The organism is Pseudomonas sp. 2822-15, from assembly GCF_002742515.1.
Taxonomy (GTDB): domain Bacteria; phylum Pseudomonadota; class Gammaproteobacteria; order Pseudomonadales; family Pseudomonadaceae; genus Aquipseudomonas; species Aquipseudomonas salomonii.
The window spans coordinates 56,112-112,979 of sequence record NZ_LJRY01000377.1 but is presented as its reverse complement, the minus strand read 5'-3'; the positions used below and the strand labels follow the sequence as shown (position 1 = coordinate 112,979).

54 protein-coding genes, 1 tRNA gene and 7 pseudogenes (2 of these 62 running past the window's edge) are annotated in these 56,868 nt (G+C 53.6%); 27 read left to right on the top strand and 35 right to left on the bottom strand.

Annotation, left to right across the window (positions count from 1 at the left end; all coding sequences use genetic code 11):
- On the top strand, window positions 1–401 hold the 3' portion of the coding sequence (locus AOA59_RS29500) for an ImmA/IrrE family metallo-endopeptidase (RefSeq protein WP_068931345.1). The gene continues 292 nt to the left of window position 1, outside the view; the window shows 401 of its 693 coding nt (coding positions 293–693); its start codon lies off the left edge, out of view; its stop codon occupies window positions 399–401.
- Between the two features lie 258 nt (window positions 402–659).
- On the opposite strand, the gene AOA59_RS29490 is transcribed toward AOA59_RS29500, so the two are convergent.
- The gene (locus AOA59_RS29490; protein WP_099489911.1) at window positions 660–1,067 is read right to left on the bottom strand and encodes a hypothetical protein; all 408 of its coding nucleotides are present in this window, start codon (window positions 1,065–1,067) and stop codon (window positions 660–662) included.
- 225 nt (window positions 1,068–1,292) lie between these two features.
- The gene (locus AOA59_RS29485; protein WP_099489910.1) at window positions 1,293–1,724 is read right to left on the bottom strand and encodes a hypothetical protein; all 432 of its coding nucleotides are present in this window, start codon (window positions 1,722–1,724) and stop codon (window positions 1,293–1,295) included.
- Here AOA59_RS29485 and AOA59_RS29480 point away from each other — a divergent pair.
- The 3 genes and pseudogenes from AOA59_RS29480 to AOA59_RS29470 form a co-directional block, all read left to right on the top strand.
- A pseudogene (locus AOA59_RS29480) lies at window positions 1,697–2,209 on the top strand (transposase); the annotation flags it as partial. The gene AOA59_RS29485 and the pseudogene AOA59_RS29480 sit on opposite strands and share 28 nt — an antisense overlap.
- Window positions 2,210–2,800 carry a nucleotidyltransferase family protein gene (locus AOA59_RS29475; protein ID WP_099489909.1) on the top strand — a complete coding sequence of 197 codons (591 nt, stop codon included), beginning with the start codon at window positions 2,210–2,212 and terminating at the stop codon, window positions 2,798–2,800.
- A gap of 27 nt (window positions 2,801–2,827) precedes the next feature.
- Window positions 2,828–3,193 (top strand): ASCH domain-containing protein, encoded by a 366-nt coding sequence (locus tag AOA59_RS29470; RefSeq protein WP_099489908.1) that lies wholly within the window; start codon window positions 2,828–2,830, stop codon window positions 3,191–3,193.
- Between the two features lie 6 nt (window positions 3,194–3,199).
- Here AOA59_RS29470 and AOA59_RS29465 read toward each other — a convergent pair whose 3' ends face one another.
- Both AOA59_RS29465 and AOA59_RS29460 read right to left on the bottom strand, forming a co-directional pair.
- A complete protein-coding gene (locus tag AOA59_RS29465) occupies window positions 3,200–3,631 on the bottom strand; it encodes an NUDIX domain-containing protein (RefSeq protein WP_099489907.1) in 432 nt (143 codons plus the stop codon).
- Between the two features lie 466 nt (window positions 3,632–4,097).
- Window positions 4,098–4,940 (bottom strand): DUF2971 domain-containing protein, encoded by an 843-nt coding sequence (locus tag AOA59_RS29460; protein WP_099489906.1) that lies wholly within the window; start codon window positions 4,938–4,940, stop codon window positions 4,098–4,100.
- 638 nt (window positions 4,941–5,578) lie between these two features.
- Between AOA59_RS29460 and AOA59_RS29450 the strand changes: the two genes are divergently transcribed.
- From AOA59_RS29450 to AOA59_RS29440, 3 genes are all read left to right on the top strand, one after another.
- A complete protein-coding gene (locus AOA59_RS29450) occupies window positions 5,579–6,169 on the top strand; it encodes an SH3 domain-containing protein (RefSeq protein WP_371919099.1) in 591 nt (196 codons plus the stop codon).
- Between the two features lie 151 nt (window positions 6,170–6,320).
- Window positions 6,321–6,716, top strand: a complete 396-nt coding sequence (locus tag AOA59_RS29445; protein ID WP_056789427.1) for a hypothetical protein — start codon at window positions 6,321–6,323, stop codon at window positions 6,714–6,716.
- 31 nt (window positions 6,717–6,747) lie between these two features.
- On the top strand, window positions 6,748–6,879 hold the full coding sequence (locus tag AOA59_RS29440) for a DUF2256 domain-containing protein (protein WP_082587738.1): 132 nt from the start codon (window positions 6,748–6,750) through the stop codon (window positions 6,877–6,879).
- A 42-nt stretch (window positions 6,880–6,921) separates the two neighbouring features.
- Here AOA59_RS29440 and AOA59_RS29435 read toward each other — a convergent pair whose 3' ends face one another.
- Window positions 6,922–7,287: a histone-like nucleoid-structuring protein, MvaT/MvaU family gene (locus tag AOA59_RS29435; protein WP_099489904.1), complete on the bottom strand. Its 366-nt coding sequence runs from the start codon at window positions 7,285–7,287 to the stop codon at window positions 6,922–6,924.
- A gap of 202 nt (window positions 7,288–7,489) precedes the next feature.
- Between AOA59_RS29435 and AOA59_RS29430 the strand changes: the two genes are divergently transcribed.
- The 4 genes and pseudogenes from AOA59_RS29430 to AOA59_RS29415 form a co-directional block, all read left to right on the top strand.
- Window positions 7,490–8,815, top strand: a complete 1,326-nt coding sequence (locus AOA59_RS29430; protein ID WP_099489903.1) for a triacylglycerol lipase — start codon at window positions 7,490–7,492, stop codon at window positions 8,813–8,815.
- 208 nt (window positions 8,816–9,023) lie between these two features.
- Window positions 9,024–10,274, top strand: a complete 1,251-nt coding sequence (locus AOA59_RS29425) for a lipopolysaccharide assembly protein LapB (RefSeq protein WP_099489902.1) — start codon at window positions 9,024–9,026, stop codon at window positions 10,272–10,274.
- Window positions 10,275–10,653: 379 nt separating this feature from the next.
- Window positions 10,654–10,863, top strand: coding sequence for a hypothetical protein (locus AOA59_RS29420; protein ID WP_099489901.1), 210 nt, complete (start codon window positions 10,654–10,656; stop codon window positions 10,861–10,863).
- A pseudogene (locus tag AOA59_RS29415) lies at window positions 10,860–11,106 on the top strand (hypothetical protein); the annotation flags it as partial. The gene AOA59_RS29420 and the pseudogene AOA59_RS29415, both read left to right, overlap by 4 nt.
- 160 nt (window positions 11,107–11,266) lie before the next feature.
- On the opposite strand, the pseudogene AOA59_RS33705 reads toward AOA59_RS29415, so the two are convergent.
- Window positions 11,267–11,701 (bottom strand): annotated as a pseudogene (locus tag AOA59_RS33705) (methyl-accepting chemotaxis protein); the annotation flags it as partial.
- A 108-nt stretch (window positions 11,702–11,809) separates the two neighbouring features.
- A pseudogene (locus tag AOA59_RS33700) lies at window positions 11,810–12,490 on the bottom strand (PAS domain-containing protein); the annotation flags it as partial.
- A 361-nt stretch (window positions 12,491–12,851) separates the two neighbouring features.
- On the opposite strand from AOA59_RS33700, the gene AOA59_RS29405 reads away from it, so the two are divergent.
- From AOA59_RS29405 to AOA59_RS29395, 3 genes are read left to right on the top strand one after another with little or no spacing between them, the layout of a single operon-like run.
- Window positions 12,852–13,319: a thiol-disulfide oxidoreductase DCC family protein gene (locus AOA59_RS29405; RefSeq protein WP_099489900.1), complete on the top strand. Its 468-nt coding sequence runs from the start codon at window positions 12,852–12,854 to the stop codon at window positions 13,317–13,319.
- Complete coding sequence (locus AOA59_RS29400) at window positions 13,312–14,850, top strand: cryptochrome/photolyase family protein (RefSeq protein ID WP_094774132.1); 1,539 nt, start codon at window positions 13,312–13,314, stop codon at window positions 14,848–14,850. Before AOA59_RS29405 ends, AOA59_RS29400 begins: the two co-directional genes overlap by 8 nt.
- Window positions 14,847–14,978, top strand: a complete 132-nt coding sequence (locus AOA59_RS29395; protein ID WP_094774133.1) for a DUF2256 domain-containing protein — start codon at window positions 14,847–14,849, stop codon at window positions 14,976–14,978. Before AOA59_RS29400 ends, AOA59_RS29395 begins: the two co-directional genes overlap by 4 nt.
- Before the next feature lie 45 nt (window positions 14,979–15,023).
- On the opposite strand, the gene AOA59_RS29390 is transcribed toward AOA59_RS29395, so the two are convergent.
- Together AOA59_RS29390 and AOA59_RS29385 are read right to left on the bottom strand one after the other, a co-directional pair.
- Window positions 15,024–15,386 (bottom strand): histone-like nucleoid-structuring protein, MvaT/MvaU family, encoded by a 363-nt coding sequence (locus tag AOA59_RS29390; protein WP_094774134.1) that lies wholly within the window; start codon window positions 15,384–15,386, stop codon window positions 15,024–15,026.
- 360 nt (window positions 15,387–15,746) lie between these two features.
- Entirely contained in the window at window positions 15,747–16,808 is a 1,062-nt protein-coding gene (locus AOA59_RS29385; RefSeq protein WP_099489899.1) for a GGDEF domain-containing protein, read from the bottom strand.
- Between the two features lie 265 nt (window positions 16,809–17,073).
- Here AOA59_RS29385 and AOA59_RS33260 point away from each other — a divergent pair.
- Window positions 17,074–17,209, top strand: a pseudogene (locus AOA59_RS33260) (GNAT family N-acetyltransferase); the annotation flags it as partial.
- A gap of 122 nt (window positions 17,210–17,331) precedes the next feature.
- Here AOA59_RS33260 and AOA59_RS33255 read toward each other — a convergent pair.
- Together AOA59_RS33255 and AOA59_RS29370 are read right to left on the bottom strand one after the other, a co-directional pair.
- Window positions 17,332–17,508, bottom strand: a pseudogene (locus AOA59_RS33255) (universal stress protein); the annotation flags it as partial.
- 53 nt (window positions 17,509–17,561) lie between these two features.
- The gene (locus tag AOA59_RS29370; RefSeq protein ID WP_099489898.1) at window positions 17,562–19,049 is read right to left on the bottom strand and encodes a SulP family inorganic anion transporter; all 1,488 of its coding nucleotides are present in this window, start codon (window positions 19,047–19,049) and stop codon (window positions 17,562–17,564) included.
- Window positions 19,050–19,520: 471 nt separating this feature from the next.
- Here AOA59_RS29370 and AOA59_RS29365 point away from each other — a divergent pair, with 471 nt between their 5' ends.
- From AOA59_RS29365 to AOA59_RS29350, 4 genes are all read left to right on the top strand, one after another.
- Complete coding sequence (locus AOA59_RS29365) at window positions 19,521–20,843, top strand: chloride channel protein (protein WP_099489897.1); 1,323 nt, start codon at window positions 19,521–19,523, stop codon at window positions 20,841–20,843.
- A 405-nt stretch (window positions 20,844–21,248) separates the two neighbouring features.
- On the top strand, window positions 21,249–22,085 hold the full coding sequence (locus AOA59_RS29360) for an isocitrate lyase/phosphoenolpyruvate mutase family protein (RefSeq protein ID WP_003191438.1): 837 nt from the start codon (window positions 21,249–21,251) through the stop codon (window positions 22,083–22,085).
- A gap of 84 nt (window positions 22,086–22,169) precedes the next feature.
- A complete protein-coding gene (locus AOA59_RS29355) occupies window positions 22,170–23,261 on the top strand; it encodes a bifunctional transcriptional activator/DNA repair enzyme AdaA (protein WP_099489896.1) in 1,092 nt (363 codons plus the stop codon).
- Between the two features lie 253 nt (window positions 23,262–23,514).
- Entirely contained in the window at window positions 23,515–24,654 is a 1,140-nt protein-coding gene (locus AOA59_RS29350; protein ID WP_099489895.1) for a hypothetical protein, read from the top strand.
- A gap of 365 nt (window positions 24,655–25,019) precedes the next feature.
- On the opposite strand, the gene AOA59_RS29345 is transcribed toward AOA59_RS29350, so the two are convergent.
- Window positions 25,020–26,237, bottom strand: coding sequence for a DUF1444 family protein (locus AOA59_RS29345; protein WP_099489894.1), 1,218 nt, complete (start codon window positions 26,235–26,237; stop codon window positions 25,020–25,022).
- A gap of 262 nt (window positions 26,238–26,499) precedes the next feature.
- Window positions 26,500–27,282 (bottom strand): DUF4253 domain-containing protein, encoded by a 783-nt coding sequence (locus tag AOA59_RS29340; RefSeq protein WP_164673118.1) that lies wholly within the window; start codon window positions 27,280–27,282, stop codon window positions 26,500–26,502.
- 212 nt (window positions 27,283–27,494) lie between these two features.
- Between AOA59_RS29340 and AOA59_RS29335 the strand changes: the two genes are divergently transcribed.
- Together AOA59_RS29335 and AOA59_RS29330 are read left to right on the top strand one after the other, a co-directional pair.
- Complete coding sequence (locus AOA59_RS29335; protein WP_099490081.1) at window positions 27,495–27,731, top strand: hypothetical protein; 237 nt, start codon at window positions 27,495–27,497, stop codon at window positions 27,729–27,731.
- A gap of 141 nt (window positions 27,732–27,872) precedes the next feature.
- On the top strand, window positions 27,873–28,277 hold the full coding sequence (locus AOA59_RS29330) for a hypothetical protein (protein ID WP_256593144.1): 405 nt from the start codon (window positions 27,873–27,875) through the stop codon (window positions 28,275–28,277).
- 103 nt (window positions 28,278–28,380) lie between these two features.
- Here the strand turns inward: AOA59_RS29330 and AOA59_RS29325 are convergent, their stop codons facing one another.
- The 3 genes from AOA59_RS29325 to AOA59_RS29315 all read right to left on the bottom strand — a co-directional run bounded on the left by AOA59_RS29325 (window position 28,381) and on the right by AOA59_RS29315 (window position 31,462).
- The gene (locus AOA59_RS29325; RefSeq protein ID WP_056789366.1) at window positions 28,381–28,680 is read right to left on the bottom strand and encodes a hypothetical protein; all 300 of its coding nucleotides are present in this window, start codon (window positions 28,678–28,680) and stop codon (window positions 28,381–28,383) included.
- Between the two features lie 359 nt (window positions 28,681–29,039).
- Window positions 29,040–30,479 (bottom strand): hypothetical protein, encoded by a 1,440-nt coding sequence (locus AOA59_RS29320; RefSeq protein ID WP_099489892.1) that lies wholly within the window; start codon window positions 30,477–30,479, stop codon window positions 29,040–29,042.
- Window positions 30,476–31,462: a nucleoid-associated protein gene (locus tag AOA59_RS29315; protein WP_158235281.1), complete on the bottom strand. Its 987-nt coding sequence runs from the start codon at window positions 31,460–31,462 to the stop codon at window positions 30,476–30,478. The genes AOA59_RS29320 and AOA59_RS29315 overlap by 4 nt, the downstream gene beginning before the upstream one ends.
- 325 nt (window positions 31,463–31,787) lie before the next feature.
- Here AOA59_RS29315 and AOA59_RS29310 point away from each other — a divergent pair, with 325 nt between their 5' ends.
- Entirely contained in the window at window positions 31,788–32,417 is a 630-nt protein-coding gene (locus AOA59_RS29310; protein WP_099489890.1) for a hypothetical protein, read from the top strand.
- Window positions 32,418–32,707: 290 nt separating this feature from the next.
- On the opposite strand, the pseudogene AOA59_RS29305 reads toward AOA59_RS29310, so the two are convergent.
- From AOA59_RS29305 to AOA59_RS29285, 5 genes and pseudogenes are all read right to left on the bottom strand, one after another.
- Window positions 32,708–33,310: pseudogene (locus tag AOA59_RS29305) on the bottom strand (Sir2 family NAD-dependent protein deacetylase); the annotation flags it as partial.
- Window positions 33,267–33,572, bottom strand: coding sequence for a hypothetical protein (locus AOA59_RS29300; protein ID WP_099489889.1), 306 nt, complete (start codon window positions 33,570–33,572; stop codon window positions 33,267–33,269). The gene AOA59_RS29300 and the pseudogene AOA59_RS29305, both read right to left, overlap by 44 nt.
- Before the next feature lie 64 nt (window positions 33,573–33,636).
- Entirely contained in the window at window positions 33,637–34,020 is a 384-nt protein-coding gene (locus AOA59_RS29295; protein WP_099489888.1) for a hypothetical protein, read from the bottom strand.
- A 91-nt stretch (window positions 34,021–34,111) separates the two neighbouring features.
- A complete protein-coding gene (locus tag AOA59_RS29290) occupies window positions 34,112–34,555 on the bottom strand; it encodes a hypothetical protein (protein WP_099489887.1) in 444 nt (147 codons plus the stop codon).
- Between the two features lie 47 nt (window positions 34,556–34,602).
- Window positions 34,603–35,076, bottom strand: coding sequence for a hypothetical protein (locus AOA59_RS29285; RefSeq protein ID WP_371919098.1), 474 nt, complete (start codon window positions 35,074–35,076; stop codon window positions 34,603–34,605).
- A 93-nt stretch (window positions 35,077–35,169) separates the two neighbouring features.
- On the opposite strand from AOA59_RS29285, the gene AOA59_RS29280 reads away from it, so the two are divergent.
- Complete coding sequence (locus tag AOA59_RS29280) at window positions 35,170–35,634, top strand: helix-turn-helix domain-containing protein (protein ID WP_017479536.1); 465 nt, start codon at window positions 35,170–35,172, stop codon at window positions 35,632–35,634.
- A 137-nt stretch (window positions 35,635–35,771) separates the two neighbouring features.
- Here AOA59_RS29280 and AOA59_RS29275 read toward each other — a convergent pair whose 3' ends face one another.
- The 4 genes from AOA59_RS29275 to AOA59_RS29260 form a co-directional block, all read right to left on the bottom strand.
- Entirely contained in the window at window positions 35,772–36,425 is a 654-nt protein-coding gene (locus AOA59_RS29275) for a hypothetical protein (RefSeq protein WP_143522861.1), read from the bottom strand.
- 4 nt (window positions 36,426–36,429) lie between these two features.
- Entirely contained in the window at window positions 36,430–39,837 is a 3,408-nt protein-coding gene (locus AOA59_RS29270) for a hypothetical protein (protein ID WP_099489885.1), read from the bottom strand.
- The gene (locus AOA59_RS29265) at window positions 39,834–41,252 is read right to left on the bottom strand and encodes a site-specific integrase (RefSeq protein WP_099489884.1); all 1,419 of its coding nucleotides are present in this window, start codon (window positions 41,250–41,252) and stop codon (window positions 39,834–39,836) included. Before AOA59_RS29265 ends, AOA59_RS29270 begins: the two co-directional genes overlap by 4 nt.
- A 901-nt stretch (window positions 41,253–42,153) precedes the next feature.
- Window positions 42,154–42,241, bottom strand: a tRNA-Ser gene (locus AOA59_RS29260).
- Window positions 42,242–42,526: 285 nt separating this feature from the next.
- Here AOA59_RS29260 and AOA59_RS29255 point away from each other — a divergent pair.
- Window positions 42,527–43,198 (top strand): Bax inhibitor-1/YccA family protein, encoded by a 672-nt coding sequence (locus AOA59_RS29255; protein ID WP_058419884.1) that lies wholly within the window; start codon window positions 42,527–42,529, stop codon window positions 43,196–43,198.
- A gap of 72 nt (window positions 43,199–43,270) precedes the next feature.
- Here AOA59_RS29255 and murB read toward each other — a convergent pair whose 3' ends face one another.
- From murB to AOA59_RS29215, 8 genes are all read right to left on the bottom strand, one after another.
- Window positions 43,271–44,290 (bottom strand): UDP-N-acetylmuramate dehydrogenase, encoded by a 1,020-nt coding sequence (murB, locus tag AOA59_RS29250; protein ID WP_099489883.1) that lies wholly within the window; start codon window positions 44,288–44,290, stop codon window positions 43,271–43,273.
- Window positions 44,287–44,751 carry a low molecular weight protein-tyrosine-phosphatase gene (locus tag AOA59_RS29245; protein ID WP_099489882.1) on the bottom strand — a complete coding sequence of 155 codons (465 nt, stop codon included), beginning with the start codon at window positions 44,749–44,751 and terminating at the stop codon, window positions 44,287–44,289. The genes murB and AOA59_RS29245 overlap by 4 nt, the downstream gene beginning before the upstream one ends.
- The gene (gene kdsB / locus AOA59_RS29240) at window positions 44,751–45,515 is read right to left on the bottom strand and encodes a 3-deoxy-manno-octulosonate cytidylyltransferase (protein WP_058419882.1); all 765 of its coding nucleotides are present in this window, start codon (window positions 45,513–45,515) and stop codon (window positions 44,751–44,753) included. Before kdsB ends, AOA59_RS29245 begins: the two co-directional genes overlap by 1 nt.
- A complete protein-coding gene (locus AOA59_RS29235) occupies window positions 45,512–45,697 on the bottom strand; it encodes a Trm112 family protein (protein WP_003174668.1) in 186 nt (61 codons plus the stop codon). Before AOA59_RS29235 ends, kdsB begins: the two co-directional genes overlap by 4 nt.
- Window positions 45,698–45,720: 23 nt before the next feature.
- Window positions 45,721–46,731, bottom strand: coding sequence for a tetraacyldisaccharide 4'-kinase (lpxK, locus tag AOA59_RS29230; protein WP_069787177.1), 1,011 nt, complete (start codon window positions 46,729–46,731; stop codon window positions 45,721–45,723).
- On the bottom strand, window positions 46,731–47,159 hold the full coding sequence (locus AOA59_RS29225; RefSeq protein ID WP_065930990.1) for a biopolymer transporter ExbD: 429 nt from the start codon (window positions 47,157–47,159) through the stop codon (window positions 46,731–46,733). Before AOA59_RS29225 ends, lpxK begins: the two co-directional genes overlap by 1 nt.
- On the bottom strand, window positions 47,156–47,791 hold the full coding sequence (locus AOA59_RS29220) for a MotA/TolQ/ExbB proton channel family protein (protein WP_016969293.1): 636 nt from the start codon (window positions 47,789–47,791) through the stop codon (window positions 47,156–47,158). The genes AOA59_RS29225 and AOA59_RS29220 overlap by 4 nt, the downstream gene beginning before the upstream one ends.
- Window positions 47,792–47,900: 109 nt before the next feature.
- Complete coding sequence (locus AOA59_RS29215) at window positions 47,901–50,126, bottom strand: DNA internalization-related competence protein ComEC/Rec2 (protein WP_099489881.1); 2,226 nt, start codon at window positions 50,124–50,126, stop codon at window positions 47,901–47,903.
- Between the two features lie 134 nt (window positions 50,127–50,260).
- Between AOA59_RS29215 and AOA59_RS29210 the strand changes: the two genes are divergently transcribed.
- The gene (locus tag AOA59_RS29210; RefSeq protein ID WP_056861726.1) at window positions 50,261–50,776 is read left to right on the top strand and encodes a DUF2062 domain-containing protein; all 516 of its coding nucleotides are present in this window, start codon (window positions 50,261–50,263) and stop codon (window positions 50,774–50,776) included.
- A 3-nt stretch (window positions 50,777–50,779) separates the two neighbouring features.
- Here the strand turns inward: AOA59_RS29210 and AOA59_RS29205 are convergent, their stop codons facing one another.
- Together AOA59_RS29205 and AOA59_RS29200 are read right to left on the bottom strand one after the other, a co-directional pair.
- Window positions 50,780–52,138, bottom strand: a complete 1,359-nt coding sequence (locus tag AOA59_RS29205) for a sensor histidine kinase (protein WP_069787175.1) — start codon at window positions 52,136–52,138, stop codon at window positions 50,780–50,782.
- Window positions 52,125–52,850: a response regulator transcription factor gene (locus AOA59_RS29200; RefSeq protein ID WP_069787174.1), complete on the bottom strand. Its 726-nt coding sequence runs from the start codon at window positions 52,848–52,850 to the stop codon at window positions 52,125–52,127. Before AOA59_RS29200 ends, AOA59_RS29205 begins: the two co-directional genes overlap by 14 nt.
- A 230-nt stretch (window positions 52,851–53,080) precedes the next feature.
- Here AOA59_RS29200 and AOA59_RS29195 point away from each other — a divergent pair, with 230 nt between their 5' ends.
- Together AOA59_RS29195 and AOA59_RS29190 are read left to right on the top strand one after the other, a co-directional pair.
- On the top strand, window positions 53,081–55,834 hold the full coding sequence (locus AOA59_RS29195; RefSeq protein WP_099489880.1) for a response regulator: 2,754 nt from the start codon (window positions 53,081–53,083) through the stop codon (window positions 55,832–55,834).
- A 176-nt stretch (window positions 55,835–56,010) separates the two neighbouring features.
- A protein-coding gene (locus AOA59_RS29190) for a 2-hydroxyacid dehydrogenase (RefSeq protein WP_099489879.1) crosses the window boundary here: on the top strand, window positions 56,011–56,868 show its 5' portion. The gene runs 132 nt beyond the window's last position; the window shows 858 of its 990 coding nt (coding positions 1–858); the start codon lies at window positions 56,011–56,013; its stop codon lies beyond the right edge, outside the window.

Genomic DNA, 56,868 nt, shown 5'->3' with positions numbered 1-56,868 from the left:
AGGTCGGTCACTTTGTGCTTCATGAAGATGAGGTGATGCATCGTGATAAGCCTTTGGACGGATCGGCACGAGGACAAAGTCGTCCTCCCAAGGAAAGGGAGGCTGATTACTTTGCGGCGTGTTTTTTGATACCAGCCCGACTTCTACTGGATGCTTTTGCTGCTCAATTTCAAATGAAGGGCCCCTTCCCTTTCACCGATACCACCTGTTACCACCTCAACCCTTCAGATCCATGGTCGCTTCTGAACGCAGAAAGGGATTCGCTTGATCGAGAGATTTCGCTGGCAAGGTGTGCCCGGTTCAATAACCGTAATTTGATTCCACTTTCGGTTCAATTTGGGGTTTCGGATATTGCGATGGCGATTCGAATCAAGGAGCTTCAGCTAGTACGCTGGCCTTAGCATCTATCCCCCTTGATGCTCTAGTGCCGATGTTCAGTGGTGCGTCGGCCCAAACGAGTCCTTGGTTGGCGGGTTTTCGACGAAATCGATGGACATACTGAGCTCGTCTTCCATGTGCTCGAAGACTTGGTCGAGACGCGGATGAGCTTTCGATTCTCGCAGTGCACTTACTAACTCCAGAAGCTCTCGACCCTGGGCTAGCGGCATCTGGATATCGCAGGACACCGTGTCGTCGTCTTGTCCCATGCCCTCACCCGCTCAGTCTTTTTTAGATTTATTTCTTGCGGCCCTATGCTGCTCCAGTTGTCGCATCTCTGCTTCCCAACTCGCCAGGAATTTATCCCAGCCTGAGGCGTATGGCCCATCGACCAACCTGGTCGACCCGACGCTTGCCTGGTAGAAACGCTCTCTCCAGGGTTGCGGAATAGTCTGCTCCAAAATGATGTTGATTCCGGAGTTATGGCGCATCACCGAGACAGAGTTACGAACCTGAATGAGGTCGAGTGGCTTATCGCTACAGGGGGTGTCGTTTCGCTCTTGGTCGTCGAGATCATCGAGGATGGCAAGGAGGTCGGATGCAGTGGGATCGCCAGGACGGAGGCTGGCAAGTGCCCACAGAGTCCTTCGCCTAGCGCCCTCAAGCTGACGGAGTTCATCGGGGTTCATTTCAGCGCATCCTTGTTGATTTGATATCGGGCAGTAGCTATGGCGTGCCGCCTGCGGCGGAAGGCTGGCGAGAACTGAGCCACGGCTACGCCGCGTCTCAGCCCGTTGGGCGCTCATCCTGTACGCCTGCGCGCTCCGCTTGCCTGATACTCGCATGGAAAGGAAATTCTGACGCAGCGAGTCCGAAGCCGGGGCAGGTGTAACCGTCCCCTACGTACAGGATTATTACTTATGGAGCTTACTGAAGCGACTCGATAGCACTGCAGCTTCGGTAGTTTCCCAAGCTTCAGGATCAGACGTAGCGTTGAACATCACCAATGCCCTCCACAGGAAAAAGGCGGCAACCAAGCTCGACTCAATTACTGCAAATACCGTAGTGGTATACATATAATCTGAATTTTCCCCGAAGAAAAACAGCACTGGAAAGATCGAAGCGATCCAGCCGGCGACGAAAGTTAGACCAAATGCGATGGCCGCAGTGACCGTCAGGAAAATCGGGACTTGATATCTATACTGGGTTGCAAATGATTTCTCGCCGTTTTGCTTCGCTAGGCCGTACAAGATGCCTGTGTTTTTTTCTTTGTCATTGTTTCTTTTAAACAAGCCATACAGAGTTACACTCTCGCCGACTTCTAGCCGAACAGGCGTTGCACTCAATCGGTGGCCTGTACGAGGTCGAACGGCAGGCCAAAGACATGAGCAATGAGGATCGCTGGCGATTACGCCGGGAAATAGCGGTGCCCATAGCAGGAAAGTTGCATGATTGGATGCTGGCTCAGCGCGACCTTGTGCCCGAAGGCTCGGCCACGGCCAAGGCCCTGGATTACAGCCTGAAACGCTGGGTAGCGCTGACGCGCTACCTGGATGATGGTGCTGTGCCCATCGACAACAATCAAGTCGAGAACACGATTAGGCCGTGGGCACTTGGTCGCTCGAACTGGCTCTTCGCAGGATCGCTGCGCAGCGGTCAACGCGCGGCAGCGATCATGAGCCTGATCCAGTCGGCACGCATGAACGGGCATGATCCGTACGCGTATCTCAAAGATGTGCTGAAGCGCTTGCCGACGCAGAAGGCTAGTGAGATAGGGCAATTGCTACCGCATCAGTGGGTGCCGGCCTGGCTTACTCAACGAGAGTTTTGAATGGACGACATTTCGAGAATCCAATCGATTATTTCAAGTGATCCCGTTCGTTGGCGTTTACTTGAAATTGTGCACTCGCTCAAATTGCCAGATTGCTGGATCGGAGCAGGTTTCGTTCGAAACGCGGTTTGGGATTATTTGCACGGGCGCGTTTCGTCTCCAGTATCAACAGATGTTGATGTCATCTGGTTCAATGCTGAACGTTGCACTCCCGAGGAAGATGCAGCATTGGAGGCCGTCCTTAGCGGATTAGAACCGACCGTAAAGTGGTCTGTGAAAAATCAAGCACGAATGCATATTCAGAATAGTGACGAACCATACTTGTGTGCGATCGACGCAATGCGCTATTGGCCTGAAACCGCAACGGCGGTGGCTGTCAGGCTACGAGACGAAGGCTCATGCGAGATCGCTGCCCCGCTGGGAGTTGATGACCTTTTGGGGTTGGTCATCCGGCCAGCTGGTAGGTTTGTCACGGAAAAAAATACGATTTATCAAGACCGCTTCAAGTCCAAAAACTGGATGAAGATATGGCCGCAGCTCAGTCTTGCGCCCATAGCGGTACCTCCTATCCCTTCCGAAAAAGCAACTTAGCCGGACGCTGCCCTTTAGGAGAGAACCATCAAAGCCTTATCAATTGTACGGCCCAGCGGCGCTCGAATCGCTTCTGGGGAGAAAACCCTCGAAGTTCGTCGTTGGCATCCAGACTTAGATCCTTCCGAGGATCTCCTGATTGTTGAAAACGGGCGATTTCTCCATATCGATGGTGACGAAGACGATGACGGTATTGCTGTCGCAATCGTGCGCGTGAAAGCTGTGCGCCCATTCGCCCTCGTTGACATGCAAGCAGCCTGTGCAAGTTATTTTCAGGATGGCTGGCTCGCATGGGAGTTGAGTGACTTGAGGCCGGTCACTCACTCAGTGATCATCCGTGCGGCGCGTGGCATCTACGAGGTAGATTTCTTGCTTTCAGATGGAGGATGCTGATGATCATCAAGCGAGAAGTGGAAGTGGTAGGCGTGTAGCTAGATTAAATCTTAGAAATCCTAGAGCATCTTTGTAAATCTGATGCCATGCATCAGAGGGCTCGCTCACCAATGGATGCCAAAAGAATCTGAACTCATGCCCTCCGTCATCTTCAGCATGATGAACCCAGGTATCGGGGAGGTCTTGTGCGACGTGACACTCATGGAATGCCCATGTGTGCCCTGTTATATGGGAGCGCCACGTTCCCAGATCTCGCACTACCCTGCCTTGAATTCCTGCCTCTTCTACCAGTTCTCGCACAGCGGCCACATCAGTAGACTCACCGGGCTCGACACTTCCTTTGACCAATTGCAGACCTGCCAATGGATGCTCAAAAGCCAAGATTTCTAGCGCTTGACGGCTCCGTAGCACCACCGGGCAAGCTTTATCTACCATCATGACGTTTTCTCCTTTGGCTGGTAATTTTGCGTGCTGAGCGGGTTGGAAAGCCTAGGTGAAGTCAGCCGGCAAGGGAATCAGATTCACGTGTGGCATCTTCAAGATCTATTAGCATCCGCTTACGGTGTGTTGCGCGGACGGTTACGCCCTGATGGAGCTGACCCTCCACGTAGAAGCCCACGGACATGCGGATGTAGGAAATAATGTACGTGGTGCCCTGGAGGCAATTGGCGAGAACGCGGGACACATCAAGCAAGGCCTCGCACGCCTTAGACCCCTTCCATGACCCAGGCACCTGTTCCACCTCGCGCACCAACATATGCCTTTTGGAAAGAGCATAACGGGTGTTCGAAAATCGCAGGCTAGCTCTGTAGGGGCAGAGTTTTGCGACCTTTTTGAAATATTCTGAAGCGAGGGATCTGTTCAAGAAGGCTCGAAGCGCCCTGATTTTTCCGGCTCGCTGGGTTCATCTAGCCTGTATCGAGCTCTCTAAAACCGTAGCATTTGGTGCGTAGCACTGGATAGACTGCAGGACAGAATTGCGATCCTCTATGCTGATCCTTGAGCCCAGCGTTACGGTCATACGCTGTAGCATTAAGGCATCAACCGGCAGATCAATGAAGGTGACCTCAGGTGGCGGTGCCATATTTCCCAAGGACTGCCACTGCTCCATCATGTTTAGAAGCTCATTTTCATAATGATCGGGATCGTCTGTATAGATTAGGTCAGGCCCCTTAACAGCCATGAGAGTAAATCGATACTCGGACTGATCCTCCCAATGCTTCGCCTTGGTTCTGGCAAGTCTGGATCCTCCTGTTACCTCGGTCATTTCTGGTATTGAGTTAATGAACTGTTTCACATAAGCGACTGGGTCTTCGACGTACAGGACGTCGCCCCCGAAAGACTCTTCATCAGCCCATGGCATCAGCACGTAGCCTTTGCCGAACATTGTTTCTTTCATAAAAGGTGCCGGCGCACGATTAAGTCTGAAACCCAGCGTTTCGGGTTTGCCGTTTAGCGATGTGTAGGGACGTTTAAGCTCCAGTCGCAACTTTGTGCGAGGGAACGGAGACCCATTGAAGCTCAGCCGAACGCCACGATGCTGATCCGCATACCGGTACCACTGCCCCGACGTCTCAACAGGTGATTTGACCCAAGAATTAATGAAGTATGCTTGCCGCGTTAAGTGAAACGCTTCAAAAGGCAGCTCGGCGAGGTCATCCAGGCAGTCGGCTCTTGTAAATCGGAGCTTTCCGCCCTGTAAAATTAATGGGAGCGTCGACGCTCGGGTGTAGTGGTGAATATCCATTTCTCAAATCCTGTAAATATCGGGTAAAAGGGCCGCTAGAGAATCTGCGCTTTAAATCTTATGATTTTTACGAAGGAGATCACGCATAGCTGGCCTAGTTAGCCGAACTCCGGATTTCTCTTACAACCACCAATAAATTCTGGCTCGGCTATCCCTGTAATCCTGCCACTGTTTGATTCTGATCTCAAACACGTCTCACGGGAGCACTACATAACCGGAAAAGCTGCGATCAATTTTCCTTATCCGGGAACCACCGCTGGCGGGTGGCATTTCTTGTCCTACTTCGACCGAGAACCTGGCGTAGCAAAAGTGTTGCTGGCAGGTATTCACTACCCTGACACCACCAGTTTTCTCGGCAACGAGCGCATCGTTGAGGTTTCTGAGCAAATGTAAAAACGTGGCTGGTTTGCAGAGGGCCGGCAGCTATACATGGCGACTCACAACAGGGCCGTAGCAGACATGATTGTGCAGTGGGCCCTAAACGACACAAAGCGCTGCAATGTCGAGATTGATGAGTGGTTTCCATCTCCATCAGAGAAACAACGACTAATTGAGGTAATCGATGTGGCAAAGCCGGAGCTCTCCCAGGTTGGCAGGCTGCAGAAAGTGGAAGCTTGGCTAAGCTTGCAGTAACGTAAATGCCGGGATGCAACCACAGGTTCGGTGCGAACTGGACGAGGGCAATGGATATGCGTAAAAAAACTCAGTCGTGGTTTTTCCCGCTTCTAATTCTCTTCGCTGTCTTTTGGGCAATAAGCAAGAAAGACACGCCTCGCGCTAAGGTTCCGCTCAGCCAGCAGCCCACGCCGAACGCCTTAGTTTCTGCTCCGCTACCAGCGACCCAGCCAGTACAGAGCTTACCAGTCGATCAGTTTGTAAATGCGGATCGGTTGAACCTGCGGAACCAACCTAGAGGAAAAGTCATCTCGACCTTGAAACGTGGCGACAGGGTTCAAGTCTTCGAAAAGAAAAATGATTGGGTTCGCATCAGCGTGGATGGTCAGCCAGCTAAATGGCTATCATCTAAAAGCCTCTGTGACGGGGCGAATTGCTACGCAGTCTCCAAGCAGAAACCAGTGCGTCAGACGAGACCTGCTCCTCAGCCTATTCCTCGGCAAACTCCGAGCTATGGATCCTCTTGCCCTTGTTCATCCGGAAACGTCTGTATCGGGCCTAGAGGCGGTCGGTACTGCATCACTTCTGGGGGGAACAAACGTTACGGTGTTTGATTACATCTCCATCACAGCACACCAGTCCTAATGGGGCTGCGGCGACTCGCAGGGAGCTTGGGCACAGCTACTTCGATGGTGTAGTCCATAGCCACCATCCTATAATCCGTGACTGCAATCTCCCCAGGAGCTCATCACTATGGAAGCGAATATGCCTCAGCCTTGGTACAACACTCGTCCAGCCCCCGTCTTCATGACCGTCTTCTACTGTTTCATCGTCCTGCTTCAAGCTGGCGTCTGGGTGGTGGAGGAAGGTTTCGAGCAAACTCGCTTTGGTGACATTTCTATCTCGGTGTTTCTCAATATCTGCGTGGTAGCGCTGCTGATGTTCGTTGGCGGCTTGATGCTATTAGCCAGGAAAAAGAGTAGCTCGCTTTGCTTCATTCTTGCCTTGGCGTTAGGTGTAACATTTTCCCTTAGCCGAATGGGTAGCGGTTCTATAGTCCACCTGCTCACGCTTCCGATGTTCAAGGAGTACGCTTTGGTTTTTGGGATCTGGGTTTACAGCCTTCAACTGCGCACCACCGGATACTTCTTATCGAAGTAACCTTCTGACCATCATCAACATGGGTGCGGGTGTGAAAAAGAGCGAGCTTCCGGTAAAAACATGCCTTACGTGCGGCCTTCCTTTCACTTGGAGGAAGAAATGGACGCGATGCTGGGAGGAGGTTCGTTACTGTTCGGAGCGCTGCCGGCGCACAAAAGGTTGAGCCAAAAAAGGGCCATTAGGGGCCCTTTTCTATCAATAGAGATTACTTCGCGAGCCAAGACTCTACAGTCGCTGCGCCGTGCTCAATTTTCCACTCTTTCAAACCTTTGTGATTGCCGCCCTTCGTTTCGATGACCTCGCCGGTGTGCGGGTTCTTATAGACTTTCACCTGGCGGGCCTTGCGCGTGCCCGCTTTCGGCGTGGCGACAGGAACGCGTCGACCGGCTTGCGGATCAAGCAGGTTGATAACGTCCTTCAGGCTGTAGCTGTATGTTGTGAGCAAATCGCGGAGCTTCGTTTCAAACTCAATTTCTTTCTTGAGGCCGCTATGACCTTTCAAGGTTTCCAGAGCCTGAAGCTGTTCAGCGAGGTGTTTTTCGAGCTGGCGGAATTCTGCGAGTTTTGACATAACAGATCTTTTTTCAGTAGTTACCTAACAGTATATTGCAAATCGGTCGGCACAATGGAGGCTAAGTGCGACTGACATGCTGAGCTTTCTGAGATGCGAGGAAATTTGTAATAAGTTGAGATAATTAGGGTGAGATGCAGGCCCAGCTCGAAACCATGACCTATGCTGTTTTGATCACATCAGCAATGCTTAAGGAGTCCAAATGGCGAAGCATATCGTTATAGTTCACGGATGGAGTGACGAAGGTAAGTCTTTTAAAAATCTGGCCTCCAACATCGCTCAGTGGTCTGAAAAACCGCCTGTGGTGATTAATATTGCAGACTGGATTTCACTTCAAGATAAGGTGACCTATGCAGACATCGCTGTGGCTATGCAACGAGCATGGTTAAAGCTGAAGCTACCTACTGACCCAAGGTCAGTCGACGTTGTGACCCACAGCACTGGCGCGCTAGTTGTACGTGACTGGATGACGCGCTTCTACAGAAGCGATAGCGTGCCCATCCACCGTTTCGTCATGCTGGCGCCAGCGAACTTTGGCTCTCCTCTCGCCCATAAGGGGCGGTCGTTCATTGGCCGAGTTGTCAAAGGATGGAATAAATTTCTGGGGCAAACCGGTACCGAGATCCTCAAAGGTTTGGAGCTGGGATCTCCCTATACTGTCAACCTTGCCAAAAAAGACCTCTTCTCTAATGAGACTTGGTATGGCTCCGGAAAGATTCTCGCCACCGTGCTGGTAGGAAACGTTGGCTATGACGGCGTTGAAGCGATAGCGAATGAAGATGGGAGCGACGGTACCGTAAGAATCAGCACTGCCAACCTGAACTGCGCCCTTTTGCAGCTTCCTTTGGACTCAAACCAAAAAGCCAAAGATGGCTGGAAATTGCTCAAATCGAAGGGTGAGATAGCCTTTGGGATTATCGACCAGGAAAACCACAGCACCATTGTCTTAAAAAATGGAGGGCCCAAGAATCCTCAGACACTTTCGTTAATCCAACGCGCTTTAACAGTGGAGGATCAGGCGTTCGTGGTAAGCAATGGTTCATTTTCCTGGCAGGCGGAGATACGCGCTGGTGATCCTTTCGTAGTGGATCGCTCTCCGAGCTATATGAATCTGGTAGCTCACGCGAGTGACAACCTAGGGCAGGACGTTTCTGATTATTTTCTTCAAATCTATAGAAAGATAAATACCGACAGAAAGTTTGAAAAAGAAATTTACGAGAATGTTTTTCGCAGCGTACATGCCTATGAGGATAACACTGCGTACCGTTCGCTATATATATCCGTAAAAGACCTTATGGACATCATAGGGCGATATACCATTGATACCCTTTACCTGAGCATCACCGCCCAGCCAGTGTTCGACCCCCCTCAGAACCCTGTGGGGTACAGGAGCATTTCCGCATCCTATGCTGATGGCCTACCGATCTCGAAGAAAGAGATCCCAACGTTCTTCGCCGCTCATCAAACTTTGATTGCTGAAGTGATCATTGAGAGGCAGATAAATGATGCTGTGTTTGATTTCAAGTAGTCGCTCATGAGTGCGCCCGTGAAAGCGACTTATAGTCTAATGGAAAATTTGACTTTTCATTAGCGCCACTTACCTTCTAGGTTATATTCACATTGCGACGAGCTAGGGTAATTGAAGCATCTTGCGCGACTCAAGCTATAGTCATCTCAGGATGTTATCGGGTATCAGAATATTCAGCAAATCCTTAAAAAGCCCTTGGGAGGTCAGGATGCACGTTCTTTACCTTACAGTAGCGTGGTCTATAGTAGTTGCATTTGTTATTACCCTGATTGTAACTATTTTAGGGGTAACTAACAAAATACAATTTGCAAATAAAAAATATCTAGATAAGCTTTTTGCCGTTGTTATATTGGAAGTGGTGGCTGTCGGATTTCTTATATTTCGAACTGGGTTTAGCGATATGTCTAACTACTACCAGTCGGTTGAAGAATTATATAAATCGGCAAGCAAATTAAAAGAAGAAAAGCAATATGATTTGGCACTGGCGAGTTACAAGAAAATACTATCCACGTCAAACCAGGCGTTGCCTTTTAAAATTGAAGATGTCTTCCTTGCGAGAGGTGATATCGCGTTCGAGAGAGAACTGTGGTCGCAGGCGGTGGAGTCCTACGCTTTTTACCTGGAGCTCGACAAGTCGAATATTACTGTCATTTACAAAATGGGCCAGGCTCTCAGGAAAACCCATGATTACGAAAGAGCAAAAAAAATTTATGAAATAGGTTACTCCTTAGACCCGCAAAATTATGAAATCCTTAATGGGCTACAAAACTGCCTGAGTCGTTTAGGTGCCTTCCTTGATGAGGGCGAAAGGTCAGAGGCTGCCAACGCGTACTATGAACAAGCGCGAGAGCATATACTGTCAATGATTAATATATCGAAAGGAGTTAACGTTAAGCAGTATAAGTTTGCGAGTCTTGCTTTGGCCCGACTGAGTTGGCAGCGAAAGCAATATCGAGAAGCCATTGCTAAATACGAGGAAGTTTCCAATGAATATCCTGAATTTATTACTGCCAGAGAGGATTTGGCAGGTATAAAACTTGAATATGGCACCAGGACAGACAACGAAGCTTTCATCATGGAATCGATAAGTCTGTACAAGAATCTCTATCAAGGCTCTGACACTGAGGCTGATAAAGTATTCAGCGGGGCTGGTCTCGCGGAAGCGGTTTCACGCCTAGTTAATCCATCGGAAGAAGACTTGAGGATGGCGGATAATGCTGTCAGCTTATCTATAGTCAATAGTCAAAGCGCCAAAGATGATCCTTACCCGCTATATGCAACTGCCTTATTGTTGAAAAAGCTCAACAGAAATGCCGAGGCCCTAGACTACCTATCTTCTGCGATCCTGGCTGAAAAACGGCGCAGTGCTAATCCCTACACGTTCGACTATGTGAGACTTAGACAGTACGAAAAGCTAAAAGAGTCATGGAATTTAAACCAGCAAGCCACCTCAAATTAGACATACTGACTTGACGCGACTCGCGGGGTTTAAGTATCCACAATGTTCGCCTATTGTGGCTCTCGCTGGAACCTGTTGCTGTCACTTGGCCTAGGCTGTCCACAGCTGATCAGATTTGGCCGCATAGCTGGAGCTCTACTCTCCAGGCGAGCTTCCAGTGCGACTGCTGATGAATACTCAAAAGCAGGATATGGGTAGGTGATTGCGTGCCGCCTCTGGCGGAAGGCTGTCGTGAACCGAGCCTGGCAATCCATGTCTCGGCCCTACGGGCGCCCATCCCGCACGCCTGCGCGCTCCGCTTGCCTTGATCATTCTTGAGTGGATAACGCGATGCGTTCGCTCCTGCTATTCTGCCGACTCTGACCATGGAGGTGATCAAGTGCAGAATGAATATTCGCTATCAGATGTGCTGGAAAGGATGTACGAAAACCAGCTCGCCTTAGAGGCAGCCCTGATGGAGTTGACCCTCCACGTAGAAGCCCACGGACATGCGGATGTAGGAAACAACGTCCGTGGCGCCCTTGAGACCATCAGCGAGAACGCCGGCCACATCAAGCAAGGTCTAGCGCGCCTCAAAAAGCTGCGATGATGCAGCCGCTGTTCGATTTTGATCTCAAACGCGTCTCACGCGAGCACTACATAACAGGGAAAGCTGCGATCAATTTTCCACACGTGGGGAGTACAACTGGCGGCTGGCATTTTCTATCTTACTTCGACCGCGAGACAGAGGTGTCGATGGTGTCGCTGGCAGGTATTTACTATCAGACACCACCGTTTTTTTTGGTGACGCGGGCGTCATGACGTAACTGAACAACTAGCCAAGCGAGGTTGGTTTGCCCGATATGACTATGACTGGTAACGAAGACCAAAGCTCAACGACAACCCTAACAAGCCCGAACCGTCGCTCTCGCCAAGCATGTGTTGTTCAGCTCACTTTGCACACACTCGACAACTCCCTAGGGGCGAACTCCAACGCAGTACGATTGAGCGTGCTAAGCCACCTGAGTCGCAAACTTACCAACCGCTTCAACAACTTTCTTGGCTCCGTCCTGAATTTCAACAATAACTTGCCCTGCCTGCGTGGCTAGCTCAAGACCTTGCTCAGCTTGGGACTTACTGTTCGCCATCTCCGCTATGGTTTGATCCACCAGCTTTTGATTTTCCAAAACAACTGATGCGATTTCCTCAGTCGCGGTGCTGGTGCGCCCGGCCAATTGTCGAACCTCATCCGCGACGACTGCAAAACCTCGGCCTTGCTCACCTGCGCGTGCCGCCTCAATCGCAGCGTTCAATGCCAAAAGGTTCGTTTGCTGAGCAATACTACTGATGGTCTGAATGATCGAACTGATTAACAGCGACTGCTTTCCAAGCGCTTCGACGCCACCCGAGGCAGCCTGCATATCCCCAGCGACTTTGCGCATGGTGTGCATAGTGTCGTTAACCACTATCGCACCACGTTGAGCAGTAACGTCAGTCTGCTGGGAGATTTCAAATGCCGTTTGTGCAGCATCACTGACTTGGTGTTCACGGGCAACCTGTTCGGTAATAACCGTCGCAAACTTAACTACCTTGCGCAGTGTTCCTTCGGTGTCGTAGACCGGATTATAGCTCGCCTCCAGCCATACCGTCTGCCCCCTACTATCAACACGTTGGAACCGGCCAGCGACAAACTCACCCTTGTTCAACGTCAACCAAAAATCCCTGTATTGCTGGGAAGAAGCCTCCTCTGGCCGACAGAAAATACGATGGTGACTTCCTTGTGCTTGTTCCAGGCTGTAACCCATCGCTTTTAAAAACTGCTCATTCGCCATGATTACATGCCCGGATAGATCGAACTCAATGACCGCCGTCGAGCGCAGTAGCGCGTCAATGAACGAGGCGTTTTCCGATGCCTTTTCCACTCTGGACGTAATGTTCGTCGCATAGCCTGCGATATGACTCAACCGGCCAGTCGCATCAGCTACGGGTTGCCAATGAGCATGAATCCACACTAATGAGCCGTCAGCATGCAGGTACCTGTATTCATCAGATATCGACTTACCGGCGGCGACAGCCGCCCGAAAATTGTGAAAACAGGGAAGCTTGGAAACGTACTGCGGAACAATGTCGGCCATGGCACGACCTATAAGCTGATTCTGGGTGTACCCCAAAGCCTGTGCAAAATTGTCGTTGCAGGCGGTAATTGCAAAATTAGTATCGATACTCAGCGTCAGCATTTCACGGTGTAGACCATCACGCAGTTGGCGCAGCTCCGACAACTCGGCTGCTTGAGCCTCAAGCTGATTCTTGATTTTTTTATTGAACATAGAAAACCGCCTGTTGGGTGTTAAAAGGTTTATCGGCGTTATCAGCAACACGTTTAGCTATCAGACGAACGAAAAGCAGTGAGGCGAAGAACGTCACAATCAGGTCGGCAACCTGCCGTGGCCACACGTCTTAGCTCCAGCCCCAGAAGCAAATCTGAAATCCCCGATCAGGCACCGCTTGGAACCTGATTTCGTTTCGAGGATTAGGCCCGGTTGTCATCGAAGTTTTTTGAGCATATCTTGTCTAAGAACTTATACAAGGTATCAGTAGTTGTACAAGAATATTCAGTGGCCACTGACGCTTTATTTCGACGGCGAGTGCCCTCTTTGCGCTCGGGAGATCAAGATCCTAAATGCGCGAGCAGCACCGGATCGTCTCCTGTTTGTGGACATCAGCGATCCTACCTTCGACGCAAAATCTCTTGGGTTCACGCTCGTTGAAATGCAGTCGATACTGCACGCCAGGTTGGGCGATGGAACCTGGGTCACTGGCTTAGACGCTACGCTTTGGAGCTGGCGAGCAGCGGGCCTTGGTATCTGGGCGGAGCCGTTATCATGGCGTTCGACTAGGCCACTTCTAAAACTTGGCTATCGCCTATTTTGTCGCTTGCGTCCGCATCTAGCATGGCTGCCCCATCCTGATGGCAGCGTTCGGTGTCGCGATAAGGGCTGCGTAGTGCCTGATACCAAACGCGCCCCTAGCAGCAAGACGTCGCCGGCAAGAGGTAATGATGAATAGAGCTAGCAGCCTTCGCCTGATCCTAGGTGATCAGCTGTCGTTCGATCTCGCCTCACTACAGGCCGTTGATATCGAATGCGATACCGTACTCATGGTCGAGGTGATGGAAGAAGCCAGCCATGTTCCTCATCATCCGCAAAAGATCACCTTTATCTTCAGCGCTATGCGCCACTTCGCCAAGGCGTTGCAGCAACGGGGAGTCCAGGTGCAGTACGTAAAGCTCGATGACCCAGAAAATACTGGTTCGGTGCCTCGCGAGTTAGAGCGGTGGCACGCACTTTTGCGACCGGATGAAATCCACATCACCGAGTGCGGCGACTGGCGCTTGGAGCAATCGATAAAGGACTGTGGTTTAGCGATAAAATGGCATTCGGATTCTCGCTTTCTCTGCTCCCGTGCCGAGTTCTTTACCTGGGCGAATGGCAAAAAGCAGCTGCGCATGGAGTTCTTCTATCGCGAGATGCGCCGTAAGAGCCGGCTATTACTCAATGGGGACGGTAGCCCGGTCGGAGGCGTATGGAACTTTGATGCGGAAAACAGAAAGGCTTTACCCAAGGGCGTAAGGCCTCCATCACCCGCACGTTTTACTCCTGACGCAATCACCCGAGATGTTCTTGCGCTAGTTGCCAAAAATTTCGCAAGCCACTACGGCACGCTCGACACATTCGACTACCCGGTAACCCATGCCGAAGCTCAGGCCCTCTGGGATTACTTCCTCGACTGGGGCCTGGCAGCCTTTGGCGACTACCAAGACGCGATGGCCAGTAACGAGCCGTTCCTGTTTCATGCCCGAATAAGCGCCGCGCTGAACATTGGACTGCTGGATCTTCGTCAGCTGTGCAGCGATGTTGAATCGACGTACCTGTCGGGCAGCATTGCGCTGAACGCTGCCGAAGGTTTTATTCGACAACTGATCGGCTGGCGGGAGTATGTCCGAGGCGTCTACTGGCTGAAGATGCCTGACTATGCCGACGGCAACGCATTCGGTAATTCGCGGTCGCTCCCAGAGTTCTACTGGACGGGCGACACGCAGATGAATTGCATGCGCCAAGCCATCAACCAGAGCCTTGAGCATGCCTACGCTCACCACATTCAACGTCTCATGGTGACTGGCAATTTCGCCCTGCTGGCAGGTATCGCACCGAGTCAGATATGTGAGTGGTATCTGGCGATCTACATGGACGCTTTCGATTGGGTGGAGCTGCCCAATACACTCGGCATGGTTATGCACGCAGACGGCGGATATCTAGGCTCGAAACCCTACTGCGCGAGCGGGCAGTACATCAAGCGAATGTCTGATTATTGCCGTGGCTGCGCGTACAAAGTAAGCGAAAGCACGACAGGCGATGCCTGCCCGTTCAACTCGCTCTATTGGCACTTCCTGATGCGCCACGGCGACCGCCTTCGCGGCAACCAGCGCATGGCCATGATTTATAAAAACCTCGACCACATGGATGAATCCAAACAGCAGGCGCTGTGGCAACGTGGACAGTGGTTGCTCGCAGAAATGGATGAAGGTAGGGGATTTTGAAAAAGAGTGAGCTTCCAGTCAAAACCTGCATGACCTGTGGCCTACCATTTACTTGGAGAAAGAAATGGGCGCGCTGCTGGGAGGAGGTGCTCTACTGCTCAGAGCGCTGCAGGCGAACCAAAACTTGAGGCAAAAAAAGGGCCATCACTGGCCCTTATTTGCCCAATCCAAGATCACTTGCTTAGCCAGGACTCGACAGTCGCTGCGCCGTGCTCAGTTTTCCATTCCTTAAGGCCGCGATGGTTCCCGCCTTTCGTTTCGATGACTTCACCGGTGTGTGGGTTTTTATAGACCTTAACCTGGCGGGCTTTACGTGTGGCTTTAGGTTCAGATACTTGAGCGCGACGACCTGCATGTGGATCAAGCAGGTTGATCACGTCCTTCAAGCTGTATCCGTATTTTGCGAGCAAATCGCGCAGCTTCGTTTCGAATTCAATTTCTTTCTTAAGACCAGCGTCGCCCTTCAGGGCCTCGAGCGCTTGAAGCTGTTCGGCGAGATGTTTTTCAAGCTGGCGAAATTCTGCGAGTTTAGACATGGGAGCTTCCTAAGCAATTAGTATTGGCACGTTACAAGAGGATAGACATTAGATGGAAGGAGAAGACTCAACGCTTAGATTCTATAAGATGCTTCGGTATCCTTCGTATTTAATTGAATCAACGGGCTATCGATAGGAGTGTGAGCAAAGGCTGGGGGGCGCCAACAAATTGGGCTTCCTCCCTGCAGAGTCACAGCTTGAAACGCGAAAAAATAGTACGCATTGGCTGGAGATGTCTACGATGCTGGGGGCAGTCCAATCAGTGAAGTCGCGATTCGACACGCTCAAGAGAAATTGCGAAAGTGTCCTCGCAACCTGCGTGTTTAATTCTACGACTGCCCATGTGAAACGTGAACAGCCCTAATAAGCACTGTCGTTAGCGCGTATTTCTGTCTGTGGTGGGGGGTCGATACCGACCACTCGATTGCGTCCCGCACGCTTGGCTGCATAGGCACGACCATCTGCGACATTTAACAGATCGTCAAGGTGCTCGCAATTACTACCGAAAACTGCGACACCCGCACTCAGGGTCATGTTCAGTTGCTGGTCACTGAGCTCTAAGGGCGTCGCGGCAAGGTGCTCGCGCAAGGTTTCTGCGATTAGCATGGCCTGTTCCGCCCTGGCCCCCGGCAACAGAGCGGCGAACTCCTCTCCGCCCAGACGACAAAGTAGATCGGTGGCACGCAGACGTTTCGTTAGTATGCTGGCAAAATGGCAGAGCGCTTGGTCACCTGCGTCATGGCCAAAACGGTCGTTAATTTGCTTGAAGTGATCTATATCCAGGTACACCAGCGCTAGGGGAGTACCATTACGTAGAGCAAACTCTGACTCACGCTGAAATACCTCGGCCAGCTTCGCGCGATTAGCCAAGCCGGTTAAGTGGTCGGTAGTAACTAGCTCTATCAGACGCTGCTCGGTAAGAACTCGGGTACGCTCATAAGTGTGCGAGAAAATGGTGATTGCCAATGTCGCTAGACCAATGTCGAGAACGAAGCCAATATCGTCCACTGGACTCTTTTCTGCATGGTGCCTGGTGATCATGTACAGGCCAAGACTGACGAACAGCAGAGAACCAATCAGCCCCAGACGTAAGCCAAGCAGCAGGTAAAGAATTATCGGTATGGTCTGGATCCAGGCAAATATTCCTACCGATGTCTCTGGCGAGGCGAGCGTGAACATCATAACAGTGAAAAATGGCAGCAGATAAATGATGGTCAGGACTTGTAGTTTTTTGGTGCGGTCAATGATCATCAGCATGTACAGCGAGATGAACGCGTAAGCTAGTTCCAGCCCGGCCAGCAGCCAGTAACCACGGTTGGCGTTGAACAGTGAGAAGAAGATACCAAAGCACAGAGTTGTCCAAAGCAGCGACTTGAGCATCATGCGTCTGTGTTTCTCGCTATGGTCAATACGGTTGGGCATCGTATTTCCTTCGGTCATGCAAACTGTAGTGGCAATTGGCAACCACCAGTGTACCTCTTATCCACACTGAAATTGGCAACTCCGCCAACCATCTATCTATTACCGTCGAGAGTCGATTTTCGGTCACGCTGAATTAAGCGGGCCGCCGAATCACATCGACCTGATTTGGGTATAAGGTAAAAGCTGTCCGCTAGGCTCTATTTGTGACCTAGGAACCGTGAGGTAGCCCTGGAAAAGTCAACTGTCCCCAATGCTAGCCCCCCCCTTGAGTGTTGATGTGAAAGAAAAGAATCCCGAAGCGGTAGGGTTTATTTACATTGCGGGTGTGTTCAAACAGGTCTTTCTCCGCTGGATGGCGAGGGCCGCCCCTCCCCTTGCTGTACCTGAGCCTGCCCGGCTAGAGCTGTAGTAGTGAATCGCTCCTAGCTTATGCTTCGGGGCGATTCATTATTCAACAGGCCGGCATCCTTTGATTCGGTAGCAATTGCACGATCTTACTGGCTATCTGTGTCGGCAACGTGTCAGCACATCTTTGAGATAATGTAGCCAGCTCCTCCAGCAAATGCTCTTGACTGCCAAGGCCGATATTGCCGCTCAGGTCTGCAGATGCAGGGCATTTCTCCTCATCCAATACATGCAGCAAGGTCAGGGGAGCGCTGAGGCGTAGCCAGGCCCATGCTGCGTAATCGAAGACCGCCAATGAGGATTATGAGTTATCAATGCATGCCGTTACGTGGGTCATTGTCGTTCTCCTTAGTGGCTTATGAGCTTGTCGATGGCACCGGGTTTGTCATGAACAGCGAATCGGTCAACGATTGTTGCGCTGGCTTCATTGAGACCGAGCACTTCAACCTCCGCGCCTTCACGGCGGAACTTGATCACGACCTTATCCAGCGCTGCGACGGCGGTGATATCCCAGAAATGCGCCTGTGTCAGATCGATGGTGACTTTGTTGAGAGCTTCCTTGAAGTCAAAAACTTCAGTGAACTTGTCAGCAGAGCTAAAGAACACCTGGCCCACGACGCGGTAAGTCCGATGCGATTCCGTCTCTTCCAGTGTGCTCTCGATATCTAGGTAGTGCCCGACCTTATTGGCAAAAAACAGCGAAGCCAGCAGCACACCTACAAGTACGCCATAGGCTAGGTTGTGAGTGGCCACGACGACCACGACAGTCGCCACCATAACAAGGTTGGTCGACAGCGGATGCTCTTTCAGATTGCGCAAGGAATCCCAGCTAAACGTGCCGATGGACACCATAATCATCACTGCTACGAGTGCCGCCATAGGGATTTTGGAGAGCCACTCGCCAAGAAATACCACCATCAGCAGCAGGAAAATGCCGGCACACAATGTTGATAGACGGGTACGACCACCGGATTTCACGTTGATGATCGATTGGCCGATCATGGCGCAACCTGCCATGCCGCCAAGCATGCCGGCAGCGATGTTGGCCACACCCTGGCCTTTGCACTCGCGGTTTTTATTGCTGGTGGTATCGGTCAGATCGTCGACGATAGTCGCGGTCATCATTGACTCGAGTAGACCTACTACGGCCAAGGCAGCCGAGTACGGGAAAATGATGCGCAGGGTTTCAAAGTTCAGCGGCACTTCGGGCCAAAGGAAAATCGGCAACGTATCCGGCAGTTGGCCCATGTCGCCTACAGTGCGGATATCCAAGCCAAGGTAAATGGCGATGGCAGTCAGGGTCAGGATGCACACCAACGGTGACGGAATCAGCTTGCCGATCTTCGGTACGTATGGGGAAAGGTAGATGATCCCGAGACCCGTTGCGGTCATGGCATAGACGTGCCAGGTGACATTCGTAAGTTCCGGCAACTGCGCCATGAAAATCAGGATCGCCAATGCGTTTACGAAACCTGTGACTACCGACCGTGAAACAAACCGCATCAACGAGCCAAGCTTCAGGTAGCCGGCAAGGATTTGAAGTACGCCACATAGTAGGGTCGCGGCCAGGAGGTACTGAAGTCCATGCTCTTTTACCAGCGTAACCATCAGCAGTGCCATGGCGCCTGTCGCCGCCGAGATCATTCCGGGACGCCCGCCGATAAAGGCGATGACGGCACAAATACAGAAAGAGGCGTACAGACCGACTTTGGGATCTACCCCGGCGATGATGGAAAAGGCGATGGCCTCCGGGATCAGCGCGAGTGCGACGACGACTCCTGCGAGCACGTCTCCGCGAACGTTAGAAAACCACGTTTGATTAATTTTTTGCAGCATAGAAATATCCAAGGCAATGCACCGCACGCACACCACACAAATGGCGAGCGCATCGATACGAATTCAAATTGTGAGGATTATTTGACTGTGTGCTTTGGGTGTAAGAACCGGGCATACAGCAGCAAGCACCGCGAGCGAAACAGGCGGGTGCGAGGTGTTGCGAGGGGGCGTAGCGCTAAGGTGGCGTAGGCTGCCAGTAGATCGTTTGGAGTACAGTCATGCTGATGTTCCTGTAGCTCAAGGCGGAGGCGGCACTGATAATACCTTAAAGCTAATTTTCATTGCGACCCGTTACCTGACCGACGGCGCTTTGCATTTAGTCCTGCCCTTCCACGGCGCTTCCTCTACTCCGCTTTACCTGCCGGCCCTCCCCCTCCTTATCTCACTCGCTGCGCTCCAAGGCCGTTTGGAGCCAACGTTTTATTTGTATAGTCTTGCCCTGAATACGGCTACTTGAACGGGAGTTCCGGGTTGATCAAACCGATAATGCTGTTACGCCGAGGCTTCGCCTCAATGCGCTGGCGCACCAGGGTCACGTTATGGATTGCGGCAACCATTGCCGGCCTACTGGTGGTGGCTTTCGCAAGGCTGGCAGACATGGCACTGGCGCAGTTTGCTCAACAGACCGCTGAGCGAGCGTGGCTACCTTTTATTTACACCCCACTGATCGGCATGCTCGTAGTCTGGCTGACAACGCGCTTTTTCGTGGGCGCCCAAGGCAGCGGAATTCCTCAGGTAATCGCAGCAACACGACTTGCACGTCAAGGTAAGCCCACTAACAGACTGGTTTCACTGCGCATTGCTTTTGCCAAGATAAGCCTTGGAACTCTAGCACTGACCGGCGGTTTTTCGGCGGGGCGTGAGGGGCCCTCAGTTCAGGTTGCGGCATCCATCATGCACTTCTTTCACCGTTTCTTGCCCAATGCGCGAATCGTACGCAGCGAGGATCTTATTCTGGCGGGAGGTGCAGCGGGTATTGCGGCAGCATTCAATACGCCCCTGGCAGGGATAGCATTCGCGGTAGAAGAGCTGGGACGCAAGCTGGAAACCCGTACCAGCGGCGTTCTTCTTAGTACCATCATCCTATCTGGGATGGTTGCCATTGCCTTGCAGGGAAACTACAACTATTTCGGTCACTTCGGCATTCAGGACATCAACTTCGACATAGTCGTCCCGGCATTAGTCATAGGGGTTGGATGTGGGCTATTGGGTGGTTTGTTCAGCCGAATGTTGTTATGGCCGCAGCGGCATCCACACCTCATGATCTGGCAATGGCGGCGCCTGCACCCGGTGTGGTTTGCCGGCATCTGTGGATTGGTCGTCGCTATATTGGGGTGGCTGAGTGGTGGAATGTCGTTCGGTAGTGGCTACGGCATTACTTCTCAGGTCATCGCATCCGATTTAGTCCTGCCATGGCACGCGCCCATTACTCGCTTCCTGGCGACCGTAGTGACCTATTTCTCTGGTATTCCAGGCGGTATTTTCGCCCCTTCGCTCGCTGTAGGGGCTGCAGTCGGCGCCAATACCGCAGAGCTATTTCACTTAGCCGCTCCGCCCACCATTGCTCTCTGCATGGTTGGTTTTCTGGCTGCCGTTACTCAATCGCCAATAACCTCCGCAATCATTGTGATGGAGATGATTAATAGCCACAGCATGGTGATCAGTCTCATGGCGGTAGCCCTGATCGCCAAGGCTGTCAGTTCAAGAATGGGCCCTGAGTTGTATCAGCAGTTGGCGCGAGGCTTTCTCGAGAGTGCAGAACCTGCCACTAAGCCAAAGATTCCTACTCGATAAGCCTACCGCGTGGTCGTTCTAGCCAGTGAGCTCAGTTTATCCTTCTCATGCTGCAGCGCTAACGTGTCCTCTGCACGAGTGATAAGAAGATCCACGTGCCTGCCGCATGCATCCTTGAAGATCGCTGGGTTTATTCCAGCGAGACTGATGCACCTGCATCGCTTTGCCTTTCAGTGCAGCGTTGGCAATAGAAGATCGTAATCATCTATCCGATCCCTGCAATGACTGGATGTGTACGGCAACGTCTTTCAGCAGGCTTTTGAGTAGGTATTCACCCATTCCTAGCCCGCAGAAACTATATTCGCTAGCTCTTAAATCACTGTCGATTTCTCGGTGGAGACGTCTGTGTAGTCAGCTTACGATAGCGCGATCTGCATCAGTCTTCTCTCTCCGGGGCACCACTGAATGACGCCACTAAGTGCGGTTTTCCGCAACCTTCACCAAGATAATTTGTTGGTACTCGCCAACGTGAGCGATGCTGGCAGCGCACGTATTGTCGAGAGCGTAGGGAGTAAGGCAGTCGCGACCAGCAGCGCCGCCGTTGCTTGGGCGCATGGATACCAGGATGGCAATCAACTTCCCCTAAAACTGCTGACTACTACAGTTGAGTCAATGGTTCGAGTGCTTACAGTCCCCCTCACGGTCGATGTCGAAGGGGGCTATTCCGACGACCTTGAGTCGGTTGCTAAAGTTATTGACTGCGTAGTTAGGGCTGGAGCCGTTGGAATCAACATTGAGGACGGAACAGGCAGCACTGATCTGATTTTGCGAAAAATCGAAGTGGCAAAGAAGGTAGCAAACAAGCATGGAATAGACTTGTTCGTGAACGTACGAACTGACGTTTATCTGAGATGTTTGGTAGAGCCAGCGCGACAATTGCCAGAGACCCTCTTCCGTGCATCGCTGTTCGAGCAAGCAGGTGCAGACGGCATTTTTGCGGCTGGAATGGTTGAGGAAAACGACATTGCTACACTTTGCGAGGCAACGCGGCTACCCGTCAACCTGCTTGCCTGGAACGGCCAACCCGGCATGGATGAATTAACGAGTCTAGGCGTCAAACGGCTAAGCGCTGGTTCCAGCATTGCTGAATTCTTATGCGGCGCCAACAAGGCGTTCGCCAAGAGCTTCCTGCGAACGGGAAAGCTTTTCGAGTATCCATTGGACGCATATACCTACAGCGACCTGAATAACCTTATGGCAGCAAAAAAACACCTAAGCGAAAAGTTATCTTCGCCCTATTAATCTGTGATCCGCATGAAAATCGCCGCTGTTTTCCGCACCTCGAAAGCGATTTTCACACCCATTCGAGGACGAGGCTACGCTCTAATGAGATCTTACAATCACGCTCTTCCGCCCAGAAGCGAGATGGTAAATGCGATGCTATGCAGCGACACCGCCTATGAGGGCGTTTTTTTCACTGCTGTCAAAACTACAGGTATTTTTTGCCGCCCTACATGTGGTGCACGTAAGCCAAAGCCCGAGAATGTAGAGTTCTTTTCGCAGGCCAACGAAGCGATGGCTGCAGGTTATCGGCCTTGCTTACGATGCAAGCCATTAGATCTCGCGGCTTCCGCGCCAGATTGGGTCAAGGGGCTACTGGCCTCTGTATCTGCATCACCTGACGCTCGCTGGAGTGATGCTGAACTAACTACGCATGGTATCGATCCGTTACGCTTACGCAGGTGGTTCAAACAAAATTTTGGCATGACTTTTCATGCATGGATGCGCTCTAGAAGGCTCGGTGTCGCCCTAGGCCGGATTTCTTCGGGCGAAACCCTGGATAACACAGCATTTGACTTAGGATACGAGTCATTGAGTGGCTTTAGGGATGCTTTCAAAAAAACATTTCAAATGCCCCCCGGTAAGGCAACTGAAACGTCCCTCCTGCTTTATCGCCATCTGACTACACCGTTGGGCCCAATGATTGCCATGGCAGAGGAACGAGGTTTGGTACTCCTCGAATTTCTTGACCGTCCGGCGCTAACCGCTGAATTAAACGAACTGCGTGGGCGTCATGGGTATTCAATTGCGCCTGGCGAGCATCTCCACATCAAGCAAATCGAAGTGCAACTAAAACTTTATTTTGAGGGAAAGCTAAAGAAATTTTCAGTACCGCTCCATATGCCAGGCAGTTCTTTTGACAGGCTTGTGTGGGCAGAGCTTTTAAAAATCGACTATGGAACCATTTCAACCTACGGTGCCATCGCTGGGGCCATCGGTAAGCCAGGTGCAAGCCAAGCAGTGGGCAATGCAAACGGACACAATCGCTTATCCATTATCGTTCCCTGTCACCGTGTCATAGCGACGAATGGAGCACTCGCCGGATATGGCGGAGGACAGCCCCGAAAAGAATTTTTACTGCGTTTGGAGAAGACTGCTTTGCAGATAACTCAACAGGACGAATTCCTGTTGGATTAGCTGCTAATCGGAACATATGCAGACACAACTAAAGAGTTCCGGAAACAGACCCTCCGAACTCCAGAACTAATGGCGTAAGTCCCCACGTGTCAGCAGGTTAATTCCACATCACCTATTTCCCAACGGTGCTGGATTGAGTGATACGCGATGAGACATCCCGGGCTAACCACAAGACGTGTTGGACAGAACCTTACGATCAGCTATTGTCGCACCAGTTTAAGCTTGGCTTCTAACGTATCAGCGAGCGTTCTAAATGCAATCAATACTACGCTTCAGGACTATCACGTTTGGTCTGATGCTTTTTGCAAGCCAACCCCGTGCAGACTCACTGGTAAGCGAAGAACAACTCTTACTGCCCATCCAGGTTGACTCACATATTGAGAAAATCGAAGCATTAATCGTTCGTCCCGTAAAGGAGGGTAAGTACCCCATTGCACTGATTGTTAACGGCTCGGCGGCAACATCTCCGTCCGCCGCACATGCCGATTGGCTTGCTCATATCGCTCACGACTTTGCGCACCGTGGCTGGCTTGCCGCATCTATTGTATGGCCCGGCTATGGTCTTTCGACCGGAAACTTCATGAATGAAGGGGGAACTTGCACCAATCCCAACGTGGCACGATTTCTCGATGCGCATGGCAGAGAGCTTGGCGCCGCATTGGCGGCTGTGCGTGAGCGTCCAGATGTAGATCCATCCTTGGCAGTAGGTGTTGGTATCTCTATCGGCGGAGCGTCAATGCTAGACCTCGCGGCTCAACCAAGTCACCCATTGACGGCGGTAGTTAACATCTCTGGCGGCGTTTACCACTACACAAATGTGGGCTCTGCGGACTCTAATTGCTCGTTATATCAAACTGATCTTGTGCGAAACCTCACGAAATTTGGCAAAGGCAACCCAACGCCAACGCTCTGGATTTACGCCGAGAATGATCCGTTTTTCAGCCCAGATCTTGTAGGTCGGATGATCGCGGGCTACCGCTCGGCGGGAGGTAATGCTGAACTGGCGTTGCTACCCCCATTCGGTAGGGATGGGCACTCGCTCTACAAACAAGAAGCCAATACCCTTTTAAAGCCTCATATCGAAGATTTTCTCAGGAGCAACCGGCTTCCTGCCATGGACGACAGCGCATTAATGCTGCTGCTTTCGAAGCTGGCGCCCGAAGACCGTGCGAGCGCTGAGGCTTATCTTCAGAGCGTTACCGAGAAAGCCATGGCCATGTCCAAGGAAAGTAGCAGCATTTACTGGTACTACGGCGCGCGCTCACTCAAGACAGCACGAAAGCAGGCGCTTAGCAATTGTCGCAAGGCAACTGGCAAGCCCTGCCAGCTCGTTGCGCAAAATATGGAATTGATTGATGGCTGGCAAGATGTGGTTTCCCCATCGGAGAAATGACGAGCTGCTTGGCGTATCGACCATATCGCACTGAGTAACCAACGCAAGCGGAGCGCGCAGGCTGGCACAGCCGAAGGCGTGAAGGATGGACGCCCGCAGGGCCGAGATACGGCGGGACGCGGGAGCTCGGTTCGCCACAGCCTGCCCGCGCACAGCGGCTCGCCAACTGAAGTAAGTCAGTCAGATCTTGCGGCCCGACTCAGTAGCGCTAGAGAAGCCACCAACCCCACATCGGTAAACTCCCAAATTTTCCCACCAGGATAAGCAATCAAAATGGGGAGTGTATCGTAATGATAAATTACGACTGCTGCTTTGCCAGCTCAGCGATACCTCCATTGCCGTGCGCCAGAGTAGTAGAGCACTGATCACAAGGTAGTCAGGCGATTAAGCTGCTCAACCGAAGGAAATCCCAGTGTCCGATAGCGACGTGGATAGCCCGCTTCTGTAGCCAGCAGATCGCCAAGCTCGGATTCAAGTTCACTCCAGGAGACGGTTTTGACTGTCGCGTCCCCACCCTCAACAGGTTCAACCAACGCGACGCGATCTGTCTTGGGCAACAGCGTCAGTACACCTTTTGTCCAGGCGCTCATCGATACCGTCTGGTTTGGTTGGTCAGCCATTTGGAAGAGGTTGTAGGAGGCGACGAAGATGTCGATGCCCTTTTCCAGATTGAGCTTGTCGAGCAACTCTTTCTGATTGGCATAATTACTTTGCAGCAGCAAATGCTCCAGTGTAACCAACCGACTGCTGACCCCTTCATCATCACAGTTAAACGGTATGATATCGCGACCTTCGTAGGTGTAAATATCGGTAGAGACAGCACGCCCCCTTTCAAGAGCCTGGAAAGCAAGCTCTACCATCTGACGAATTCCCTGTTCGTCCTTGTCTCCAGTGACCATCAGGACGTCTCGACTGGGCACCATGAACACTGGCCGACCTTTAACTGGCACGCGCTGAAGTACATCTGGCAACAACACCCTGCTGGTGTCGTACCCATCCGCCCACTCCCCAGCGTATAGGCCTGGAATAATCTCCCCGAAGGCTTCGTTTGTCGTATCACGCAGGTTCTCGATGGAGATCTTTACCGCCTCTTCCATCGTCACACCCCAATGTGCTTCGGGGCCATTGGTAAGGGTGGCAGTGGACTCGGGCGAATCGACAGCAAGCAGAATAACGCAGTCTCGGCCCAAAGGCTGTGAAACATAATCGTACTGCTTGTCGCCATTTTTACGGGCGTGTTCCAGTCGAATTTCTTCAAGCATGGCAAGGTTGCGAATCACCGGACGCAGCTGTGCTTTGACATTATCAAACACTGTCTCGGTTTTTCTACCCGCCTCTAACAGCGTCGATACGTATCCGGTCAAAACGGCGGATTTCTGTGCTTTGTCTGCATTTTGATAGTCGCGAAAGGCATTATGGAGATTGAAGTACGATCCATTCCCATGGCGGATGCGGAACTCGTTCTTCTCAAAATTCAGATTCTCGCTGAAGCCAGCTTTACGAGTCGAATCCATAAATTTTTTGGCAAATGCTTCATCAGTTAGCGGTCGATTGAAGAATTTGTCGAGCAGGGAAAAAAGCATGTACAGAATCCTTTTTGTCAGCAGGCAATTGTAAACAGCGGGAATTGGGTAGGCTTAAACTTGTTCAGAGCTTGGGACGGCTGCTCTCCATATCGACAGCTATCAGACGAAATTGAGGTTACGTAGCGGAAAACGAGCAGCGCCAATCATGTGCCTGATTGTAGTGGATGTGTGGATACTGCCCTCATACAAGGCGGCAAAAAGCTCCAGACCTCTCACAAGCTTTGTTAACTATTCAGCCGGACTTTGGATGCGACGAAGCTCACTCCACGTAACGGAGCCAAAGATGCGTCCGACCGGAGATCGCCTGCGCAACTTTGGAAACACGTCCCTTTAGGTTTTCATCGCTAGTGTTATAGAGCGCACAGAAGTCTTTGGCTACGACGTTAGCAAGTGATGTATCAGGCGGTTCAGCACGAATGAAGCCGATGTAAGAAGCACCTACGCCCATCAACTCATAGCCATGCGCTTCTGAAAAATGACGCGCAACGGCAAAGTTTTTCGCGGGATCCAGATCCGAAGTGAAATAGCCATTCGGAAAAGCCGCGAGTGCCTGGCAGGACTGCTGAACGGGTACCAGAAGCGCTGAAAGAGGCTGCTCTAGAAGAGAGATAGGGTTGTTCTGGTAACCGATCCACTCCTGGAGGGCCTGCTGATCTAGCGTCAAACCATGAGTACAAGCATCCTCGAAAGACGTGGCTGCAACCAGGGTCATGAAATTGCGAAGACAGATTGCAAACTCCTCTTTCGTAGTCGGATAGCCTATGTATTCACCATTCTCAAAGCACTCTGGAGGCAAGCCCGCTATGTCCTGCTCCGATGCATCGTCCATCCCTAAATTATTGCGCACATGTCCCGAGGTGTAGCGCGCTTGGTGCAGATCATCGAGCGAGAACAGAGGTTTAAAGCCTGGGTGAGACTCGGCAATCTTACGACGAGCTTCGGCTAGATCGTCAAAACTGGTAATCCCGCTCACGCCGTACTCATCGCATGTACCTACAGACGGGTTATCGCGCATACCATTACCGCGAAATTCGATATCCATAAACCGTGGCCTGCTCCAGTTGTTACTGAATTGAGTGAGTAATCCTAAGCGTTTCAGGATCATCATTGAAGGTCTGCCGCCAAGCGACAATAAGTCTTCCTGCCACCACATAGCAGCGCGCTACGCTAACTTTGACGTTCGCACTTCGAGGTAATGTTGATGTCCGGAACTGGCCTACCATGCAATTTCTAATCGACTCAGGGAAGAAACTGATGACTACAGATCCGTTATGTCTAGTCTTTGTGCCGGCTCTGGCGGCAGTGCTGCAAGCCGCCCAGGATAAAAAGGGCCAGCCGCTTACCGAGATTGAGGTGTGTGAAATCCGAGACAGATCCACCTGCATCGCTTTGCCTTTTAGCGCAGCCTTGGCAGTGGAAGAAGATCGTGGTTATCCAGACATCGTCGCGGAGGACTGCTGGAATCAATGGCAACGTCTACGCTCCCAGTGATTTGCGCCTGTACCAAAACAATGCAGCCCTTCTGTGATCAGACAATCATCCGACTGTAAGCAACCGTTGCTCTCTGTCGGCCACGAGACGCTGGTAGCACACCGAGTACCTCCCTATCTGCCAAAAGTGAGCCACCCCCTCATGAACGAAGGTTGGCAAAACGACGACTATTTCATCATCTTCACGGAGGATGAGAGCTTAGCTGCCATGAAGGCCTACGGAATTGATCATCATCTTCCGGGGTACACGCTACTAGGTCTAAGAGGATGGGACGACTTTATCGTCATCAACTCTTCCGGAGTAATGTTTACCATTCCGACGCTGCCACTCGATGCGTCCTATGCCGCGCCGTTTGCCCTTCCCCAGCAGATTTACCTTGAGCCGGACGAGCGTTTCGCTGGCAAGATCAAGTGGTATACGAAGCCCTTAGTCTTTGGGGGCGACCCGGCGGACAAAACAAATTTCGCATGGATCACTCACGAGCAACATGCTGAACTTGTCATCTGGTGGAACGAACAGTACAGGAGCGCCAAAGCACAGAGCTAGTGCAATTTGCCCATAAAGCGGAAATCGCAACACATGCTCAAATGGCGTCCTGAGGCACTCACGACTAGCCGAGACCCTATTTTTTTACCAGAGCTGCTGGGTGCTATCGATGAGTGTCCGTCTCCTCAGCCGGATAAAACTCGCCTTCCTTCCCCATCTTTTCCAGCCGTTCGCGCACCATCAACTCAACGTTGGCCACAGCAGCGTGATCGCCAGGGTTGACCACCTTCACGCAAAGACGTCTGACATTCTGATCGTGGGTGCCCTCGCTCATCATCTCGTGGGTGAAGACCTGTTCGCCACGCCATAGGCATAGCTGGGTATGAGTCCCGCCGAGCCATATCTCGTTGATTGATCTCAGGTCAGTGGTCGCCAGTTGATCGACGGTGATTGTCTTATCCATTGCACTGTACCTTAGGCAATTCATGTCGATAGCTACCTTGCGCTGGGCTCGCCATGAGGCTCGCGAATCAGAGAATCAATTGCCGTCCTAGGGCGGTGCGATGGTGTACGTGGCTATGACTTGCAACGTTAATGTTCCCAATACGGGATATTAACCATCGTTTTTGGGCTTAATGGCCCTATTTGGGTACATTACGCTGAGCAAAGGAATGCGAACAATGATGACTATAGCCCCCTACCTCACCCAGACTATCTTCTGATGTGGAAGCAAGCCTCTAATGGTTCCTGGCATAGCTTCTAAATATCTGTGCAGCAACACTGCGCCACAAAGAGTTAATCGTAGTTGTATTTATAGTTTTATTAAAAAAAGGCGGTGATGTAGTTCCACGCGTAGAAAAAATAATAATCGATGTGGTTCGCTACAAAGCTAGGCGCCGCGAGCGATAGGAAGTAGTGGACAATGGCTGCGTATAGGCAGAAGCACACAGCCCAAGCAAGCCAGTAAACAGTGCGTCCGGACGATATAGGTTTTTCAACCAAGCGCTTCCAGTCGTCGGCAGACATAAAGTTGTAGATCTTCTTCCGCCATCCTTCTCTACTGCTGTCAGCAAGACTGTTAAAACGCAAGGTTGATAGAGTGTTGATAACCATGCTCAATATGAGAAGTACAGAAACGCCTACATACAGAATCGTGGTGGCTGTATCCGCTACGCCTGTAGTCGCTATCGGAGTCTTGAGAGCTAAGACAACACCCGCCACCGCGAAATCACGCCAGAGAGCTGATATTAAATCCCTTGTCGCGGTTTGTGTCTTATTGACCTCGTCCTGCAAACCCTTACGCAGATCCCCCAGGCTTTTGACAGCCTCCTTGCTCTGATCCTGGAGATGAAAGGCGAACGCTTCCTTGGCCCCCGAGAGGCTATTTTTCAAGAGCGGCGTTGAGCCAGAGGGCCACGTCGTGCCACTGTTCCAGTTGATAGCAATGTGGTTATTGAAAAGTTGGAATTTCGTTTCAGACTCCCTAGGGGTGGAGTAAATCCACTGGCAGGTGTCGTGAAGTGTTTCAAAATTGATATCAGCCCAGTTAATAGGCTGGTCTATAGCTATGGGGAGTGAGCGCCCGCCTCGAAATATTACATGAGTCTCATCATCTTCCTTGCGAATCTCGGCTGGCAAGCAAAAGGAAAGCTTTTCCACCGCCACGCGTTTCCAGGCTGTAAAAGGTTCGCTTTCAGTAATTGGCTCAGCGGTTAGCAGCCATGGCTCAAGCGACGGTGGGGTAAGGGAGTGGGTAAGATCCCGTACCATTTTCCAAGGCTTTTCAGGATGTTGAGTGGCGGCAGGTAAACTTTTATCTCCACCCATTTCTTTCACTAGAAACTGATGAGTGGAAAACTCAAAGTTTTCACCTGCAACCCATACACACATTTTTTTCCGTGAGGTCTGTGCTGAGAATTGATTTGTTCTCAGCCAGTTTTCGAAACCTCTTAAAGTGAGGAAATAACACCAACCATCATCCGCTGGCTTCTCCAAGATTAGTGTTAGTCTGTCATTTTCTACATCCTCCAAATCTAAACCCTTGATCTCGATGCTGTCGGAAACCTCTCCAAAAAGCTCTATCGTTCCGATGCCATCAGTACAAACACGCTGGGCAAGATCTTTCAACTCTCGAACAAACTCAGAAGATGTAACGCTTATTTCATCAATTCGAACAATATGCGCAGTCTCAATCTGCGCAGAACCGCCCGACGCCGCAAGTAGCTCAAAGAAGCTGCGAAGTTCCAGCGCTAGCTGTTTCATGATTCACGCAAGCGACTTGTACGAATAGTAATGACAGTTTCATCCTTTCCGTTTTCGATAGTTAAGCTTCCCTTTGCTCGTGCAGGCATATTGATGATGATGCCTTCGCTTGTTACGTATTTCTTTGCCTCATTGGTAGGTAACTCTTCCCCATCATAGGAGAACACCTCACCAGTCAAATTTAGGCTTTCCAATTCTTTGTCGAAGGTCGCCCGAATTTCATCTTGGCCATTAATGCCAAAAAAATCTGTGAAGAATTCGTCGACTTCAAAGTCTTTACGCTTTTTCGCAATCTCAACGACTTTCTCAGCTACTTTTGATGTGATAGCAGGCGGTAGATCACCCAGGTGTGTCCTTACAGTTTTTTTGATTGCCTTAACCAAATCTACCGTCATTTCCTTTGAGTTCCGGAGACGCTCTACACCCAGGAATTCCTTGAAGAAGTCACTGATTCCTGAGCGGCTCATTTTATCAATGATCACTACTTCTGAGTCTTTGGAATCCAAATCAATAAGGGCTGATTTCTGCAACGCTTTTGGTGATTCAGTAAAGTTGTTAGTAACTGCCTGAAGAATTGCCTGGGCGCCCTTGGTTTCAAATGTGACAACTTTTTCAGAGTCATACTTGATTAAAGAATAAAACTTTTTAGCGCCTGTAACCAAGCCAATTACAATCAACACGCCTGACTTCATCCGTTTATCGCCAAGGCGATGAAATTGTCGCGCCAAGCTCTTGGAGATATCGACAAAATTCGACTCACCCTTCTCCCAGCTAATCAATTTGGCCTTTACTTGAGATATTTCAGCGAAAGAAAATTTATTGCCCTTGAGGGTTTCTTTGATGCGGTCAATGAAGAACGGCTCGAAGGTACTCAAGGGAGTATCGTCAAAAAGTATCGGATCATCAGCTCGATGATGCACCACGTGAAAAATGAAGTTCTCGATTTTCAGGGCTTCTATTTCTTTATCGGTAAGACTGGCCAAGTTAAATCCTCTTCCTTGCTGGTGGCGACATGACATTAAGCATTGATCTAAGCACCTTTCCAGCGTTATGCCAGCGCCCTCCGCTGGGCATAACATGATCACTGTATGAATATACACCTATTGGGAGCGATTGGCTTCCGTATGCCCCATTCAGGATCACCTGTCCGATGGAAGGATCTCTGGTCAGCGTGTTAAAGCGGACATGAAATCGGAGCGCCTGGCTTGCATTTTTTATGCTTCTTTTTTTGCTTTTTAAAAAAAGCACCAATTGATTTTATTTTTATGCCATGGGATGCTCTACCATATCTGACAGGAGATCCATCCCATGAACGACATTATTTCGCTCATCGAAAACGCCGCGAAGACGAAGAACGACCTAGCGTCCGCATCTATCCGCATGCCCAAGGAGCTTTACTCCTTCATCGAAGGTTTAGCTGATCAGCTTGATCTGAGTCGCCAGGAGACAATGCTTAAACTGCTTGAGAAGGGTGTTGAAGCCGCTAAGGTTGCTCTTAAGCTTGATGACGAAGAGCAAGCGGCGGTAGACATCGAGTCACTCGAACCATCGAGCTTCCACCTTCTAAATACTAACAAGCGTCACTCATTGGAAGACCATGACCGCATGCTCAGCGAGGGTAACGCAGCAGCCTTTTATGGCCCCTGGAAGTACAACATTGACCGTATACAGAAAGGTGATGTGGTCTTCTTGTACGAGAACGGCAAAGGAATCGTCGCATTCGGCCAAGGCACTGGTGAAACTGAAAAGCGTGAGCATCACGGCTATCTCGAAGAGTGCCACTTTCAACGACTGATGGATTTCACCATCCTGGACAAGCCAATTTCAGCCGCTGAGATCAAGAAAACGGTGCAAAAAAACGTCGTATTCTTGCGCACCATGTCACCCATGCCCGATGGCAAGTTGCTGCTGGATCTCATCCAGAAGCGTTCTGCGTGAAGTCTCCTCGGGCCTAATATAAAACACGGTACTCTGCCCCCGATTGATGCGGCGTCAAAATACAAAGCCTCTAGCGCAGTAATACGCAGGTGAGGCTTGCTTCTACAATCATCGAGATAACGCCGCACGTTGTGGCCAAAGGTGCGAGCGGAGCGCTCCGGCCAGACGGGCTAAAGGCTTGAGGATGTAAGCCCGGAGGGCCAAAACCTGGCGCAGTCAGGGTTTGGTTCACGCCAGCCGTATCCCTAGGGGGCAAGCTCAAGGCAGAGGCAACGTGAATCCCCCTCGAACTACGAGGTAGGAAAGTCGCCGAAGGTCTCGCGAAATAGTCCCTCCATCATGATCGAGGCAGGGCCTTGAAGAAAGTGTTCCTGACTGCTGATATCAAACCGCACAGGATTGATGTGAAGGACAGTCGCCCCGTGCCCCAAAGCACGTAGCGGTAGCTCGGCAGCCGGATACACAATCCCGGATGTCCCAATCGAAAGGAAAAAATCGCAGTCCTCTGCTGCTACGAGACCTGCACTCCATGCGTCCTCCGGAAGCATCTCACTAAACCAAACGACGCCAGGCCGAACATACCCGCTGCAAGCGCTGCATCGCGGCGGCTCAATCCGACTTCCATCCTCAGGCAGCGCGTCAGTCGTGAGGGGCAACGTATACGCAAGCCCGCAATCAATGCAACGAGGAGAGTGCAGGCTGCCATGTAGATGAATCACATCTTGGCTGCCGGCGCGTTCATGAAGGTCATCAACATTTTGAGTCACCACTGTCAGCTTAGGCACATGGTTGGCAAGTGCAGCGATAGCTCGATGCGCCCCATTTGGCTGCGCCTGGATAACTTTCTGCTTACGCCACTCGTACCATCCCCAACAGAGCGCTGGGTCGGCTTTCTTCCGTCAGTTCAACGTCACCCAAAGACCCTAAGTGAATTCGTCGACAAGGTAGCTCGACAAGGAGACCTTGCTCAACAAGCAACCGAGGAAGCTCCCAAAGCAATTCGGTGATTTCCCAAGTTTCCGTAACAGCAGATACGGTCTCGGCAACGAATGCGCCAAGGTCGAAATCTTGGGTCGCTACAAACGGCCCTTCCCGGCTGTAGGCGTCAAAGATACCGGAAGCAATGGAGACGACCTCGCCTTTCTTCAGGAGCATGAAGCCACCTTGATCCCAAACTCACAACAATAGGCCGAGACATTCCCTCCCTCCCGATGAAATATCACTGCAAGATCCGAGGGCTCGGATGGTACTGCCCATTAGTGGTACGCAAAAAATCACGCAAGCTGGCGCGGCCATTTTGGCGCTGAAAAGTTGCTAATACATAACGGCTATTCTCCGTCGTCATAACCCAGAATCTGCCTTCGCGCTCAACTTTCAATACGTCAGAAGTGCGGATCAGATGACCATCGCCGAATCGACCGTACTGGTCTTTTCGCTTGTGGCCAAAAACAACACCGATGCCTGCACGAGACCTGATGGATACTCCGCAAAGGTACGCAGTGACCGGTATGTCGAAGCCCTGTTCTTGGGCTTTTATGATTCGCAAAAGGTCGAAATCTGTATGGCGTTTACCGTGGAAATTTACATCAATGGTGTCGAGCATCTTTGCGCTCCAATGGGGAGTCCGTATGGCGTCATCAGGAATTTCACACGCAACCAGAGGCGCTGGTATCGTGGGGGATTCTTGATAAATTTCAGGCTGATCGAATCATGGTTTCAAGAAAAATTGGCCGGCAGTTCTGTAGTAACTGAACTTGAAAACCTGGGCGGTGTGAGTTGTGGTAAATAGCTCCACTGTCCACCTCCATCAGACTGACTTCAAAGTCGTTATCATCACCGACAGTCACCTTAACGACACGATCCATACGCCAGCCATCGCAGTTATTCATCCAAGGCGGGGTAACCACTTGCACGTCGACTATCACTTCCCCTGCATTTTGCTGCACAAGCATTTGCTGCAGTCTGTGCTCACCTTCGATCATTCGCGTGAACTCAGTGCTTCGACCCTGCTCGCTGATTCGAACGGTCAAGTGATACCAGTGCGATCTGAGCACCCGTGACACGCCCTGCCAGTGCATCAAGCCTTCGCCAAACAATCCCGGAACGCCAATAGCGTCTGAGTCTTCGGTTCTGAACATCAGGTGCCTCAGTTTTCTGCGGACGCAAAGCAGCCCGGTTGGTTAATTCAAAATAGAGAGAAGATCTCTTTGATGGTTGCTGATTTGCGATGACCCGGCCCGAGCAGCACATAGACGCTATTCCGAGTTTCGAACAGAAAGCCGTCGTTGAACGCAGTGCCCATACTCGACCTGACCCAGTGGCCAGGTTCAAAACGTCTCTGCTCGTCATCCACGACCTTGTGGGCAAACATAAACATTGGTTGGCAGCCTGCGGCGGCTACTTTGGCTCGCTCTTCGTCGGTGACGATGGCATCTAGGACGATCCACTCCTCGACGGCGCATAGGGGCATCCATTTGTAGCGCTTTCTGGCTACATTAAGGGCCTCGTCTATAGCGAGTCTGCAGCCTTCCAATTCAGGCCCAGCATCCCCCAACAGCCCATCGTCGATAAGACTGCCCATCCACTCCTCCCTAAATTTGCATGAATTGACGACGCCCACCAACAGCAGCAGAGATTGATTGCGGCGCAATACTCGCATGTCATCTCGACATAAGCGTCACTCATATCAATATATAGATTTGTGTGACGCTAGGCAAACACGGCATACCGTCTACTTTTGCGGGTATGGAAAATGTCGCTGCGTAAATCCTTCGCAGCAGCGCTCAAGCTGCTTCGCACACAACGCGGTTTTTCTCAGGTTGAGATCTCCAAAACCGTTGTGCAATCCCACGTCAGTCAGCTCGAGAGTGCATTGACCACTGCTACAGTCGACGTGAGCTACGAGCTCGCCTGCGCCCTAAGTATTCAACCACTGACATTGTTCACGCTGACACTCGCTGGACACAAGCAACAGACGGGACGCCAAATTCTTCTAGACTGCTTGGCTGAGCTCGAAAAATTAGATTTAGCGGATACGCTCCTACCAGATGAACCACCCGCAAAAATGACGCCAGCGATGGTAGAAGCTAGAAAGAAGTGGGTCGCAGTACAGGAAATGAAAGCTCAAGGTTTAACCCAAGCAGAGGTGCGCAAGCGACTAGCCCTACCTGAGCCGACAGTACGTAGGCTCTGGCATCGAGAATCGGCGGGCGACTAAGAGGACGGCAGACGAGTGCAACCTTGGATTAGATAGCTATCCATCAACCAGAAAAAGTGCTTTGAGTTGAGATGTGCTAAATCGTAAAAGATTTATTTTAAATACGGAGCTACTCCATATTTTCCTGGGGTGAAGTTTTATATCTCCAGTTTCTGACGCAAGCCCTCAAGCCGCAATAGGTCATCGTACGTAGCAATCAACTCCATCGGCCCATGCAAGCCAGCAACCGTGAAATCCTTATCTTCCTCACCTGGCATTTTCGTAACAAACATCCCGCCTGCGCCACTTAATACGTCATCAAGCATACCAATAACGAACTTAAGATCGTCTGATAAGCAAGCATTATCTTTTAGCAATTTCTCGCCATCTAGACTCGATACAGAGTCGCCTGAATCAAGATTTCGGATCGTCAGTTTAAGCTGTTCAATGTGGCCCGCCAGACTAGCATTTCGTATTTTTAGCGCTTCGAAGTCCGAGGAGCTTATCGAGACTGGAACGCAAGATTCCACATTCTGACCTAGATGCTGCTCAAGGATTTGCCGGTACTTATCATTTCTCAACAGTGTGATGTGACTGATAGGTTTAAAGACTTTAGCTTGCATATCACTTGGCAAGCCTAAATAGTTCCTTAACTCAATTTCGGCGACGATTTTGGCAACTGCTTTAGCCAAATTAGTTATATTTTCATAGTTAGCAGATGCCAAAACATCCAAGGCACTTTGGATACGTGCAATTCGAGCAGCCCTAGCCTCCTCCCTGTGTTCTTCAAATGTATCAACGCGCGATGCCAAGAGATTACCCCTCCGGTAGAATGACCCCAATTTTAGCAGACATGGATTGCACAGGCTTAGCTTCCAAGGATGGATTAGCAGCAGCGTGTCCAATTTTAACCACATCCCTCACATTCAGCACTCCGGCGGTAAGCATGCTCGCAATCTGGGAGGATAGCTGATGGCTCGGAGGCCTGGGGTCGACACGCAACAGTTCTTCAAACTTACCTTGCTGCACAAGCATCATGCCCCGCAGGTAAGCAAATTTTTGATCAAGACGCGCACTGTTAACATCGGGAAAGTTTTGAACGTCGATAAGACGCTTCAGCAGGTGCTCACCTTCTGAAAGGTGAATTTTCTTATAATGAGCGGTCAACCCTTTCTTGTCGGTCAGAAATAGGCTTTTGACATCCCCATCAGTAGCCATTTTGTAGAGCTGTTGTTCAATTGCTTCAAGAGCACAAGCCTCCCTAGCATGGCGGTCGTATTCACTATTGAGCGTCTCCTCCATCTGATGATTCCGAGAGGACGGTTTCAGAGCCTGATACTCCCTCAGTTTGTCCAAGACACCCCGCATCATTTCTTTAGACTTATCTTTTTCCGCACACACGGCTGGTAAATGATCAACGCCTCGAATTGCGTAGGGGCAAAGTGCGCAAGGTCTACCCACGCCGAGTTGATCCACAACCTCTTTCGGGCAATGGTTATTAAAAGGACAAATATGACAGTTGTTATATGCCAGTGTCGTGTAACGTTTGGCTCGCAAAACCTCCAGACCGTTTTGCTCCTCCTTAACACCAGTCAAGCTCATCAGACCATGAGTCTCGATAGCCTTAATTGGGTCTTGATGTATGCTGTCCTTCAACCTTGCGTTCAGCTTGAGAACCGCCTGCGCAAGTTCTGGCGCTTCACCGCCTTGAAGCTTGTCCATATTCTTGGTCATATAGTCAGCGAGTAGTTTCTGGTGGTCGGGCATATTTTCATCATCGAAAATGGTGTAATACCATACAAGCTCTTCCGTCTGCCCCGTCATAAATTGACCAATGATAGAAGGTGGCAGGAAGCGCATCGCCTCAGTCACAAATCCAGCACGCAAACCGTGGGGGGTATGCGGACTGCTGAGTGAGCTCACTGAAACCTTACTCAGAGACAAATCGTCGTATCCTGCGATAGGCGTTTTCTCATTCGGTGCGGTCTTAATGAAAACCAAATCCTCACCAGAGTCATCTTCCATAATGATCTTGATGAAATACTGAAGAATCATCAAAAAAATAGGAAAATGCCGGTTATTTTTCCAGTTACTGTCTGTGGTACCTGAATTACGAAAAAGAGGTTTGTATTGACCAAATTTCGAACCTTCTGTCATACCATACCAGAGATCTTCCTTGTAAGACTCGGAACTGCACGAGTCATACCATTTCTTTTGTCGATCCATGATATGGATAACATGCCTGGACACAATGGCAGTCCATTCACCATGAGACTTATCTGAACTTACGAAAAGCGGCGCTAAAGGACTCTTCCAGTAGCGATCCAGAACACAATCATATTTATCCTTGTTAAGCCACGCGAGGTGGTGCTGACGAAGCCCCGTCTCGCACATAAGCTGTGTCAATCGTACCTCGTTGGGAGAGACGAGTTGCAACACACGCCCTCCAATTTCGAAGTCAACAATTTTATAAAAGCGGGGTAAGAAATCAAACCTATATATCTGTTTCTCATGATAAAAAATAGGCGTGTAATTCAACAGGGATTGGTTGACCTGATCCATGCCCTGAACCTCCCGCGAAATCAACCCCGCCCATGCATGGGAGTGCAGAAGGTCAGCCATAGACGGCTGAAGTAGCTTTCCATCCATTACGCCGTAATTGAAGTCCAATTCCTTCCGACCTGCGACGAATGGCATCAAATTGATATGCTCGGCCAGGTACTCAAGGCTATAGAGCATGCTGAGAAATGTGGCGAAATAAGGGCGTGGGATAGGGCGCTTCACTGTTCCCGACTTCTTTTCAATCGGCGGAAAGCAAGAACTTGTGAAAGTACACTTAGATTCGTTAGCGTCAGGCAAGGCAAGACGGTTATCTTCAACATACTCACAGAAGTGCTGCATAATCAACACTCGCGAATAGTGAGTTTCATTAGTCCAACCATGCGCTCTAGCGAACGCCTCCACATATGTCAAAAAAGTATGAGGCGGAGCCCGCAAATATTTGATAACGCCGTCTAAGAAAATTGATTCACGTGTAAAATACAGACTGCAAGAAAAGTCATTAAGTGTCCTGGGATAGTTTTCAAGCGACCCGTCACGGCGCATGAAAAAATTCGGTAGGTAGGCTGACAAATAGCTCATAAGCATACCAAGCATGAACGTGTGGCCGTCCGACTTCTGCAACCGCTTAGACTTCAAAAAAGATCTGAAAACGGCGTCGATATGAAGCGCAAACGCCTGTACTTGCGGATGCGACCATTCAAAAAAAGGGAACCGGGCGCCCTCCTCTCCTAAACTAAAGATTTCTTTGATACGAGGTGAGGGGAAGTGGGCTTTGAACGTTTCTTTGAAGTCGAAATCACGATTTCCAGAGGCTAACTGTTGCGCGACTTCAAACGACCTCAAAACGGACTCTTCAGCTGCAGTCTTTACCTTCACCTTAGTCGAAACGCGACGTCCCAAGCGAACACGCTCCGGCTTTGCTACTAGCTTAGATATCTTGTATTGGGCAAAGATCGCTTCTACTAGCGCCTTTTTTTCTTCGCACGCGGCAGTAACACTCAGGAGGAAGTCGTTGACGTAATACCTACGAAGCGGCAAGACGCCAACACCGTTCGCACTATCAAATAACTTCTGACAGTCCTCCGACTGGATATCATCCACACCATAAAAGTTTGTACTCAGCAGCAACCTCAGCCAAAAATTCACTCGACTACTTCCGTCATTGAATTCGCCTCTTTTGAAGATACTCGCGATCTTTGACTCAGGATGCAGGCCCCGAATCAAGGTGAGTGACTCAACATCAAGCTTCTCACAGAGCATATCAAAACACTCAACCTGATGATTGATTGTCTGAATTGACAACGGTGCAATCAGCACTCTCCGCCCCCAAAGGGCAATGAACACCATACGAAAAAATTGGCTCAGTGCCGTGCCGTAGGAGGGTGGTGTATTTGCGAGCGTGCGGTCGACATCGCTAAGCGTGACTTCACTATCACGAAATGTCACTTGCAAAAGAGCATCGAGTTCTAGTCTTCCCCACCTACTGATATCGACGCCACAATTCAAAACCGCCTCAACCTTATAAGCTAAGGAAGTGGTGCTGCTTACACCATGAACTTTCCTATAAATTTGGCGTACAAGCGAGACGGCCTGTCGAAACTCGCCATTCAGTTGCTCGTCGGAAACCAACCAAATAGCGCTGTCCTTATTCAAATTAATCATGCCGCCTCCCCTACAGAGATCAAAAGCTTCAACTGCTCAATTTCACTCTCCAGATGTTTGATCTGCACTTGAGTTACGCTGAAATTAGATGCAGACATTCGAAGCATGTTAATCGCGGCAAATGTCGCCTCGAGCATTTTTGCATCCTTGCGCGCGTAACGTTCCGTAGATTTGATTGACTTATGCCCCATCAACGTCTGCACCACCTTGAGCTCCAACCCGAACTTGTTTTTACCCGCTGGATTAGGACAATGATTAACAAGATAATAGGCGTACATATGACGCAATGAATGGAAGCCATAGCTAGTGCCCGTCAAGTTGGCTGCGGCCCTACTAAATCGCTCCCAAACTGCTTGGTAGGATAGAGGCATAGCATTGCCATTTTTGAGGTTACGAAAAAGAAAACGATGCAGAACTGGACGGCGCCGTTCTTTTTCCTTTGCACGCTGCTCTTCGTTGTAGAGACCAAGGTTGTACCAAAACATCGAGGCAAATGGCTCAATAAGGAAAGTACCGGGCTTGTCCCTTCCTTTATGATTAAGCTTATTCAGATCTGCTTCAGACATGTAATCAATCAGCACATCCCGACGCGTATCAGGATCAACGATATATATCTTGTTCAGATTCGGATGCTCAGTGTCGACCTCAATATCATCAAGCAGTACCGTCAGGGCTTCTGAAATCCTACAACCAGATGCAGCGATGAGCGACCACAGCACCTTGTCTCTCAGACAAAGTGCGCTGTCGATCAGAGATTTGCACTTATCAATAGGAAATGCTATCTCATCGCCCCCAAACTCATCTGTGCGCGCCAAAGTTGATGCCTTTGATTTGGGTGCAAGATTTTGCATCTTGATTCGCTTCACACCGCCTGCAAGGCAACCCGCTAACCAACTATTAGCTTTAATAGATGCACTGACAGCCTTAGGGGCATCAATGTGTTTAGAGATAGTAAGAGGCATCATCGAGATCGCCGCTTCAGATACATAACCACTGCGCTGCATTTGAAGCAAGCCGTCTCGCATAGCCTCACTAGCAGCGATGAAACGGTTTACTGCAACAAGATGCACACCGACAGATGCCCCCGAAATTTTCGGGGAGCTGAGCGCCTTTGCAGCATCACGAGCAATCGGTGCATCACTACCTTCTCCGAAGACCAGATAACTTTCATAGCTATCCAAAGCATCATTGAGAAGAGTCGGGGTAAGGCCGTGGTTATAGATGCTAACTTGGTGCATGAAGTTAAGAAGGCTTTGAACCGCATAGCAGTACGCCTTAACGGTTTTGAATTTCTTCAATTTGGCTAGCTGATAAGCCCAGCTATCAAAAAATTCAGACATCGCCTGATCCGGACAGAGGAGCCGGAAAGTAGGGATACCGTTACGGGTGGTTTCATACAGTTCTACGTGTTTCATAACCTGACATGCGCCCTCATATAATTCTTCAGAGCATGACTGGCTCCAAATTTCGGGCGCATCCTTCCACATCAAAATGATGAACGCAATAAGATGCAATAAATTAGTTGCATCTTACAGTATGCTCGCAGCATACCGTTTTTTAAACGCTCAATGAGGGCTGCTCTGATGGTGTGACACCGCCCCCAATAGAGGGCTAGCCATATCGTCGCGATTAACAGCGACGGACGAAACAGGTGGCTCTGTGTCCAAGCGAATGCTTTGTCAGCTCGGGCTCTCCTATGACGCACATCCCATCTCGTTTACCGCTGCTAAGTGAACGGAAGCTTTTTAAGACCAGAAATGGATTCAAGCTGGCGCCACATCGGCGGCTTTTCGCTACCAAAAATCCAGCAACATCGTGCGGGGAGGATCAGCCAGGAATCGGAGGAAATCGGTCTATGAACGAAGACTCTGCACGAGAAGTAATGTTGCCGAAGGAGGAAGCCAATCAGTTCGCCAATCTGAAAATGTCCCTACCGAGCATCTTACGCCGCAGCTTTTTCATTTCTGCTAGTCATCAACGGGGCATCACAATGTGCACATGCCCTCTCCTTTGGCCACCATCAGACTCTGGGCTCTAGCTCATATTAGGATTGAGGCAAATCGCCCGACTAGCGAACCACGTTCATTTACTGGACGTGCGTCTAGGGGAAGAACAGAGAGAAGTGAAAGGTAGCCACTCACCAACCCAAAGCGTCAACTCAAAGGATTGGCAAGGCGCAACTGGAATTGTTGCAGTCTTAGAGAGCACCTCATTTTATCCAGAGAGCGGCACGCCCTACTCCATCTCTCGTCCGAAAAAAACACAAAAAAAGGGCCTAGATTTTCATCTAAGCCCTTGATTTTGTTGAGTTCGCGGCGGGAAACCAGGGATTCGAACCCTGGGAACGCTATTAACGTTCGCCGGTTTTCAAGACCGGTGCATTCAACCACTCTGCCAATTTCCCGTTTATTCCGATGACGCGATGAAGCGGTACAGCAAGGTGCAACTGGAGATAGCCTTAGATAAGAACCCTGGAGACGCTATTAACGTCCGCCGGTTTTCAAGACCGGTGCATTCAACCACTCTGCCAATTTCCCTTTTGCTTCACAGGATTATAGTAGCCCATCCCGTGTCAGCGGGCGCCATAATACCCGAATGAAACACACTGTCAAACTCTTGCCATGGCTTGTTACAGAGCGTCTGTTATGATCCTTGCGACTGAATGTTTCAAAACTGAAGGAGTGTCGCCATGCGCGAACAGAATTACGCACTGAATGGTAACGCGCAGGCTGAGCAGCTTGAAGTCAGCCGCGTGTTGCGCAACACCTACGGCTTGCTCGCCCTTACCCTCGCGTTCAGCGGCGTAATGGCGTATGTGGCGCAGCAGATGCGCGTCGGCTACCCGAATATCTTTGTCGTGTTGATCGGTTTCTACGGTCTGTTCTTCCTGACCAACAAACTGCGTGACTCGGCCTGGGGCCTGGTGTCGGCATTTGCCTTGACCGGTTTCATGGGCTTTATCCTTGGCCCGATCCTCAACCGTTACCTCGGTATGGCCGGTGGCGCGGAAGTGGTCAGTTCGGCATTTGCCATGACTGCCCTGGTGTTTGGTGGTCTGTCGGCCTATGTGCTGATCAGCCGTAAGGACATGAGCTTCCTGGGTGGCTTCATTACCGCAGGCTTCTTCGTGTTGCTGGCGGCAGTGGTTGCCGGCATGTTCTTCCAGATCAGCGGCTTGCAGTTGGCGATCAGCGCAGGTTTTGTGCTGTTCTCCTCCGTGTGCATCCTGTTCCAGACCAGCGCCATCATCCACGGCGGTGAGCGTAACTACATCATGGCGACCATCAGCCTGTATGTGTCGATCTACAACCTGTTCATCAGCCTGTTGCAGATCTTCGGCATCATGAGCCGCGATGACTGATTGCTGACGCAATAAAAAATGCCCCGTATCGAAAGATACGGGGCATTTTTGTTTTCGCGGGATTACTGGCATTCAGTACTGGTTGGGTTCCATTTCCAGATCAACCTTGAAGCGCTCGGCAATATCACGCTGGATGCGCAGCGCCAGGTTGGCAATGTCATGCCCGGTGGCCGCGCCATAGTTGACCAGCACCAGTGCCTGCAGTTTATGCACGCCGGCATCGCCGTCGCGAAAGCCCTTCCAGCCGGCTTTATCGATCAGCCAGCCAGCGGCGAGCTTCATCTGCCCATCGGCCTGCGGGTAGGCCACCAGGTCCGGATACTGCGCCTTCAGCTCAGCCGCCAACACCTGGGACACCAGTGGGTTTTTGAAAAAGCTGCCGGCATTGCCGAGTTCTGCCGGGTCGGGCAGTTTTTCGCGGCGAATGCTGCAAATGGCACGGCTGACATCGCTCGGCGTCGCCTCAGTGATGCCCTGCCCGGCCAGGCGCTGCTGCACCGGGCCGTAGTCGAGCTTGAGGTGGCTGGCGCGACTCAAGGCAAAACGCACGCGCAGAATCAGCCAGCGTCCGGTTTCGTGCTTGAACAGGCTGTCGCGGTAGGCAAAGTTGCATTCTTGCAGGCTGAAGTCGCGCAGCTCGCCGGTATGGCGATCCAGCGCGGTGAGGCCGGCAAACACATCCTTGATCTCCACGCCGTAGGCGCCGATGTTCTGCATCGGCGCTGCACCGACGGTGCCGGGGATGAGGCTGAGGTTTTCCAGGCCGCAGAAGCCGTGTTCCAACGTCCACAGTACAAAAGGATGCCAGGCTTCGCCCGCTTCGGCCTCGACCACCACGTGCACGCCATCATCCTGCAGCACCCGAATGCCCTGGGTGGCCATGCGCAACACCAACGCCTGGATATCCTGGGTCAACAGCAGGTTGCTGCCACCGCCGATCACCAACAGCGGTAATGACTGCGCCGCCGCATAGGCCAGGGCTTCACGCACATCGGCGTCGCTGCGAGCCTCGGCAAACCACTGGGCGCGCACGTCGATGCTGAAGCTGTTGAATGGCTTGAGCGATACCTGTGCAAGCACTTGCAAGGTCATAACCGCCCCTTCAATTCGATCACCAATAAATCACAGGCCCGCTCGATCAGGTCCAGGACCCGCTCGAAGCCCTGCTCGCCTTCGTAGTAAGGGTCTGGCACTTCGTCCACTTCGGCGTCATAGCGGCGCAGGAACAAGTCCAGCTCGGCCTTGCCTTGACCTGGGTGCAACGCCTTGAGGTTGCGCAGGTTGCTGTGGTCCATGGCCAGGATCAGGTCATATCGAGCTAAGTCTGCACGGGAAACCTGCTGGGCACGCTGGGCCGACAGGTCGTAACCGCGTACCAGCGCCGCGCGCTGGCTGCGCTGATCCGGCGGGTTGCCGACATGCCAGTCACCCGTGCCGGCAGACGCCACTTCAACCTGGCCGGCCAACCCCGCTTCGCGCAATTTATGGCGCAACACACCTTCGGCGGTGGGCGAGCGGCAGATATTGCCCAGGCAGACGAACAGAACCTCCATCAGGCCCCCAGCAGGCGGCGGACGCGCTCGAGGTCTTCCTGGGTGTCGACACCGGCCGGCGGCGCTTCCAGCGCGTCGCCCACGTGGATGCGCACGCCGTGCCACAGGGCACGCAGCTGCTCCAGGGACTCGGTATTTTCCAGCCAGCACGGCCCCCAGCTGACAAAGTCATGCAGGAAACCGGCGCGGTAGGCATAGATGCCGATATGGCGACGGTACGGCACGCCCTCGGGCAAGACGTCGGGCTGTTTGGCGAACGCATCACGCGCCCACGGCAGGGTCGAGCGGCTGAAGGTCAGCGCAAGGCCATTGATATCGCTGACCACTTTGACCACGTTCGGGTTGAACAGGGTATCGATATCTTCGATCGGTTCGGCCAGGGTCGCCATGCGCGCTTCGCCATGGGCGGCCAGGTTGGCGGCGACCTGATCGATCACGCAGGGCGGGATCAGGGGTTCGTCACCTTGCACATTGACCACAATCGCGTCGGGCGCCAGCCCCAGTTGCGTGGCGACTTCGGCCAGGCGGTCGGTGCCGGAATTGTGGTCTTCACGGGTCAGCACCGCTTCGGCGCCGAAACCTTTGCAGGCCTCGATAATGCGCGGGTCATCGGTGGCAACCACCACGCGCTCGGCGCTGCTTTTGCAAGCCTGCTCCCACACCAGCTGGATCATCGGCTTGTTGCCGATCAGTTGCAGCGGCTTGCCCGGCAGGCGCGTGGAGGCGTAGCGCGAAGGAATGACAACGGTAAAGGCGGTGGTCATTTATCCAGGCGCTCATCGGTGGTCAGGGTACGGGCCTCGCTTTCCAGCATTACCGGGATGCCATCACGGATCGGGTAAGCCAGGCCGGCACCCTTGCTGATCAACTCGGTTTTGTCGGCGCTGAGCTTGAGCGGGCCTTTGCAGATTGGGCAAGCGAGGATGTCGAGCAGTTTGGTGTCCATGAGTATTTCCTGGAAAAAGCGGTTTAAGGCAAAAGTCGGGCGGGCAGCAGGCGCATCAATTGCGTGTCGAACCAGGCCACAAACGCCGGTGACGGCAGCGCATCCACTGCAAGGTACCACCAGTCGGGCTGGGCAAAGGCGCGGCACTTCACCGCGTCCTTTTCGGTCATCACCAACGGCAATGACGGTGTGAAATTCAACACCTCTGCGCTGTAGGGCGCATGGTCGGCAAACGCATGGGGAATCGGCTGCCAGTGTAGCGTTTCGAGGGTATTGAAGAAACGTTGCGGGTTACCGATACCCGCGACGGCATGGACCCGCTGGCCGGCGGCAAAATGCTCGACCGATTGGCGCTCCCCGGTTTTCAGGTTGATCAGCGCCGTGGGTTGCAGGCGAAAGGCAAACCCGTCCTCGCGATCGGCCCCGGCGCCGTTGTACAACAGCGCATCGACACTGTGCAGGCGCTCCACCGGTTCGCGCAAAGGCCCGGCAGGCAAGCAGCGGCGGTTGCCCAGGCCACGGGCGGCATCGATCAGCACCAATTCCAGGTCGCGGGCCAGGCGGTAATGCTGCAGGCCATCGTCGGAGAGGATCAGGTCAAGGGGTTCACTGGCCAGCAAGGCTTTGACGGCGCGGCTGCGGTCTGGATCGATCATCAGGGGTACGCCGCAGCGCTGAACGATCAGCAACGGCTCATCGCCCGCCACTTCGGCGCTATGGCTGGCCTCGACCCGCCAGGGCAACTGCGGCGGCTTGGCACCGTAGCCGCGGCTGACCACGCCGACCCGCAGGCCGCTGCGCCGGCAGTGTTCGATCAGCCACAGGATCAACGGCGTCTTGCCCGTGCCCCCAACGGTGATATTGCCCACCACCACCACAGGCACCGGCGATTGATAAATCTCACCCTCGCCCGCCAGGAAGCGCGCGCGTTTGCGCTGCACAACACGACGGTACAAGGATTCCAGCGGCCGCAGCAGCGCGAGTGCCGGATGGCCCTCGTACCACGCCTTGAGCAAACGATCGGACATGGCCATCAGGGCGGGCTCGCCGCCTCGACGGTGGTCATGCGCAGATGGCTGAAGCCCAGCTTGCCGGCGGCGTCCATCGCAGTGATCACGGCTTGATGCTGGGTTTTGCCGTCAGCGCTGATGGACAGCGGTATGTTGGTATCGCCGCCGGACTCTTTCTCCAGGGCGGCCATCAGGCTGGCAAGGTCATTTTTTTCGAGCAATTGGTTATTCACCGAAAACACCCCGTCGGCGCTGATCGCAATGTCCAGCTGCTTGGTTTGCTGGTCTTCGGCCGGTGAGCCACTGACTGCTTCGGGTAAATCGACCCGCAGCTGGGTTTCGCGGGTGAAGGTGGTCGTCACGACAAAAAACAGCAGCAGGATAAAGACCACGTCGATCAGCGACGCCAGGTTGATATCAACATTCTCCCGTTGCTTGCGGCGAAATTTCACGCTCGGCCCTCAACGAAATCGACATCACGATCGCCCTGCACCACTTCCACCAGCTTGATGGCTTCCTGTTCCATGCCGACCACCAGTTCATCGATGCGACGCTGCAGGAAACGGTGGAAAAACACCGACGGAATACCGACCATCAGGCCCGCTGCCGTGGTGATTAAGGCCTTGGAAATACCACCGGCCAGGACGGCGGCGTTGGTGGTCATGCCCGAGCCCATGAACGAGCTGAAAATGTCGATCATGCCCAGCACCGTACCCAGCAGGCCAAGCAAAGGCGCCATGGCTGCGATGGTGCCGAGCGCATTGATATAGCGCTCCATCTCATGGATGACGCGGGCAGCGGCCTCTTCGATGCATTCTTTCATGATCTCGCGACCATGCTTGGAATTGGCGAGGCCCGCTGCAAGGATTTCACCCAGCGGCGAGTTGGCGCGCAACTCCTTGAGTTTTTCTTTATCCAGCTGCTTGTTCTTGATCCAGCCCCACACCTGCCCCAGCAGATGCTCGGGGGTTATGCGACTGGCGCGCAGGGTCCACAAACGTTCGGCAACGATGCCGAGTGCGGCGATGGAGCTCAAGATAATCGGCAACATCATCCAGCCGCCGGATTTGACCAATTCCCACACAGTGAATGTCCCCTCGAAAAAGTGCGCCACTTTACCATATAGGTTCACCCGCGTGGTTCGCAGGCGCCAGGTCCGCCTGTCGCAGGCCCGGCGGTTTGGTAAGCCTGTATTAGGGTAACGCTTCGCGCCAGAAGCGCCGTTGACTGCGCGCAACGACCGGTGCGCTGAAACCGCCCAGTTGCACACGCACCGCACCTTGCTCGGCGCTGTCGTAGACGCGGCTGCCCAGCGCCTGGTAACGCGCCGTCACTTGACGGTGAGGATGCCCGAAGGCGTTGCCACGACCACGGGAAATCAGCACCGACTTGGGCGCAAGCTGCTGTAAAAACGCCCAGGACGAGGAACTGCGGCTGCCATGGTGCGGCGCTTGCAGCCAATCGGTCGGCACCGCCAAGGGCGAAGCGAGGAAGGCGTTTTCGGCCGCCTCATCAATATCGCCCGTCAGTAGCAGCCGCTCGCCACGGGCCTGTACCTGCAAGACGCAGGATTTCGGATTGCTGCTGGTGGCGCCAGGCCATTGCCATAACTCGAATGACACGCCATCCCACTCCCAGCGCTCGCCACTGTTACAGGGTTGGGCCGCGAGAGAGGCCGGCAGCCCTTCGGTCTCTCCGCCGATAACCCGCCCGACGGGCAGCACACGGGCAACCGCTGCGGCACCGCCGGCATGGTCAGCGTGGGCGTGGCTGATGACCATCGCATCCAACGCCGCCACCCCAAGCTTTTGCAGGGATGGCAGCACCACGCGCGCGCCCAGGTCAACCGCCCCCGAGCGCGGGCCTGCGTCGTAGAGCATGGCGTGATGGCGCGTGCGCAGGATCACCGCCAGCCCCTGGCCGATATCCAATTGCACCACCTCCACCTGCCCGTGCGGAACCAAGGTCTTAGGTGGAACAACCGCCAACAACAGCATCGGCCAGCCGAGCAGCCGCAATGGCACGCCTTTGGGCAAGAGTAATAGCACCGCGCCCGCGACGCTGATCAACCAATAACCCAACGGCACGTCGGCGGGCACCCACGCTGCGCGCACCCCGGCCAGCAGCGCCAAGCCTGTGAACAGGCCATCCAATGCGCCACCGGCCAACCACAACACGCCCTCTCCTACCCACGGCACCGCCAACAGTGCGGTGCCCAGCAGTGCCAACGGCAGCACCACCAGGCTGATCCACGGCACGGCAAACAGATTGGCCACCGGCGCGCTGAGGCTGATGGGCAACCCCAGCACCAGCAACACCGGAAACAAACCAATGGCGATCAGCCATTGGGGACGGGTCCACGCCTGCCAGACGCTCCACGCGCCCAAACGCCCGCTGAATGCCAGCACCAGCACGGCCACGGCGGCAAACGACAACCAGAACCCCGGTTGCAAACTGGCCAGCGGTTCCAGCACCAGCACGGCATTGAACGCCAGTAATAACGGCCACCACACACCCAAGTGGCGAAACCGCAATCGCCACAGCAGCACCAACCCGACCATCACGCAGGCCCGTTGCACCGGCACACCGAAACCCGCCAGCAGGCCATACCCCAGCGCGGCAGTAAATGCCAGGCCGCAGGCCCACGGCAGCCAGGGCAAGGCGCGGGGCCAGCAGCCGTAGCGCGCCAGCCCGGCCACCAGCGCGTAGATCAAACCGGCCAGCAAGCCAATGTGCTGGCCGGAAATCACCAGCAGGTGCACCGTGCCGGTGTCCTGCAACACCCGCCAATCCTCGGTTGCCAACCCCGAGCCGTCGCCGAGCACCAAGGCCGCCAGCCCCGCCTCGCGGCCCTGAGCATCCACCGCCAGCAGGCGTTGGCGGACGCTGTCACGCCAGGCATGGCGAGCCGGCGCCAGGCGCTGGCCGTCTTTCACCGAACCGGTGGCGCCGATGCGCTGGGCCAGCAGCCAGGCCTCGTAGTCAAACCCCTGGAAATTGAGCAGGCCGGCCGGCCGCTTGAGCGTGACCGCCAGCCGCCAGCGCTCGCCACTGTTAACCGGCGGGCCGCCGTGCCAGGACAGCCGGATACGGTTGGGCAGCCGGGCCTTGCGTGACCGGCTGTCGGTCAATTCGAAGCGCACGCCGGTGCCGGTGGTTTGCGGTAACCCGATGACGCGCCCTTCAAGCCAGCGAGTCTGACCGTCCAGATCCGGCCTTAGCCGGTCGTCCAACGCCCCTTGCGCACTCATGCACGCCCAGCTCACGCCCAACAGCAAAAATGCCAGCGGATAAGTACGAAACGGCAGCAGCATCAAGGCTATTACCAACATGGCCAGCAGCCAGGCGGTAGTTGGCAGTGCGGGTAAAAATCGCAGCGACAATAAGCCCATTCCGAACGCGAACATCCCTGTTCTCATGAATCATCCTTTTCCAGTGATCCACTAGTCTTAGTCGGATACTTCCCGCGGCCTCTGATGTTTTGTCACAAAGTCTGAATTTTCTGTTTATAGAATGCGGGCATACTTGCCCCTCGAACTGACCTGGACCCCTTATGCCCCGGCGCTTATTCAAACGGTACATGCCCGACCCCACGAGTATCCGGGAACACAAGTCCTTACGATTTCTCGGCACGTTGCTGCATGACCCCAACCTCTGGCACCTGAACCGCCATTCCGTCGCGCGCGCCATGGCAGTGGGCCTGTTCGCCGCGTTTATTCCGATTCCATTGCAGATGTTATTGGCGGCGGTCCTGGCGATCGCCGTGCGCGGGAATATGCCGATTGCTGTGAGCCTGGTATGGCTGACCAACCCAATCACCATGCCGGTGGTGTTCTTCTGCACCTACCTGACCGGCGCGTGGCTGATGAACACGCCGCCGCGCAGCCTGCCCGACAACCTGACCTGGGAGTGGATCAGCAGCCAGCTGGGCACGCTGTGGCAGCCGTTCCTGTTGGGTTCGGTGGTGTGCGGGTTGGTATTGGCCGCGCTGGCCTATTGCCTGACGATGGGCTACTGGCGCTGGTGGGTCGCGCACCAGTGGAAGAAGCGCAAACAACGACGTGGCTGACGGTTAGCGCGCCGGCAGCCGCAGGTGCACGCACAAACCCTGCGCGGTGTTTTGCGCCCACAACGTCCCGCCCTGGCGCTGTACGGCATTGCGGGCGATGCTCAAGCCCAGACCAAAACCGCCATCACCCGGCCGAGAGCCTTCGAGGCGGGTGAACGGCGCAAAGATACGTTCCACGTCCTGCTCATCAATACCGCCGCCCTGGTCTTGCAGCCAGATATGCCACTCATCGCCCTCGCGGCAGCCATCCAGTGTCACCCGCCCCTGGGCGGGCGAATGCCGGATGGCATTGCGCAGGATATTTTCCAGGGCCTGGGCCAACGCATTCAGGTTGCCGCGCACCCAGCAGTCGGCGGGTAACAGGCACGGCAAACGCGCTGCTGGCCAATCACTTTCATAACAGGCGTTTTCCCGCAGCATGTCCCACAAGGCCTGAAGCTGGATGGCTTCCTCGGGTAACGGCGTTCGCTCGCTGTCCAGCCAGGCCAGTTGCAGGCTGTCTTCCACCAGGCGCTGCATGGCGTCGATCTCGCGGCCCAGGCGCTCGCGCAACTGCGCTAGATCCTGCTCACTGTCACAGGCCACGCGCAAGCGGCTCAACGGCGTGCGCAATTCATGGGACATGTCCCGCAATAACTGTTGCTGCAACTCCACCGTGCCCTGCAAACGCTCGGACATGTGGTCGAAGGCGCGGCCCAGCTCCCCCAGTTCATCCTGGCGGCTGGTGGCCTCGCGGGACATGCGCGTATTCAATTGATCGGCGCGCCAGGCGTTGGCCTGCTCGCGCAACTGGTTCAAAGGCATGATCAGCAGCCGATAAAGCCCCACGCACAGCAGCAAGGTAAACAGGCCGGGGATCACGCCGTTGGTCACCACGCGCCACAACACCTGATAGCGCCCCGGCATAAAGCGCTGGGGCAACTCGATCACCAGCGAGCCGGCGCCAGGGTCGACCGGGAATGGGATTTTCACCCAGGGCAGGCCTTTGACGTGCCGGCTGACCGGCCACTCCAGCCCGCGCAGAAAGGTCAGGCGCTGGCTTTCCTTGTCGCTCAGCGGCATGTTGCTCAGCGACTGCAAGTCGTTGCCGATCACCCCGATCCAGGTGGATTCGCGCGTGCCCATCAGTTGCAACCAGGCGTCCACGCCAGCACTGCCCTGGGTACTCCAGGCCAATTCCGCGCCTGCGGCATAGCCGCGCAGAATCTCGCGGGACTCCTCGGCCACATAGGCGCTCTGCTCTTCCATGTAGCGGCCCCAGGACCAACTGAGCCAGATCATCAGCAAACAGAAGGCGATCAGCAGGCAGGCGAGCTTCCAGAATAACGAGTGCCGGCCGGGCAGCCGCTCAAAGCCCTTCATCATGACCGCTCAGCACATAACCCTTGCCCCACACCGTGCGCACTTCGCGCTCGCTGTAGCCGATGGCCTTGAGTTTGCGGCGGATCTGGCTGATATGCATGTCCAGGCTGCGGTCGTGGGGCGCATAACCGCGCTGCAACACATGCTGGTAAAGGAAGGCTTTGCTGAGCACTTCATCGGCGCTACGGTGCAAGGTCTCGAGCAGGCGGTACTCGCTGCGCGTCAGCCCGGCCGAGTGTTCTTGAAAGAACACGTCGTACAGTTCATCGTCAAAACGCAGGCTGCGTGCATCGTCGCGTGCCGGTAAACGCAGCGGCAACGGCCGCCGGTCCAGGGCCACGCGGCGCAGGATGGCTTCGATGCGCACGCGCAGTTCGACCATGCTGAACGGCTTGGGCAGGTAATCGTCCGCGCCCAGGCGAAAACCGCTGATGCGATCGGCTTCGGCGCCCAGCGCAGACATGAGGATGACCGGCGTCGCATGGTGCTGGCGCAAATGGGTAAGAATCGACAAACCGTCCATGCCCGGCAGCAGGATGTCCATCAACACCACGTCGAACGCCTGGTCACGTGCCATCTGCAGGCCCTGTTGGCCGTTCTGGCACCAGGTGACCTGGAAGCCGCAGCGGCCCAGGTGCTCATGCACATAGGCGCCCAATACCGGGTCGTCTTCAATGGTCAGGATACTGGGTAGGCCAACTGCGGGATTCATTAGCGTCTGCAAGTCATTCTCAATGACTGATTATTCAAGATTAAACGGTGACAGGCAATCGCCACCCGGCCGCCGATGGCGCAAAAATTGCGCTCGGAGATTAACGTCGGAGATTGACCCGATCATTAATTTGCGAGGTTCCACACCGCGCAAATGGCTACACTGCGCAGGTGGCGTGGGCCGGATGCCCGCGCAGCTCATCGAAAACAGTGTGGTAGCAGGAGAGTGGCGTGCTTAGAAGAATGGGGATAAAAGGCCGCGTACTGTTGCTGACCTTATTACCGACCAGCCTGATGGCCCTGTTGTTGGGGGGCTATTTCACCTGGATGCAGCTGTCGGAGTTGCAGACCCAATTGCTGCAACGCGGCGAAATGATCGCCGAGCAATTGGCGCCGCTGGTGGCCCCGGCGTTGAGCAGTAAGAACACCGACTTGCTCGAACGCATCGCCACCCAGTCGCTGGAGCAACCGGATGTGCGCGCGGTGTCGTTCCTCGCACCGGACCGCTCGTCCCTGGCCCACGCCGGCCCGACCATGCTTAACCTCGCTCCGGTCGGCAACAGTTCGCACCTGCTGCAGCGCAGCGGCAATGACGCCACGCGCTACCTGCTGCCGGTGTTTGGCCGCCATCGCAACCTCGCTGGCGAATTGATCCCTGACGAGTCCGACCGCCTGCTGGGTTGGGTCGAAGTGGAGCTGTCGCACAATGGCATGTTGCTGCGCGGTTATCGCAGCCTGTTTGCCAGCCTGCTGCTGATCGCCATCGGCCTGATCTGTACGGCTGCCCTGGCCTTGCGCATCAGCCGCACGATCAACTCGCCCATCGGCCAGATCAAGCAAGCCGTGGCCCAACTCAAGGACGGCAACCTCGAAACCCGCCTGCCACCCTTGGGCAGCCAGGAACTGGACCAATTGGCCTCGGGCATCAACCGCATGGCCGAAACCCTGCAAAATGCCCAGGAAGAGCTGCAACACAGCATCGATCAGGCCACCGAAGACGTGCGCCAGAACCTGGAAACCATCGAGATCCAGAACATCGAGCTGGACCTGGCGCGCAAGGAGGCCCTGGAGGCCAGCCGGATCAAGTCGGAGTTCCTGGCCAACATGAGCCATGAAATCCGCACGCCGCTCAACGGCATCCTGGGTTTCACTCACCTGCTGCAAAAAAGCGAGCTGTCGCCGCGCCAGCTGGATTACCTGGGCACCATCGAAAAATCCGCCGACAACCTGCTGGGCATCATCAACGAGATCCTCGACTTCTCGAAAATCGAAGCCGGCAAGCTGGTCCTCGACAGTGTGCCCTTCAACCTGCGCGACCTGCTGCAAGACACCCTGACCATCCTCGCCCCCGCCGCCCATGCCAAACAGCTCGAGCTGGTGAGCCTGGTGTACCGCGACACGCCGCTGGCGCTGGTGGGCGACCCGTTGCGGCTCAAGCAGATCCTCACCAACCTGATCAGCAATGCGATCAAGTTCACCCGCGAAGGCACTATCGTTGCCCGCGCGATGGTCGAGGACGAACAGGAAGACAGCGTGCAACTGCGCATCAGTGTGCAAGACACCGGCATAGGCCTGTCGAACCAGGACGTGCGTGCGCTGTTCCAGGCCTTCAGCCAGGCCGACAACTCGCTGTCGCGCCAACCCGGCGGCACCGGCCTGGGCCTGGTGATTTCCAAACGGCTGATCGAGCAGATGGGCGGCGAGATCGGCGTCGACAGCACACCGGGCGAAGGCTCGGAGTTCTGGATCAGCCTGAGCCTGCCCAAGACCCGCGACGACGCCGAAGACCTGCCCTCCGCGCCGCTGCTCGGGCGTCGTGTGGCCGTGCTGGAAAACCACGAGCTGGCGCGCCAGGCCTTGCAACACCAACTGGAAGATTGCGGCCTGCAAGTGACACCGTTCAATACCCTGGAAAGCCTCACCAACGGCATCACCAGCGCGCACCAGACCGAACAGGCCATTGACCTGGCGGTGCTCGGGGTCACCGCCAATGATATTCCGCCCGAACGCCTCAACCAGCATCTATGGGACCTGGAACACCTGGGCTGCAAGGTGCTGGTGCTGTGCCCGACCACCGAACAGATGCTGTTCAACCAATCGGTGCCCAACCCCAACAGCCAGTTGCAGGCCAAACCTGCGTGCACGCGCAAACTGCGCCGCGCACTGGCCGATTTGATCAGCCCGCGCCCATTGCGCAGCGAACCCGGCGAACCGCTGTCCAGCCGGGCACCGCGCGTACTCTGCGTGGACGACAACCCGGCCAACCTGTTGCTGGTGCAAACGTTGCTCGAAGACATGGGCGCCAAGGTGCATGCGGTCGAAAGCGGTTACGCGGCCATCGACGCGGTAAAGCAGGAAACCTTCGATCTGGTGCTGATGGACGTACAAATGCCCGGCATGGACGGGCGCCAAAGCACCGAGGCGATCCGCCAGTGGGAAAGCGAGCGGCACGGCACGCCGCTGCCGGTGGTCGCGCTCACCGCCCACGCCATGGCCAACGAAAAACGCGCACTGCTGCAAAGCGGTATGGACGACTACCTGACCAAACCCATCAGCGAGCGGCAGTTGGCCCAAGTGGTGCTGAAGTGGACCGGCCTGGCCCTGCGCAATCAAGGACCGGAGCGCGCGACTGACGGTTTGGCACCCGGCGTGCAACTGCTGGTACTCGATCATGAGGAAGGCCTGCGCCTGGCAGCCAACAAAGCCGACCTGGCCGCCGACATGCTTGCGATGCTGCTGGCTTCGCTGGAAGCCGATCGCCTGGCGATCACCGCCGCCCGTGAAGCCAAAGACAACAATGCCCTGATCGAACGCGTGCACCGCCTGCATGGCGCCACCCGCTACTGCGGCGTGCCGCAATTGCGCGCCGCCTGCCAGCGCGCGGAAACCTTGCTCAAGCAAGACGACGCCAAGGCCGTTGCCGCGCTGGATGAACTGGACATGGCGATTGCGCGGCTGGCCAGTGAAGCGCGGGTCAGCGCCTGAATCCTGTCCAGGCTTGTGTTGAGCTGGCTTGTGTGGGAGCTGGCTTGCCTGCGATAGCATCAACGCGGTGAACAGGCAGACCCAGTTGCCCGCATCGCAGGCAAGCCAGCTCCCACAAAAAGCCCGGCGCCCACATCGGCAAACGTAAAATTCAGTGATTGCAGGGAGCATTTTTAATGCGCGTCATTCTTTTCAGCAGCCAGACCTACGACCGCGACAGTTTTCTCGGTGAGCCATTGCCGGCAGGTGTCGAGCTGCAATTCCAGCCGGCCCGCCTGAACCTCGACACCGTGGCCCTGGCCGAACACCACGAAGTGGTCTGCGCCTTTATCAACGATGACCTCAGCGCGCCAGTGCTGGAACACCTGGCCGCCGGCGGCACGCGCCTGATTGCCTTGCGCTCGGCCGGTTACAACCATGTCGACCTGGCCGCCGCCCAGCGCCTGGGCCTGAATGTCGTGCGCGTACCCGCCTACTCGCCCCACGCGGTGGCAGAGCATGCCGTTGCGCTGATCCTGGCCCTCAACCGTCGCCTGCATCGCGCCTATAACCGCACCCGCGACGGCGATTTCAGCCTGCACGGGCTCACCGGTTTCGATCTGGTCGGCAAAACCGTCGGCGTGGTCGGCACCGGGCAGATCGGCGCCACCTTTGCCAGGATCATGGCCGGGTTCGGCTGCCAGTTGCTCGCCTGCGACCCGTTCCCCACTCCGCAGGTCCAGGCCCTGGGTGCCCGCTATGTAGACCTGCCAGAGCTATTGGCCCAGGCACAGATCATCAGCCTGCACTGCCCGCTGACCGCCGACAGCAAACACCTGATCAACGCCCGCTCCCTGGCACAGATGCAGCCTGGCGCCATGCTGATCAACACCGGACGCGGTGGCCTGGTGGATACGCCAGCCCTGATCGAAGCCCTCAAGAACGGCCAACTCGGCTACCTGGGCCTGGATGTGTATGAGGAAGAGGCCCAGTTGTTTTTCGAGGATCGCTCCGACCTGCCGCTGCAAGACGACGTACTCGCACGCCTGCTGACC

Bases quoted from the DNA above. Each gene is read 5' to 3' on its own strand.
- AOA59_RS29445 (WP_056789427.1), top strand. From the start codon at position 6,321: ATGCCTCAGCCTTGGTACAACACTCGTCCAGCCCCCGTCTTCATGACC.
- AOA59_RS29320 (WP_099489892.1), bottom strand. From the start codon at position 30,479: ATGAAACAGCTAGCGCTGGAACTTCGCAGCTTCTTTGAGCTACTTGCG.
- AOA59_RS29245 (WP_099489882.1), bottom strand. From the start codon at position 44,751: ATGGAGGTTCTGTTCGTCTGCCTGGGCAATATCTGCCGCTCGCCCACC.
- AOA59_RS29280 (WP_017479536.1), top strand. From the start codon at position 35,170: ATGTCGCTGCGTAAATCCTTCGCAGCAGCGCTCAAGCTGCTTCGCACA.
- AOA59_RS29345 (WP_099489894.1), bottom strand. From the start codon at position 26,237: ATGCTTTTTTCCCTGCTCGACAAATTCTTCAATCGACCGCTAACTGAT.
- AOA59_RS29200 (WP_069787174.1), bottom strand. From the start codon at position 52,850: ATGAATCCCGCAGTTGGCCTACCCAGTATCCTGACCATTGAAGACGAC.
- AOA59_RS29235 (WP_003174668.1), bottom strand. From the start codon at position 45,697: ATGGACACCAAACTGCTCGACATCCTCGCTTGCCCAATCTGCAAAGGC.
- murB (WP_099489883.1), bottom strand. From the start codon at position 44,290: ATGACCTTGCAAGTGCTTGCACAGGTATCGCTCAAGCCATTCAACAGC.
- AOA59_RS29370 (WP_099489898.1), bottom strand. From the start codon at position 19,049: ATGCTGCAAAAAATTAATCAAACGTGGTTTTCTAACGTTCGCGGAGAC.
- AOA59_RS29340 (WP_164673118.1), bottom strand. From the start codon at position 27,282: ATGGATATCGAATTTCGCGGTAATGGTATGCGCGATAACCCGTCTGTA.
- AOA59_RS29300 (WP_099489889.1), bottom strand. From the start codon at position 33,572: ATGCTCCTGAAGAAAGGCGAGGTCGTCTCCATTGCTTCCGGTATCTTT.
- AOA59_RS29475 (WP_099489909.1), top strand. From the start codon at position 2,210: ATGGACGACATTTCGAGAATCCAATCGATTATTTCAAGTGATCCCGTT.
- AOA59_RS29425 (WP_099489902.1), top strand. From the start codon at position 9,024: ATGCACGTTCTTTACCTTACAGTAGCGTGGTCTATAGTAGTTGCATTT.
- AOA59_RS29450 (WP_371919099.1), top strand. From the start codon at position 5,579: ATGCCGGGATGCAACCACAGGTTCGGTGCGAACTGGACGAGGGCAATG.
- AOA59_RS29385 (WP_099489899.1), bottom strand. From the start codon at position 16,808: ATGCCCAACCGTATTGACCATAGCGAGAAACACAGACGCATGATGCTC.
- AOA59_RS29205 (WP_069787175.1), bottom strand. From the start codon at position 52,138: ATGAAGGGCTTTGAGCGGCTGCCCGGCCGGCACTCGTTATTCTGGAAG.
- AOA59_RS29360 (WP_003191438.1), top strand. From the start codon at position 21,249: ATGACGCCACTAAGTGCGGTTTTCCGCAACCTTCACCAAGATAATTTG.
- AOA59_RS29435 (WP_099489904.1), bottom strand. From the start codon at position 7,287: ATGTCAAAACTCGCAGAATTCCGCCAGCTCGAAAAACACCTCGCTGAA.
- AOA59_RS29215 (WP_099489881.1), bottom strand. From the start codon at position 50,126: ATGAGAACAGGGATGTTCGCGTTCGGAATGGGCTTATTGTCGCTGCGA.
- lpxK (WP_069787177.1), bottom strand. From the start codon at position 46,731: ATGGCCATGTCCGATCGTTTGCTCAAGGCGTGGTACGAGGGCCATCCG.
- AOA59_RS29295 (WP_099489888.1), bottom strand. From the start codon at position 34,020: ATGCTCGACACCATTGATGTAAATTTCCACGGTAAACGCCATACAGAT.
- AOA59_RS29325 (WP_056789366.1), bottom strand. From the start codon at position 28,680: ATGGATAAGACAATCACCGTCGATCAACTGGCGACCACTGACCTGAGA.
- AOA59_RS29210 (WP_056861726.1), top strand. From the start codon at position 50,261: ATGCCCCGGCGCTTATTCAAACGGTACATGCCCGACCCCACGAGTATC.
- kdsB (WP_058419882.1), bottom strand. From the start codon at position 45,515: ATGACCACCGCCTTTACCGTTGTCATTCCTTCGCGCTACGCCTCCACG.
- AOA59_RS29255 (WP_058419884.1), top strand. From the start codon at position 42,527: ATGCGCGAACAGAATTACGCACTGAATGGTAACGCGCAGGCTGAGCAG.
- AOA59_RS29350 (WP_099489895.1), top strand. From the start codon at position 23,515: ATGCAATCAATACTACGCTTCAGGACTATCACGTTTGGTCTGATGCTT.
- AOA59_RS29335 (WP_099490081.1), top strand. From the start codon at position 27,495: ATGACTACAGATCCGTTATGTCTAGTCTTTGTGCCGGCTCTGGCGGCA.
- AOA59_RS29310 (WP_099489890.1), top strand. From the start codon at position 31,788: ATGAACGACATTATTTCGCTCATCGAAAACGCCGCGAAGACGAAGAAC.
- AOA59_RS29460 (WP_099489906.1), bottom strand. From the start codon at position 4,940: ATGGATATTCACCACTACACCCGAGCGTCGACGCTCCCATTAATTTTA.
- AOA59_RS29285 (WP_371919098.1), bottom strand. From the start codon at position 35,076: ATGCGAGTATTGCGCCGCAATCAATCTCTGCTGCTGTTGGTGGGCGTC.
- AOA59_RS29290 (WP_099489887.1), bottom strand. From the start codon at position 34,555: ATGTTCAGAACCGAAGACTCAGACGCTATTGGCGTTCCGGGATTGTTT.
- AOA59_RS29390 (WP_094774134.1), bottom strand. From the start codon at position 15,386: ATGTCTAAACTCGCAGAATTTCGCCAGCTTGAAAAACATCTCGCCGAA.
- AOA59_RS29490 (WP_099489911.1), bottom strand. From the start codon at position 1,067: ATGAACCCCGATGAACTCCGTCAGCTTGAGGGCGCTAGGCGAAGGACT.
- AOA59_RS29430 (WP_099489903.1), top strand. From the start codon at position 7,490: ATGGCGAAGCATATCGTTATAGTTCACGGATGGAGTGACGAAGGTAAG.
- AOA59_RS29270 (WP_099489885.1), bottom strand. From the start codon at position 39,837: ATGATTAATTTGAATAAGGACAGCGCTATTTGGTTGGTTTCCGACGAG.
- AOA59_RS29265 (WP_099489884.1), bottom strand. From the start codon at position 41,252: ATGAAACACGTAGAACTGTATGAAACCACCCGTAACGGTATCCCTACT.
- AOA59_RS29400 (WP_094774132.1), top strand. From the start codon at position 13,312: ATGAATAGAGCTAGCAGCCTTCGCCTGATCCTAGGTGATCAGCTGTCG.
- AOA59_RS29330 (WP_256593144.1), top strand. From the start codon at position 27,873: ATGAACGAAGGTTGGCAAAACGACGACTATTTCATCATCTTCACGGAG.
- AOA59_RS29465 (WP_099489907.1), bottom strand. From the start codon at position 3,631: ATGATGGTAGATAAAGCTTGCCCGGTGGTGCTACGGAGCCGTCAAGCG.
- AOA59_RS29355 (WP_099489896.1), top strand. From the start codon at position 22,170: ATGAGATCTTACAATCACGCTCTTCCGCCCAGAAGCGAGATGGTAAAT.